At 69.7% G+C, this 57,671-nt stretch carries 45 protein-coding genes and 2 pseudogenes (1 of these 47 only partly in view); 17 read left to right on the top strand and 30 right to left on the bottom strand.

Translation table 11 applies throughout. The annotated features are described in order from the left end of the window. From ACWGKS_RS19930 to ACWGKS_RS19915, 4 genes are all read right to left on the bottom strand, one after another. On the bottom strand, positions 1-45 hold the beginning of the coding sequence (locus ACWGKS_RS19930; RefSeq protein ID WP_358505237.1) for an ABC transporter substrate-binding protein. Its footprint begins 1,770 nt before the window's first position; 45 of the gene's 1,815 nt are visible here — the first part of the coding sequence; its start codon is at positions 43-45; its stop codon lies beyond the left edge, outside the window. 93 nt (positions 46-138) lie between these two features. Then, a complete protein-coding gene (locus ACWGKS_RS19925; RefSeq protein ID WP_358505239.1) occupies positions 139-1,164 on the bottom strand; it encodes an ABC transporter permease in 1,026 nt (341 codons plus the stop codon). Positions 1,165-1,343: 179 nt separating this feature from the next. Beyond that, positions 1,344-3,032 (bottom strand): glucose-6-phosphate isomerase, encoded by a 1,689-nt coding sequence (gene pgi / locus ACWGKS_RS19920; protein WP_358505242.1) that lies wholly within the window; start codon positions 3,030-3,032, stop codon positions 1,344-1,346. 142 nt (positions 3,033-3,174) lie between these two features. Next, positions 3,175-4,044 carry an ion transporter gene (locus tag ACWGKS_RS19915; RefSeq protein ID WP_452523482.1) on the bottom strand — a complete coding sequence of 290 codons (870 nt, stop codon included), beginning with the start codon at positions 4,042-4,044 and terminating at the stop codon, positions 3,175-3,177. A 164-nt stretch (positions 4,045-4,208) separates the two neighbouring features. On the opposite strand from ACWGKS_RS19915, the gene ACWGKS_RS19910 reads away from it, so the two are divergent. Next, entirely contained in the window at positions 4,209-4,532 is a 324-nt protein-coding gene (locus ACWGKS_RS19910) for a hypothetical protein (RefSeq protein WP_358505247.1), read from the top strand. 43 nt (positions 4,533-4,575) lie between these two features. Here ACWGKS_RS19910 and ACWGKS_RS19905 read toward each other — a convergent pair whose 3' ends face one another. Then, positions 4,576-5,352 (bottom strand): FadR/GntR family transcriptional regulator, encoded by a 777-nt coding sequence (locus ACWGKS_RS19905; RefSeq protein WP_358505250.1) that lies wholly within the window; start codon positions 5,350-5,352, stop codon positions 4,576-4,578. Between the two features lie 159 nt (positions 5,353-5,511). Here ACWGKS_RS19905 and ACWGKS_RS19900 point away from each other — a divergent pair, with 159 nt between their 5' ends. From ACWGKS_RS19900 to ACWGKS_RS19865, 8 genes are all read left to right on the top strand, one after another. After that, positions 5,512-6,252, top strand: coding sequence for a (Fe-S)-binding protein (locus tag ACWGKS_RS19900; protein ID WP_358505253.1), 741 nt, complete (start codon positions 5,512-5,514; stop codon positions 6,250-6,252). After that, complete coding sequence (locus tag ACWGKS_RS19895; RefSeq protein WP_358505256.1) at positions 6,249-7,676, top strand: lactate utilization protein B; 1,428 nt, start codon at positions 6,249-6,251, stop codon at positions 7,674-7,676. Before ACWGKS_RS19900 ends, ACWGKS_RS19895 begins: the two co-directional genes overlap by 4 nt. After that, positions 7,676-8,320 (top strand): LutC/YkgG family protein, encoded by a 645-nt coding sequence (locus ACWGKS_RS19890; RefSeq protein ID WP_358505259.1) that lies wholly within the window; start codon positions 7,676-7,678, stop codon positions 8,318-8,320. The genes ACWGKS_RS19895 and ACWGKS_RS19890 overlap by 1 nt, the downstream gene beginning before the upstream one ends. Before the next feature lie 162 nt (positions 8,321-8,482). Then, positions 8,483-9,652 (top strand): alpha/beta hydrolase family protein, encoded by a 1,170-nt coding sequence (locus ACWGKS_RS19885; protein WP_358505262.1) that lies wholly within the window; start codon positions 8,483-8,485, stop codon positions 9,650-9,652. A gap of 204 nt (positions 9,653-9,856) precedes the next feature. Then, positions 9,857-10,648 (top strand): SAM-dependent methyltransferase, encoded by a 792-nt coding sequence (locus ACWGKS_RS19880; protein WP_358505265.1) that lies wholly within the window; start codon positions 9,857-9,859, stop codon positions 10,646-10,648. A gap of 78 nt (positions 10,649-10,726) precedes the next feature. Further along, positions 10,727-12,010 carry a DUF2786 domain-containing protein gene (locus ACWGKS_RS19875; RefSeq protein WP_452456421.1) on the top strand — a complete coding sequence of 428 codons (1,284 nt, stop codon included), beginning with the start codon at positions 10,727-10,729 and terminating at the stop codon, positions 12,008-12,010. Between the two features lie 103 nt (positions 12,011-12,113). Beyond that, complete coding sequence (locus ACWGKS_RS19870) at positions 12,114-12,899, top strand: RNA ligase family protein (RefSeq protein ID WP_358505268.1); 786 nt, start codon at positions 12,114-12,116, stop codon at positions 12,897-12,899. Beyond that, positions 12,883-14,007 (top strand): AAA family ATPase, encoded by a 1,125-nt coding sequence (locus tag ACWGKS_RS19865; protein ID WP_358505271.1) that lies wholly within the window; start codon positions 12,883-12,885, stop codon positions 14,005-14,007. The genes ACWGKS_RS19870 and ACWGKS_RS19865 overlap by 17 nt, the downstream gene beginning before the upstream one ends. 45 nt (positions 14,008-14,052) lie before the next feature. Here ACWGKS_RS19865 and ACWGKS_RS19860 read toward each other — a convergent pair whose 3' ends face one another. Then, the gene (locus tag ACWGKS_RS19860) at positions 14,053-14,502 is read right to left on the bottom strand and encodes a pyridoxamine 5'-phosphate oxidase family protein (protein WP_358505274.1); all 450 of its coding nucleotides are present in this window, start codon (positions 14,500-14,502) and stop codon (positions 14,053-14,055) included. Positions 14,503-14,842: 340 nt separating this feature from the next. Here ACWGKS_RS19860 and ACWGKS_RS19855 point away from each other — a divergent pair, with 340 nt between their 5' ends. Further along, positions 14,843-16,279: an MFS transporter gene (locus ACWGKS_RS19855; protein ID WP_358505277.1), complete on the top strand. Its 1,437-nt coding sequence runs from the start codon at positions 14,843-14,845 to the stop codon at positions 16,277-16,279. Between the two features lie 403 nt (positions 16,280-16,682). Here ACWGKS_RS19855 and ACWGKS_RS19850 read toward each other — a convergent pair whose 3' ends face one another. Both ACWGKS_RS19850 and fxsA read right to left on the bottom strand, forming a co-directional pair. Beyond that, positions 16,683-18,389 carry an ATP-binding protein gene (locus ACWGKS_RS19850; protein WP_358505280.1) on the bottom strand — a complete coding sequence of 569 codons (1,707 nt, stop codon included), beginning with the start codon at positions 18,387-18,389 and terminating at the stop codon, positions 16,683-16,685. 252 nt (positions 18,390-18,641) lie between these two features. Continuing rightward, entirely contained in the window at positions 18,642-18,815 is a 174-nt protein-coding gene (gene fxsA, locus ACWGKS_RS19845; RefSeq protein ID WP_452456424.1) for an FxSxx-COOH cyclophane-containing RiPP peptide, read from the bottom strand. Positions 18,816-19,074: 259 nt separating this feature from the next. Here fxsA and fxsT point away from each other — a divergent pair, with 259 nt between their 5' ends. Then, positions 19,075-21,630 (top strand): FxSxx-COOH system tetratricopeptide repeat protein, encoded by a 2,556-nt coding sequence (fxsT, locus tag ACWGKS_RS19840; RefSeq protein WP_358505286.1) that lies wholly within the window; start codon positions 19,075-19,077, stop codon positions 21,628-21,630. A gap of 49 nt (positions 21,631-21,679) precedes the next feature. On the opposite strand, the gene ACWGKS_RS19835 is transcribed toward fxsT, so the two are convergent. Together ACWGKS_RS19835 and ACWGKS_RS19830 are read right to left on the bottom strand one after the other, a co-directional pair. After that, positions 21,680-22,993: an HEXXH motif domain-containing protein gene (locus ACWGKS_RS19835; protein WP_358505289.1), complete on the bottom strand. Its 1,314-nt coding sequence runs from the start codon at positions 22,991-22,993 to the stop codon at positions 21,680-21,682. Continuing rightward, entirely contained in the window at positions 22,994-24,163 is a 1,170-nt protein-coding gene (locus tag ACWGKS_RS19830; protein WP_452523475.1) for an FxsB family cyclophane-forming radical SAM/SPASM peptide maturase, read from the bottom strand. It abuts the gene before it with no gap. 565 nt (positions 24,164-24,728) lie between these two features. Between ACWGKS_RS19830 and ACWGKS_RS19825 the strand changes: the two genes are divergently transcribed. Then, the gene (locus ACWGKS_RS19825; protein ID WP_452456425.1) at positions 24,729-26,204 is read left to right on the top strand and encodes a hypothetical protein; all 1,476 of its coding nucleotides are present in this window, start codon (positions 24,729-24,731) and stop codon (positions 26,202-26,204) included. Between the two features lie 73 nt (positions 26,205-26,277). Here ACWGKS_RS19825 and ACWGKS_RS19820 read toward each other — a convergent pair. Next, positions 26,278-26,754: pseudogene (locus ACWGKS_RS19820) on the bottom strand (amidase family protein); the annotation flags it as partial. Further along, on the bottom strand, positions 26,751-27,236 hold the full coding sequence (locus tag ACWGKS_RS19815) for a GNAT family N-acetyltransferase (protein ID WP_358505298.1): 486 nt from the start codon (positions 27,234-27,236) through the stop codon (positions 26,751-26,753). The gene ACWGKS_RS19815 and the pseudogene ACWGKS_RS19820, both read right to left, overlap by 4 nt. A 579-nt stretch (positions 27,237-27,815) precedes the next feature. Here ACWGKS_RS19815 and ACWGKS_RS19810 point away from each other — a divergent pair. Then, on the top strand, positions 27,816-29,066 hold the full coding sequence (locus tag ACWGKS_RS19810) for a hypothetical protein (protein WP_358505301.1): 1,251 nt from the start codon (positions 27,816-27,818) through the stop codon (positions 29,064-29,066). A 147-nt stretch (positions 29,067-29,213) separates the two neighbouring features. Here the strand turns inward: ACWGKS_RS19810 and ACWGKS_RS19805 are convergent, their stop codons facing one another. Then, the gene (locus ACWGKS_RS19805; protein WP_358505304.1) at positions 29,214-31,037 is read right to left on the bottom strand and encodes a choline/carnitine O-acyltransferase; all 1,824 of its coding nucleotides are present in this window, start codon (positions 31,035-31,037) and stop codon (positions 29,214-29,216) included. 565 nt (positions 31,038-31,602) lie between these two features. Between ACWGKS_RS19805 and ACWGKS_RS19800 the strand changes: the two genes are divergently transcribed. Both ACWGKS_RS19800 and ACWGKS_RS19795 read left to right on the top strand, forming a co-directional pair. Next, positions 31,603-32,340 carry an SDR family NAD(P)-dependent oxidoreductase gene (locus tag ACWGKS_RS19800; protein ID WP_358505307.1) on the top strand — a complete coding sequence of 246 codons (738 nt, stop codon included), beginning with the start codon at positions 31,603-31,605 and terminating at the stop codon, positions 32,338-32,340. A 241-nt stretch (positions 32,341-32,581) separates the two neighbouring features. Next, on the top strand, positions 32,582-33,967 hold the full coding sequence (locus tag ACWGKS_RS19795) for a hypothetical protein (RefSeq protein ID WP_358505310.1): 1,386 nt from the start codon (positions 32,582-32,584) through the stop codon (positions 33,965-33,967). Positions 33,968-34,002: 35 nt separating this feature from the next. On the opposite strand, the gene ACWGKS_RS19790 is transcribed toward ACWGKS_RS19795, so the two are convergent. Further along, a complete protein-coding gene (locus ACWGKS_RS19790; protein WP_358505313.1) occupies positions 34,003-35,484 on the bottom strand; it encodes a sodium/glutamate symporter in 1,482 nt (493 codons plus the stop codon). Between the two features lie 455 nt (positions 35,485-35,939). Continuing rightward, the gene (locus ACWGKS_RS19785) at positions 35,940-37,808 is read right to left on the bottom strand and encodes a hypothetical protein (protein WP_452523470.1); all 1,869 of its coding nucleotides are present in this window, start codon (positions 37,806-37,808) and stop codon (positions 35,940-35,942) included. A 247-nt stretch (positions 37,809-38,055) separates the two neighbouring features. On the opposite strand from ACWGKS_RS19785, the gene ACWGKS_RS19780 reads away from it, so the two are divergent. Next, complete coding sequence (locus ACWGKS_RS19780) at positions 38,056-39,408, top strand: hypothetical protein (protein WP_358505317.1); 1,353 nt, start codon at positions 38,056-38,058, stop codon at positions 39,406-39,408. A gap of 4 nt (positions 39,409-39,412) precedes the next feature. Here ACWGKS_RS19780 and ACWGKS_RS19775 read toward each other — a convergent pair whose 3' ends face one another. Together ACWGKS_RS19775 and ACWGKS_RS19770 are read right to left on the bottom strand one after the other, a co-directional pair. Beyond that, entirely contained in the window at positions 39,413-40,363 is a 951-nt protein-coding gene (locus ACWGKS_RS19775) for a hypothetical protein (protein ID WP_358505320.1), read from the bottom strand. Positions 40,364-40,561: 198 nt separating this feature from the next. After that, complete coding sequence (locus ACWGKS_RS19770; protein ID WP_358505323.1) at positions 40,562-40,999, bottom strand: YchJ family protein; 438 nt, start codon at positions 40,997-40,999, stop codon at positions 40,562-40,564. A 430-nt stretch (positions 41,000-41,429) separates the two neighbouring features. Here ACWGKS_RS19770 and ACWGKS_RS19765 point away from each other — a divergent pair, with 430 nt between their 5' ends. Next, positions 41,430-43,493, top strand: coding sequence for an N-6 DNA methylase (locus ACWGKS_RS19765; protein WP_358505326.1), 2,064 nt, complete (start codon positions 41,430-41,432; stop codon positions 43,491-43,493). A 73-nt stretch (positions 43,494-43,566) separates the two neighbouring features. Here the strand turns inward: ACWGKS_RS19765 and ACWGKS_RS19760 are convergent, their stop codons facing one another. From ACWGKS_RS19760 to ACWGKS_RS19700, 13 genes and pseudogenes are all read right to left on the bottom strand, one after another. Continuing rightward, complete coding sequence (locus ACWGKS_RS19760; RefSeq protein ID WP_358505329.1) at positions 43,567-44,169, bottom strand: DUF4352 domain-containing protein; 603 nt, start codon at positions 44,167-44,169, stop codon at positions 43,567-43,569. A gap of 306 nt (positions 44,170-44,475) precedes the next feature. Then, positions 44,476-45,888, bottom strand: coding sequence for an ABC transporter ATP-binding protein (locus ACWGKS_RS19755; RefSeq protein WP_358505332.1), 1,413 nt, complete (start codon positions 45,886-45,888; stop codon positions 44,476-44,478). Continuing rightward, positions 45,881-46,702: an ABC transporter permease gene (locus ACWGKS_RS19750; RefSeq protein WP_358505335.1), complete on the bottom strand. Its 822-nt coding sequence runs from the start codon at positions 46,700-46,702 to the stop codon at positions 45,881-45,883. Before ACWGKS_RS19750 ends, ACWGKS_RS19755 begins: the two co-directional genes overlap by 8 nt. Next, positions 46,699-47,697, bottom strand: coding sequence for an ABC transporter permease (locus tag ACWGKS_RS19745; protein ID WP_358505338.1), 999 nt, complete (start codon positions 47,695-47,697; stop codon positions 46,699-46,701). Before ACWGKS_RS19745 ends, ACWGKS_RS19750 begins: the two co-directional genes overlap by 4 nt. Then, the gene (locus ACWGKS_RS19740; protein ID WP_358505341.1) at positions 47,697-49,208 is read right to left on the bottom strand and encodes an ABC transporter substrate-binding protein; all 1,512 of its coding nucleotides are present in this window, start codon (positions 49,206-49,208) and stop codon (positions 47,697-47,699) included. Before ACWGKS_RS19740 ends, ACWGKS_RS19745 begins: the two co-directional genes overlap by 1 nt. A gap of 81 nt (positions 49,209-49,289) precedes the next feature. Further along, the gene (locus tag ACWGKS_RS19735; protein ID WP_358505344.1) at positions 49,290-49,511 is read right to left on the bottom strand and encodes a ferredoxin; all 222 of its coding nucleotides are present in this window, start codon (positions 49,509-49,511) and stop codon (positions 49,290-49,292) included. Then, on the bottom strand, positions 49,505-50,764 hold the full coding sequence (locus ACWGKS_RS19730) for a cytochrome P450 (protein ID WP_358505347.1): 1,260 nt from the start codon (positions 50,762-50,764) through the stop codon (positions 49,505-49,507). Before ACWGKS_RS19730 ends, ACWGKS_RS19735 begins: the two co-directional genes overlap by 7 nt. Continuing rightward, a complete protein-coding gene (locus tag ACWGKS_RS19725) occupies positions 50,745-52,544 on the bottom strand; it encodes an ABC transporter ATP-binding protein (RefSeq protein WP_358505350.1) in 1,800 nt (599 codons plus the stop codon). Before ACWGKS_RS19725 ends, ACWGKS_RS19730 begins: the two co-directional genes overlap by 20 nt. Further along, positions 52,541-54,376: an ABC transporter ATP-binding protein gene (locus ACWGKS_RS19720; RefSeq protein ID WP_358505353.1), complete on the bottom strand. Its 1,836-nt coding sequence runs from the start codon at positions 54,374-54,376 to the stop codon at positions 52,541-52,543. Before ACWGKS_RS19720 ends, ACWGKS_RS19725 begins: the two co-directional genes overlap by 4 nt. Further along, a complete protein-coding gene (locus tag ACWGKS_RS19715) occupies positions 54,373-55,143 on the bottom strand; it encodes a class I SAM-dependent methyltransferase (protein WP_358505441.1) in 771 nt (256 codons plus the stop codon). The genes ACWGKS_RS19720 and ACWGKS_RS19715 overlap by 4 nt, the downstream gene beginning before the upstream one ends. A gap of 37 nt (positions 55,144-55,180) precedes the next feature. Further along, entirely contained in the window at positions 55,181-55,960 is a 780-nt protein-coding gene (locus ACWGKS_RS19710; RefSeq protein WP_358505356.1) for a thioesterase II family protein, read from the bottom strand. Further along, positions 55,957-57,075 carry a Gfo/Idh/MocA family oxidoreductase gene (locus tag ACWGKS_RS19705; protein WP_358505359.1) on the bottom strand — a complete coding sequence of 373 codons (1,119 nt, stop codon included), beginning with the start codon at positions 57,073-57,075 and terminating at the stop codon, positions 55,957-55,959. Before ACWGKS_RS19705 ends, ACWGKS_RS19710 begins: the two co-directional genes overlap by 4 nt. Further along, positions 57,072-57,671 (bottom strand): annotated as a pseudogene (locus tag ACWGKS_RS19700) (saccharopine dehydrogenase NADP-binding domain-containing protein); the annotation flags it as partial. The pseudogene ACWGKS_RS19700 and the gene ACWGKS_RS19705, both read right to left, overlap by 4 nt.

Below are 57,671 nucleotides of genomic sequence, written 5' to 3'. Positions count from 1 at the left end.
GGACCATCGGGGCGGCCCCTGACGCGTGAAGTGATGGGTGGTCACCTTGCCTCCTGGTGGGATTCGGTGGTGATGGAGTGCGGAGCACGTCCCTGTGAGTGGGTGGGTACCGACCGTGACGACCATAGACGGGGTCGTTCAGTCGGAGGAACGCGGGTCGAAGGCGTCGCGCAGACCGTCACCGAAGAGGTTGAACGCCAGGACGGTGATGAAGATGGCCAGACCCGGGACGATCACGAAGTGCGGTGACGTGGTGTAGAAGCGCAGCGCGTTCTCCAGCATGCCGCCCCAGGTCGCCATGGGCGGGTTGATGCCCACCCCCAGGAAGCTCAGGGCCGCCTCGAAGAGGATGTTGGTGGGGATCAGCAGGGTGGAGTAGACGAGGATCGGGGTGATGAGGTTGGGCAGGATCTCGCGGAAGACGATGTGGGTGTTGCCGGACCCCAGGCTGCGGGAGGCCTCCACGAACTCGCGTTCCTTGAGGGTGAGGGTCTGTCCGCGCACGACGCGGCCGATGTAGGGCCAGTTGAAGAACCCGATGATGAACACCAGGACACCGATGCGCAGGTAGTTGCCCTCCAGGCCGAAGGCCCCGTCGGGGATGACACCGACCAGGGCGATGGCGAACAGCAGCAGCGGGAAGGCGAGGAAGATGTCCATGGTGCGGCTGATGACGGTGTCGACCCAACCACCGAAGTAGCCGGCGAGGATGCCGAGGACGGTACCGATGACCACGCACACCACGGTGGCGACGGTGGCGACCAGCAGTGAGGTCCGCGCACCGTAGACGATGCGGCTGAACAGGTCGCGCCCGTTGACGGGTTCGACCCCCAGAAGGTGTTCGGCGCTGATGCCGCCCCAGGGGTCGAGTCCTTGGGTGGTGTTGCCGGGGTCGCGCAGCACACCGCCGGTGAGCGGGTCGACGAGCCCCTGGTTGAACTGGTTGGGCGGGTGACCGAACCAGGCTGCGAGCAACGGCGCGCACAACGCGATGAGGATGAGCAGGATGACGATGACGCCGCCGGCCATGCCGACCTTGTCCCTGCGGAAGCGTCGCCAGGCGATCTGGCGCAGGGATCTGCCGGCGGCACCCTCGGCACCCGCCGCGACGGCTTCCGGGTCGGCGTGTTGGGACGACTCGGGCACGTCCATCGGTGTGGTCATGTACCCCCACCCCCGATCTCCAGTAGTGACTACATCACCACGCAGAGTGTGCATCAGTGGTCGTGAGGGTTTCCAGTGTCCGCGCCGAAGACGAACGGGCCGGGCACCCCCTTTTGGGAAATGCCCGACCCGAGCCCTCGTGAGCGGTTCGTTTGTTCGGTGGTTCGCCCGTTCGGCCGTCAGCGGCCGCGCAGGTCCCGGTAGCGAAGGACCAGCGCTTCGGTCGAGGCGTCCAGGCCGGGCACCTCGGCGCCCTCGGTGAGCGCGGGCTCCACCTTCTTGGCCAGGACCTTGCCGAGCTGGACCCCCCACTGGTCGAAGGAGTTGATGTTCCACACCGCCCCCTGCACGAACACCTTGTGCTCGTAGAGGGCCACGAGCTGACCCAGGGTGGAGGGGTCGAGCCGTTCGGCGAGGATCGTGGTGGTGGGCCGGTCACCCGAGAAGGAACGGTGCGGCACCAGTTCGGGGCTCACCCCCTCGGCGGCTACCTCCTCCTCGGTGCGGCCGAAGGCCAGGGCCTGCCCCTGCGCGAACATGTTGGCCATCAGCAGGTCGTGTTGGGGCACCAGCGACTCGGCCAGGTCGAGGGCCGGTCGGGCGAAACCGATCAGGTCGGCCGAAACGAAACGGGTGCCCTGGTGCAACAGCTGGAAGTAGGCGTGCTGACCGTTGGTGCCGGGGGTCCCCCACACCACCGGACCGGTCTGCCAGGTGACGGGACGCCCGTCACGTTGGACCGACTTGCCGTTCGACTCCATGTCGAGCTGTTGCAGGTAGGCGGGGAAACGCGCCATGTGGTGGCTGTAGGGCAGCACGGCGTGCGACTGGGCGTCGAAGAAGCCGCCGTACCAGACGCCGAGGAGCCCGAGCAGGAACGGCAGGTTGCGTTCGACCGGTGCGGTGGCGAAGTGGGTGTCCATGAGGTGGAACCCGGCGAGCATCTCCCGGAAGGACTCCGGTCCGATCGCCACCATGAGGGAGAGGCCGATGGCGGAGTCGTAGGAGTAACGGCCACCCACCCAGTCCCAGAACTCGAACATGTTGGCGGTGTCGATACCGAACTTCGCGACTTCTTCGGCGTTGGTGGACACGGCCACGAAGTGACGGGCGATCGCGTCGTCACCGGCGCCGAGCCCTTCGAGCAGCCAATCACGGGCGACGGTGGCGTTGGTGATGGTCTCGATGGTGGTGAAGGTCTTGGAGGCCACCACGAACAGGGTGTGCTCGGGGTCGGCGTCGATGAGCGCCTCGTTCAGGTCGGCGCCGTCCACGTTGGAGACGAACCGGAACTCCAGGCCGCGGTCGGTGTAGGGCAGAAGCGCCTCGTAGGCCATGGCCGGGCCCAGGTCGGAGCCGCCGATACCGATATTGATCACGCGGGTCACCGGCCTGCCGGTGTGCCCGAGCCAGGCGCGCGAGCGCACCTTCTCGGCGAAGCCCGCCATCTTGTCCAAGACCTCGTGCACCTCGGGGACCACGTCCCGGCCGTCGGCTCGGATGACCTGCTCTCGGGGCGCGCGCAGAGCGGTGTGCAGGACGGCACGGTCCTCGGTGACGTTGATGCGTTCACCGCGCAGCATGGCGTCGCGCAGCCCGGTCACCCCGGTGGCGGCGGCCAGGTCGGTCAGCAACCCCAAAGTCCGGTCGGTGACGAGGTTCTTGGAGTAGTCGACGTGCAGCGAACCCACGTCGAGGCCGTAACGTTCGGCCCGCTTCGGGTCGTCGGCGAAGAGCCCGCGCAGATGGGTCTCGCCCAGCCCGGCGCGGTGCTCACGCAGGCGGACCCACTCGTCCCTGCGGTCCAGCGGAGTGCAGGCCTGATCGCCGGTGCCCTCGGTCGACGGCAGGGGTGTGCTGGCAGACATCCGGTGACTCCTCGTCGTCCATGCTCCGGGTGTGCGCGGGTCCACGGTCGCCCGGCCCACGCGCCGCGCCCGGGAATCGGTGGCTGTGCCCCTACCTTCCCACGAAAGGGGTCGACGTCGTGGACCGTGCGGGTGGAGAAGGTCAGACGGGGCTGCGATCACCGCTCTGGTCGTTGCGCGGCTCGCGCAGGCGGGCGATCTCCTCGCGCAGGGACCGCAGTTCGACGAGGATCTGGCGTTGCCCCTCGTCGGGGCCGCTTTGGGGGCCACCATCGGGTCCCCTCGCGCCCTGGCCCGACTCGCCGCCCCCACCGCCGGCCTCGCGTTCCTCGTGTCCCGCCTTGTCGAGCGCCTCCACCGCGACGGCGATGAACAAATTGAGCGCGATGAGCGTGGACACCAGCACGAAGACCACGAAGAAGACCCATGCCAGGGGTTGGGCCTTCATGACCTCCTTGGCGATGTTCCCCCAACCGTCCGCGGTGAAGATCTGGAAGAGGGTGAACAGGGACGTCCACAGGTCACCGAAGTAGCGGGGGGTGTCGTCGCCGAAGAGCTTGGTGGCCATCACAGCCGACACGTAGAGCAGCAGCGCCACCAGCACCATGATGGAGACCATGCCCGGCAGGGCACGGAAGAGGCCCGCCACCACGTGTCGCAGGGTCGGTATCACCGACAACAACCGCAGGACCCGTAGGACCCGGAGCACCCGCAGCACCGCGAACGGTCCGGTGGCCGGCAACAGCGCGATACCGATGATGATCACGTCGAACCAGCCCCAGGCGTCGCGCAGGAAGTCCTTGCGGTACGCGAAGATCCGTAGGGTCAACTCGACGACGAACAGGGTCAGGATCACCCTGTCGATACCGGTGAGCAGGTCACCGTGTGCCTCCATCACCGATTTGGACGTCTCGAAGCCGAGGATGACGGCGTTGATCAGGATGAGGGTGATGACTCCGGTCTGGAACCAGAATGCGTCGACCAGGGATCGGACCCGTTCGCGTGCGGTCACTAGGAGGGGAACTCCGTCTCTTCATGTCGGACAGGCGACGAAAAATCCTACCGCCGCACACTGCGCCTCGATTCATCCTCGTCGCCCTCGGTACACGGCCCACTGGTGCCCACCGGCGGAAACGGGCATGATCGATGTAGGGAACCGAGGCGAGGGGGCCGCCTGTGACGGAATCCGCGAACACGACCGGAGAACCCGGCGGGGACGCCGAGGACATCGACGACGTCGACGCCGAGATGGACGTGGGAGCCCCGGACCAGGACACCGCCGTGGCGGAGTACCTGGAGGAGCACCCGAACGACTACCACATCGAGGAGATCGATGACCACGAGGTACTCGGTATAGACGCGGAGACGCGTCAGGAGGTTCCGGATGAGGCCACCGGAACCGAGGATGAGAACCCGCCGGCTCGGAGCCGCGAGGAGACGTCCCGTCTGTTGCGCGCCGAACAGTACGCCGAACGCGTGGAACGCCGCCTGGAGGGGTGAGCGCTCGCTCGACGCCCCTTGTGGGGCTCGGTGTCAAGGGCCCTCAGCGTTCGGGTTCGCCCCCGAGCGAGGTACCCACGGAGCGCAGGTGGGAACGCAGCCAACGTTCCACCCGCAAGACGTGGGCGGTCGCCGTCGCCCGCGCGGCCTCGGGGTCGCGATCGCGGAGGGCCTCCAGGATGCGCCGGTGGTCCTCGTACAGGTCCCGGGCGATGCCTGCGGCGTCGTGGCCGGCCCAGACCCGTTCGTTGAGGGTGGGCGAGGAGAGCCCGGCGTGCACGGCTGTCAGGGTGGCGTTGCCGGCGCACGCCACGATCCCGCGGTGGAAACCGAGGTCGAAGGCACCGGAGTCGCCCGGTTCGGCGGAGCGGTCGGTGTCCTCCAACCGGTCCAGCATCTCGCCGATGCGCTTCAGGTCCTCATCGGTGGCGCGGGCCGCGGCGATGGCGGTGGCGGCGGGTTCGATCATCCGCCGCACCTGCAATACCTCCAGCAGGGTGGGGTCAGGGGAGACCTCCGAGAGGACCCCGAAGGCCTCCAGGAGGTCGTCGGGACGCAAAGCGGTGACGTACACGCCCGCGCCATGGCGGACCTCCAGGACGCCGAGTGTGGTGAGGATGCGGATGGCCTCGCGCACCGAGCCGCGGGAGACGCCGAAGCGCGCCGAAAGGTCGCGTTCCGTGGGCAATCGCTGTTGAGGTCCTACCTCTCCCGTCGAGATCATCGCCTTGATCTGCTCGACCGTCCGCTGCGCGACCGGCGTGCGCACTCCGTCAACCACGCGTCTCCCCCACCTTTGTCGCTGTGAACACGCTGACATCCTATCCGCTCGGCGCATCGCCCCTCTTGCCCACGGCATCAAGTTGCTGCACAGTGGTCGGACCACTCGGCGTCCCGTATACGCGGCGCGTCGAGCGCCCCGTCGGCGTCGAGCCCCGCATCATCATCGAGTGGGACCGATGGGGCACGAAGGAGGCACATGCGGATCGCGTTGTTCATCACCTGCGTCAACGACACGCTCTTCCCCGATACCGGCCGCGCGGTCGTGCGGTTGCTGGAGCGGCTGGGTCACGAAGTGGTCTTCCCCGCCGGCCAGACCTGCTGCGGCCAGATGCACTACAACACCGGCTACCGAAGGCCCGCGGCCCGCCTCGCGGTGCGCTTCGTCCAGACCTTCGATGGGGCCGACGCCGTCGTGGTCCCGTCCGCCTCGTGCGCGGCCATGGTGCGGGACCACTATCCGAAGCTGGGCCGCACCGGCAGCCGACTGTCCCGGAAGATGGCCGACCTGGGACCTCGCGTGTACGACCTCACCGAGTTCCTCGTGGACGTGCTCCAGGTGACCGACGTGGGCGCGTACTACCCGCACAAGGTGGTCTACCACCCCACCTGTCACGGGTTGCGGTTCCTGGGTCTGGGCGACCGCCCCTACCGGCTGCTGCGCGCGGTACGCGGCCTTGAGTTGTTGGAACTGCCCGGGGCCACCGAGTGCTGCGGATTCGGCGGAACGTTCTCGGTCAAGAACGGCGACGTGTCCGCCGCGATGGGATTCGACAAGGCACGCCACGCTGTGGAGACCGGCGCCGAGGTGCTGTGCGCGGTGGACAACTCATGTCTGATGCACATCGGCGGAACGCTGTCGCGGCAACGGTCGGGCATGCGGATCACCCACATCGCGGAGATCCTGGCGAGCACGGAGAAGGAGTACGCGAACCTATGAGCAGTGCGACGTTCCTGGGCATGCCGCCCTTTCCCGAGGCGGCCCGCGGCGCCGTGGCGGATTCACGCACCCGGCACAACCTGCACAAGGCCACGCACACGATCCGCGGCAAACGCGACGCCGTCGTCGGTGAACTGGGCGACGACTGGCAGCACCTGCGTGCCGAAGGCGAGGCGATCAAGACCCACACCCTGCGCCACCTGGACCACTACCTCGAGGAGTTGGAGGAGTCGGTCCGCCGCGCGGGCGGAACCGTTCACTGGGCGGCCGACGCCACCGAGGCCAACGCGATCGTCACCCGCCTGGTGAAACGGACCGGTGAGTCCGAGGTGGTCAAGGTCAAGTCGATGGCCACCCAGGAGATCGAGCTCAACAACGCCCTGGAGGCTGCGGGCATCACCGCCTACGAGACCGACCTGGCCGAGCTGATCGTGCAGTTGGGCGAGGACCTGCCGTCCCACATCCTGGTGCCGGCCATCCACCTGGGTCGTGCGCAGATCCGGGAGATCTTCCTGGACAAGATGGCCGAGTGGGGCGTCCCCGCACCGGAGGGCCTGACCGATGACCCGCGGGCGCTGGCCGAGGCCGCCCGGGTCCACCTACGGGAGTTGTTCCTGCGCGCGAAGGTGGCGGTGTCGGGCGCCAACTTCGCGGTGGCCGACACCGGCACGCTCGTGGTCTTGGAGTCGGAGGGCAACGGGCGCATGTGTCTGACCATGCCGGAGACGCTCATCTCGGTGGTGGGCATCGAGAAGATCGTGCCCACGTGGTCCGACCTCGAGGTGTTCATGCAGTTGTTGCCGCGTTCCTCCACCGGTGAGCGGATGAACCCCTACACCTCGACCTGGACAGGGGTGACGCCCGGGGACGGGCCACAGGACTTCCACCTGGTGCTGTTGGACAACGGTCGCACCGACGTGCTCGCCGACACCGTGGGGCGCCAGGCGCTGCGCTGCATCCGGTGCTCGGCGTGCCTGAACATCTGCCCGGTCTACGAACGCACCGGAGGGCACGCCTACGGTTCGGTCTACCCGGGGCCGATCGGTGCGATCCTCAGCCCTCAGCTGCGCGGGATGTCCTCGGAGGTGGACCGTGCGCTGCCGTACGCGTCGTCGCTGTGCGGGGCCTGCTACGACGTGTGCCCGGTGGCCATCGATATCCCCGAGGTTCTGGTGCACCTGCGCGAACAGGTGGCGTCCACCGACGCGCCCCTGGGCGAGAAGGCCATGATGGCGGGCGCAGAGGCGGTGTTCGGTTCCTCGATGGCGTTGGACGCGGTCCAGCGCGCGGCCGGTGTGGTGCGCGGCGCGGTGCCCGAGCACCTGCCGGGGCTCGCGGGCAAGTGGACCGACACCCGGGACATCCCCGACATTCCCAAGGGCTCCTTCCGCTCATGGTGGAACGAACGAGAGGAAGGCCGGTGATGGGCGGCTCCCGTGAACGTGTACTGGCGCGGGTTCGCGCGGCGTTGGCCGACGTGCCCGCCGACGAGCCGGTGGAGCGTCACCAACGCCGCTCCTACGCCGACGGCCACTTCGAGGGGGACGCCCTGGAGGTACTGGTGGATCGTTTGTTGGACTACAAGGCGTTGGTGGAGCGGGTACCGGAGGAAGAACTTCCGGTTCGGATCGCGGCTGCGCTGGAACGGCGTGGCGCGGCTCGTGTGGTGGTCCCACCGGGGTTGCCACCGGAGTGGCTGGCCGGATCCTCTGTGGAACGTGTGGGCGATGGGCCCGACGCCCCCTTGTCGTCGGCCGACCTGGACGCCACCGACGGGGTGGTGACCGGTTGCGCGGTGGCCATCGCCGAGACGGGCACCATCGTCCTGGACGCGGGCCCCGACCAGGGCCGCCGGGCGCTGACCCTGGTCCCCGACTACCACCTGTGCGTGGTCCGGACCGACCAGGTCGTCGACGGGGTCCCGGAGGGGGTGCGTCGGTTGGATCCGGCACGGCCCCTCACCTGGATCAGTGGGCCCTCGGCCACCAGCGACATCGAACTCAACCGGGTGGAGGGCGTGCACGGCCCGCGCACCTTGGAGGTGTTGTTGGTGGAGACCCGGGTCTGAGAGCGGCCCGATCGTCGCAGATGGGGGCGGTCGAGGTAGGGCGTGCCTTACCTCGGTGGGTGAGGCACGACCTCGACCACTCCTCCACTCTGCCCTCTCGTGCGAGCCGACCCCGGATCCCTAGCGTTGACGGAAACGGAGTCGACACGAGGGACGGATCGCATGGCATTCCCCCTACGAACGATCGGCGCCCTGGCCGGGGTGCTCGGCCTGGTCACCGTGGCCGGCTGCGGCGCGGAAAGCGCCGTCCTGACCGGTGCCGAGGAAGGACACCCGACTCCGCCCCGGGTGTCCCTGCCCGAACCCACCGGCGAATACGCGGTGGGCGGCACCGAATTCCACCTGATGGACGACGAGCGCGAGGATCCGTGGGTCGACGGCGCCCGGGAACTCATGGTGACGATGTGGTATCCGACCGAGGCCGACACCGGGGAGCGGGCGCCTTACCTGACCGAGGCGGAGGCCGAGGCGACCCTGGCCGAACTCGACCTGGACGACCTCCCCGCCGAGTCACTCATCCAGGTGGACACGCACACCTCACCGGACACCGCTCCCATCGACGAGGCCGATCTGCCGCTGGTGTTGTTCTCCCCCGGCTCCGGGCTCTCCCGGGTGTGGGCGTCCTCGCTCGCCACGGAGTTGGCCTCGCACGGATTCGCGGTGGCGGGGATCGACCACCGGAACGAGGCCGCCCCGGTGGAGTTCCCCGACGGGCTGGTCGAGGAGTGCGTCGGCTGCCAGGCCCAGGACTGGGATCTGGGTGCTCGCACCCGCGCCGCCGACGTCACCTTCCTGCTCGACGAGCTGGAAAGGGGCGAGGTCCTGGAATGGTCGCCCACTTTGAACACCGGGGCCGTGGGCATGATCGGGCATTCCTGGGGAGGCAGCGCGGTCGCCCAGAGCATGTTGGACGAGGATCGGGTGGCCGCCGGAATCAACCTGGACGGGCCCTATTACGCCTCCCAGTTGGAGGGTGAGATCAACCGGCCCCTGGCACTGCTCGCCAACGACCAGGGCAACCCCTGGGAGGGATGGGACGAGCGTTGGGAGGGGCTGACCGGTTGGCGACAGTGGATCCGCGTCACCGACTCGGGTCACTCCAACGCCTTGGACAGAGGCGTGATCATGGACCGGTTGGGGCTGCGCGAACTCCTCACCCCGGAACAGTGGCGAGCACAGTTCGGTGATCTGGAACCCGAGCACGGCGTGCGGCTCACGCGCGACTACTCCACCGGGTTCTTCGACCACCACCTGCGTGGCGGAGAGCAACCGATCCTGGACGACCCGCAGAGCGTCCATCCCGAGCTGGTCGAGGTGGGCCCGGAAGAGTGAGGCCCTTCTCCGCCGGCCGGTGGGGGCGCCGGCACGTCGACCCTGACGTACCGGCGCCCCCACTTTTTCCGTTCACCGCGCCGCACCACCTGCGAGAAGCCTCAAAGCCCGATGGGGTAAGGCTTTCGACCTTGTGGAATCCGCTTTCCCAGGGGGAGAATACGGCTGCCCCGCCACCACGGCGGCCCACCGTGAAGGGAACCCATGACCGACGCCACCCCCGCCATCGACTCGACCGTCCCCCACTCCGCCCGGGTATGGAACTACTGGCTCGGCGGGAAGGACCACTACCCGGTCGACCGTGAACTGGGCGAGCAGATCGAACAGGCCTTCCCCGAGATCGTGGAGATCGCCCGGGCCGACCGGCAGTTCATCATCCGCTCCATCACCCACCTCGCCAAGGAAGAGGGTGTCCGCCAGTTCCTCGACGTCGGGACCGGGTTGCCCACCGCGAACAACACCCACCAGGTCGCCCAGGCTGCCGCGCCGGACGCCAAGGTCGTCTACGTGGACAACGACCCCATGGTGTTGGCCCACGCCCGAGCCCTGCTCACCAGCACCCCCGAGGGCAGCACCCACTACATCGACGCCGACCTGCTCCAGCCCGAAGCGTTGCTGGCCCAGGCACGCGAACACCTGGACTTCACACAACCGATCGCGCTGACCTTCATGGGCACCCTCGTGCACTACCCGGCCGACGACGAGCTCTACGCCCTCGTTCGCACCTACGTGGACGCGCTGCCCTCGGGGAGCTTCCTGGCGCTGAACGACAGCACGAACACCAGTCAGCAGATCATCGACTCGGCCGTCGCGTGGAACCAGAACGCCGCCCTGCCCATCCACCTGCGCTCCCCCGAGCAGGTCGAGGCCTACTTCGAGGGTCTGGAGCTGTTGGAGCCCGGCGTCGTCTCCCTCCCCTACTGGCGTCCCGACCCGTCACGGGTCGGAGAGATCCGTGAGGCCGCCCAGTACGGAGGCGTGGCCCGCAAGCCCTGACATCCACGGACGAAGCCCACCCGTACCGGCCGGTAGGATGGCCTGTCGGTTCAGGTCCCCTTCGACCAGGGAGAACACGTGGGCAGGAAAGGTCGCCGACACGGCACCGACCGGGGCGTCCAAGAGTGGGCCGGGCCCTCCCCCGACGACACCCCCATGGAGGTGATCGGCCAAGCCGTCGACGCCATCGTCGGTCGCCGCGAAGGGTCCGGGGTGGACCTCGCAGCGGCTCGCCTGGCCGACGTGGAGGACACCCACTGGGCGGGGGCTGCCGCGCGCTCGCTCTTCGACACCCTGCTGTTCGGGGTGGCCGACGCCTGGGCACGCGGTTGGCAACCCGCCGAAACCGTCCGCCACGTGCGGCGTGAGGCGGACGCGTTGGCCGCGGCGGTGTGCGCCGACGCCGTCACCGTCGACCTTGAACGCCATTCCCTCGCCACCGTGGACCCTCGATGGACCGAGCAGGTGCGTGCCCTCGGTGTGGACACCGCCCACCTGTCGGAGGAACGACATCTGGACCACCTGTCCGCCGAGCACGGGCTGATGCGGTTCGAGGCGGTCGAGGTGGTGCTGCGGCTGCTGGCGATCCTGCGCACCCTTCCACCGATGCGTCGTCTGGGCCCACCGCCCGGGACGTTCCGGCCCGGCACCCGGGCCCCGGCGGCCGTGGACCAGGGTCGATTGCAGCGGGTTCGGGCGTTGCTGGCCAAGGCCGAGTCCACCGAGTTCCCCGAAGAGGCCGAGGCACTGACCGCCCGAGCCCAGGAGATGATGGCCCGGCACAGCATCGACCTGGCCTTGGTGGAGGCCGATCCCGAGGAACCGGACGCCGCCTCCGCGCGCAGGCTTCCGGTGGACTCCCCCTACGACGAGCACCGTGCCGTGCTGCTCAACGAGGTGGCCGAGGCCAACCACTGTCGTGCCGTGTGGCACCGCGAGCTGGGTCTGAGCACCGTGATGGGTTTTCCCGGCGACGTGGAGGCGGTGGACCTGCTCTACACGTCGTTGTTGGTCCAGGCGGAAAAGGCCATGCGGGTGAGCGGATCGGCTCGGGACAGGTCCGGGCGTGGAGCACGCAAGGACTACCGGGCCTCGTTCATGGCGGCGTTCGCCGTGCGGGTCGGTGAACGGCTCACCGAGTCCGCACGAGCGACCGAGGAGGCGGTCGGCGCCGAGACCGGCACCGACCTGGTTCGGGTGTTCGCCGCGCGGGAGAGCGCGGTGGAGGCCGCCGTGGACGAGGCTTTCGGCGCGTTGACCACCTCGCGGGTACGGGGCCCCGCCGACCCCGACGGGTGGTATGAGGGCAGGGCCGCCGCCGACGCCGCGTCCCTGGGAACCCGCAGCGGTGTCACCCGCTGAGTCCCTCGGTCCGACCGGGATCCGGAGCGGCCGGGTTCCGGCCGGCCCCCTGTCGTGGGAAAACCGGTGGCTTCGGGGAGACCGTCACCGGTAGAACCTCGGTATGCACAAGTACCCCCGCACCCGGCACATTCGTGGGTCGCGGCTTCAGGCCGGCGACCACGACCTGGCCGCGGCGCCCTTCGACGTGCTGCGCGGGCGGCACCTCGTGGTGGAGGAGAAACTCGACGGGGCCAACGCGGGGATCGGTTTCGGCCCTGGCGGTGAACTGCGGTTGCAGAGCCGGGGCCACTACCTGACCGGTGGTCCACGCGAGCGCCAGTTCGGCCCGTTCAAGGCCTGGGCGGCGACCGTGGCCCCGACGTTGTGGCCCCGGTTGGGTGAGCGCTACGTGCTGTACGGGGAGTGGCTGTACGCCAAGCACACGGTGTTCTATGACACGCTCCCCCACTACTTCTGCGAGTTCGACGTGCTGGACACCGTGGAAGACGCTTTCCTTTCCACACGACGCCGACGTGAGTTGTTGGCGGGTACCCCGGTGGTGTCGGTACCGGTGCTTCATGAGGGTCCGATCGCGTCCCTCGACGCACTCACCGCGTTGGTGGGCCCCTCGCTCTACCGCAGTGGAGTCTGGCGCGAGATCCTGTCCGAGGCGGCGGTGGCCGGTGGCGTCGACCCCGCGCGGGCGCTGACCGAGACCGACGCCTCCGACCTCATGGAGGGCCTGTACGTCAAGGTCGAGGAGGGTGACCTGACCGTCGACCGGTACAAGTGGGTGCGTTCGGGGTTCACCTCCGCCCTCGCGGATTCGGGCGGCCACTGGATGGACCGTCCCCTCATCGCCAACGCCCTGGCCGACCCGGAGGTGCTCTATGCGGGAGTTCGCTGACCTGTGTCCCGCTCCCCCGCACTGGGATCTGGATTGGAGCGCCGTACGGGACGCTTTCGGGTGGGTGCGCGACCTGGACGGGGTCGAGCAGGACCCCGTGCATCACGCCGAAGGCGATGTGGAGGTGCACACCCGTATGGCCTGTGAGGCGCTGGCCGAGCTGCCCGCGTGGCGGGCCAGACCGGAGTCGGAGCGGGTGCGCCTGTTCGCCGCGGTACTCCTGCACGACGTGGCCAAGCCCGTGTGCACGCGACGGGACGGGGAGGGGCGTGTCACCGCCCACGGGCACTCGCGCCGGGGGGACCTCATGGTGCGCCGCATCCTGTGGGAGGCGGGGGCGCCGATCGGTTGGCGCGAGCACGTGGCGTCCCTGGTTCGCCACCACCAGGTGCCGTTCTGGGCCCTAGAACGCCCCGACCTGCGCAATATCGTGTTCCGGGTGAGCCTCACCGCGCGCAACGACGACCTGGTGCTGCTGGCCACCGCCGACATCTTGGGCCGCTGTTGCGGGGACACCGCCGAGGTGCTGGAGAACATCGACCTGTACACCGAGTACTGCGCAGAGCAGCGTTGTCTGGACGGCCCGCGCGACTTCCCCTCCGACCATGCCCGGTTCTGGTTCTTCCGCAAGCCCGACCGCGACCCCGATTACGCCGCCCACGACGACACCCGGCTCACCGTGACGGTGATGTCGGGGTTGCCCGGTGCGGGCAAGGACCACTGGATCGGTGAAAACCGCCCCGATCTGCCCGTGGTGAGTCTGGACGCGCTCCGTGCCGAGCTGGGGATCCCCGCCACCGCCGACCAGCGCCCGGTCGCCGTGGCGGCCACCGAACGCGCCCGTGAGCACCTGCGCGCCGGGCGTTCCTTCGTCTGGAACGCCACGCACGTCTCGCGCGACCTACGCGACAGGTCCGTGGGTTTGGCGGCCGACTACGGGGCGCGGGTGGAGATCATGGCGTTGGAGGCCCCGCCCCGGGTTCTACGGGAGCGGATGGCGCGGCGGCCGTCCCCTGTTCCGACCGCCGCGATGCGACGTCTGGTCCACAAGTGGGAGACGCCCGATCCGACCGAGGCCCACCGGGTCGTGCACGACGCGACGGCGTGAGCCCGCGACGGCTCCGAACCCGTCCGCGGCGAGATCGGTCGGGGTTCAGAAGCTGTCCGGCGCCGTCCCCGACGGAGTGCTCTCGGGGGCGGCACCGGCCATCAGCCAGCGGGTGACGCCGACCTCCAGCAGGGATCGGCGTGGGTCGGCTCCGTAGGGTGTGCGGGGATCCCAGCCGTAGCGCTCCTCGAAGGCGGCGAGCACATCGTCGGGGAAGTCCTCGCGCACGGTCGCCCGCCCCTGGGCCACGACGGGCCGGTCACCATCCTCCAGAGCCAGGCTCACCCTGGGGTCGCGCAATGCGTTGCGGACCTTCACCGAGCGGGTCGAGGCCCCGATCCACCAGCGTTCGCGCAGGTGGACGAACCACACGGGCACCAAGTGCGGGGAGCCGTCCGCGCGCAGGGTGCACAGCCAGACGTTGCGCTCGCCCGCCAAGCGTCGCAGGACGTTTCGGGGTGTGGGGGCCAGGTTCGGGGCGCCATCACCGGTCACGGCTCTCCTTCGTTTCGGTTCACCGGAGGAGGCTAGGACCTCGACCCTGGTTCAGGTCAACCGACCGCACCCGTGTTCGGCTCGAACAGAATCAAAACCGCGGGAAAAATTCGACACATCACGATTTCCCCCCTTGCCACCCGGCGCCACACGTTCTACAACCACGGGCAAGGTGAATTCTTTCCCGCTACGATGATCGCTGTCTTGGAGAACGGCGTCGATCACGCGGCCGGGGCACCACAGGCTCGACCACACAGCACGTGCCGAATTTGCGTTTATCACCTGAACGTCCTTTTCGGGTCTTTTGGGCCACACCGTTCAACCACCGGCACGGATAGCGATGTCCAGCACAGACCAACTCAATGGTGAGACCGCTCCGTCACGGGCGATCGTCAATTGGCGTCGCCGTTTCGCCCTGCTGTGGAGCGGCGTTGCCCTGTCCGGCCTCGGCACCATGACGTTCGGGTTGGCCATCCCGCTCCTGGCACTGTTCCACACAGGCTCTCCCTCCCTGGCCGGATGGATCGCGGCGGCGGGGATGGTTCCCCGGACCCTGCTGCACATCCCGGTCGGATTGGTGGTCGACCGACACGACCCCCGCAGCGTCATGATCGCCGGTCTCATCGGGCGCATCCTGTGCGTGGCCCTGTTCGTCGCCCCCGTCCTGGTACTGGACGCCCCCGTGGTGATCCTCGCCCTCGCCTCGGCCCTACACGGGGTGTGCGGAACCCTGCACTCCACCGCGGGCGCCGCCGCCGTCCCCCATCTGGTCCCACACGAGGAACTGGCAGGGGCCGCCGCCAAGAACGAGGCGCGCAACGACGCCACCCAGATGCTCGGGCGTCCTCTGGGCGGGGCCCTGTACGGGCTGGCGCATGGGCTGCCCGCGTTGTTCGACGTCCTGGTGTGCCTGCTGTCGCTGTGGGCCACGCTGCTGCTTCCCCCCATGCGCCAACAGAGCGCACCGGTGCGAAATCGACGAGCCCACCGTGATCGCCGCGATCGTCGACGCGGATCCAGGGCCATCGGGTTGGCCCGTGAACTCGCCGGGGGGTTCGTCCTGGTACGCGGTGATCGTTTCCTGCTGCTCTCACTGATGGTGTGCACGGTCACCAACGCCCTGTTCCAGGTGGTGTGGCTGGTCATCATGCTGATGACCAGCCAAGAGGGCATCTCACCATTCGTTCTGGGGCTGGTGCTGGCCGCGACCGGGGCGGGCGGCCTGCTGGGCGCGATCGCCGCGCCTTACCTGGTCCGCCGGCTGAACCCGGCCCGCATGGTGCGGGTGTGCACGTGGGCGTGGCTGGTGCTGACCGTGGTGCTGCTGAGCGCCGACCGGGCCGGCCCCGACTGGACGACGGTGGTCCTGCCGCTGATCTGGGGCGGGATCGGGTTCGTCGGCGCGCACATGAACGTCACCGTGACCACCTACCACACCGCCCACGTCCCTTCCCGGATGTTGGGTCGGCTCACCGGCACCCTGCGGTTCCTCACCGGTGCCGCCCTGCCCCTGGGGTTGTTGGCCGGGGGCTACGCGTTGGAACACCTGGGCGTGCACACCACCCTGCTTTTGGTGGTGGTCATCGCCGGGTCCGTCGCGTTGACCGTCACACTGGTTCCTCAGGCGCAGCGGGTACCAGATCATGCCCGCCCCGCCCGAACACCTCCGCGAGCTCCCGAAGCCCCTCCATCAGCTCACGATGAACCGGCTCCGCTCCCCCATCCGGATCCGGCCGTGCCTGGACGTGGCCCAGGGTCCTGTCCACCGCGTCCCTGAGCCTGTCGACCCCCTCCTGTTCGCTCGTCGGCACCAGGTCGCGCACACGTTCGACGGCGATCACCGCCTCGTACAGGTGTCCTCGGCACTCGCGCACCTCCTCGGCCAGGTCGTTCCCACCCTCTCCCGGAGGTCCGAGTCTGCGCAGCGCGCCGATCTGCCGCATGCTCTGGTCGAGCCGGTGCACCCCGTGGCGAACGTCCTCCAGGCGTTGCCGAACCTCCCGTACGCGTGCGCGCTCGCGTTCGTTCGCCCGTCGTTCCCGCTCCAAGTCGAGATTGTGCTCGGCGCGCCATCGCTCCACCGTCTCGGCCCGCCAGGCGGCCAGGGCCGTGGCCCCCAGGGTGCTGGTCGCCGTCACCACGCCGGTGATCAGCGCCACCAGAACGGTCGGGTCCACTCCTCACCCCCTCCATCGGTGTCGCGGGGGCATCTGTTCCTTGGCTTCGACGTCTCGGATCTCATCGCGCGTACGCCGCGCCTCGGAGACACCACCTCCGCCCCGAAGGGCACCCTCTAACTCGTCCAAGGCGGCCTCCGGCTGTCCCGCCAGCCACAGCACCTGGCCGATACCGGCCCGCAGACTGGGGTCACCGTGCACACGACCGGTGATGGCGGAGACCAGGTTCAGGGCGCTCGCGCGTTCTCCGCACAGGAGCCTGCTGCGCGCCTCGGCCACCAGAAGGCGGAGCACCGCGGCGCCCTCACCGATGGACTCCCGGGTTCGAGCCGCCTCGGCGTAGTACTCGGCCGCGTCCCGGAGTTCGCCTCGTTCGAAGGCCAGGTCGGCCGACAGGGTGGTGAAGAGCGCGTGTGTCCCCGGGCCGGGCGCGGGGCGGGACCGCAATGCCTGCGTGGAGTGCTCGGCGGACAGCACGAACTCCCCTCGGGTGCGCGCGCTGATCGCCACACTCAGCCGGTCCTGCTCCCCCCAGGCGCGCATCTCCCGGGCGTAGGGGGACATGGCCAGGCCCATGAGGGGTCGGGCCAGGCGGGGGTGGCGCAGGACCCAGGTGGTGCCCTCGGTATGGGTGGTGACCAACCGCCGATCCTCCAGGGTGTGGACGATGCCGAGGGTCAGGGGGCCGTTGGGGTCGACGTGCGAGGAGCCGGTCGGGCCTCGGTCTCCGGAGGCCACGAGTCTGCGCAGCCAGGCCTGTGGGACATCGGGTGGGACCAGGTGTTCGGCCGCCGATTCCTCCAAGAGCCCGGCCAGACGTTCGGTGAGGGCCCGGTCGATCTCGGTGTCGTCTTCGGGGACGAGGGTGGTCTGTTGCTCCGCCGCCTCCTCCCACAGGGTGAGGCCCAGCAACTGCACGAGCGCCGGTTCGACGTCCTTGGTGCGGTGGTCGGGGCGTCCGCCGGAGGTGCGGATGGTGCGCGCCTCCTCCACCAGCCGCCCGGGTTCCATCGGCCCGATCCGCGATCCCACCGTGGCCAGGCAGCCCGCCACCACGGAGCGGGCGGTGTCCGGGGTGAAGGGTCCCAGTGCGACCTCGGCGTGCTCGACCTCGCGTTTGTCGACGAGTCGGCGCAGTTCGTCGAGGTGTCCGCTGCGCACGGTCACCAGCAGATGCAGGTCCTCGCGGGCCTCCAGGGCGCCGAAGAGTTCCTCCAGGAAGTCCTTGCGCCACCGCTCGGGTACGGGCGAGCGACGCAGGAGGAGCTCGGTCTGGTCCAATACGGCGAACATGGGGCGAGAGCGACCGTAGCGGTCGGTTTCGGTGCGGGCGCGCAGGAAGTCGATGAGCGAGGTGCCCGGCACGTGGGTGGGGAATTCGTCCGGGCTCCACACCGCCAGCAGGGCCCGGGTGTAGGGGTTCTGGGCGGGTAGCACCGCGGAGGGGAAAACGGGGTCGAAGCGCAGGTCTCCGATGGGCAGCACCATGTGGCCCTGGTCGGCCAGAGCGGGAGCCGCGCCGGCCCGTACCAAGGAGGTCTTGCCGACGCCGCTGTCGCCGTGCAGCACCGTGAGGCGGTGCCCGGTCCAGGCCCGCGCCACCGCCTCGGTCTCCTCGTCTCGGCCGAGGAAGAGCGGGCGGTCCCGGGCCAGATAGTGGCGCAACCCGACGAAGGGACCGTGTGCGCGCCCGAGGACGGCTCGTGTCATGGAAGGGCTCCCGGCCGGCGAGAACAAGGACGGTTCTGGCGCGAAACAGCGCTGTCCATAGTGCCACGAACCAGGCGCTCTTTCGAGCCCCGGCGACATTCCTGTGGCTTTTAGGCTGTATCCGACCATGGAACGTGTCCGCGCTTCTCTGGAGAACTTGCCCAACACGAGCGCGACATAATCATGGTTGTCGATCGGGTGACGACAACGGGCACGGATGAAGTCCGCGCCCGTGACCGATACCCCGTTTTCTCATTCCGGGTCGTTGACGAACCCGGCGACCACCTCGGCGCCGGCCTCCCTCGGGTCGAGTACCGAGCGCAGGGCCTCCGCGATCACCGAATCCCCGATTCCGTCGAGGTCGTGCAGGGACAGCCCGCCGACGTCGACCAGGGCGGTGCCGCCGCCGAACTCGTGTTCCGCCATGTCCTTCCCTCCGTGTCACCGTCTTTCGACAGCCCACCGTGAAAGGACGGTGGGGACCGCCCTTTCACGTGATCATTCGAACCGGTTGTCGTAGGGAGTTCTTACCACACACCTGTCGCCGACTAACATCATCGCCTACGCTGAGTTTTCACACGTGATTCCCGAGCGACTTCCAACGACACAACACAACACCAGGGCTTTTCCACAGTGTGAGAAATAGGGAGCCTGGTGAGGCCTATGTGAAAACGGAGGACACCGAGTGACCACTTCCCAGGGGCGTTTTCCCGGCCAGGGCAGGAGCCGATTCCCGGAGGTGTGGGGCAGGGTTCCACCGCGCCACAAGAACTTCACCGGACGCACCGAACAACTCAACGAACTACGCGCTGGCCTGCTCAACCAGGTGACCGCGGTCGTACCCACCCCCGAGCCGGTGGTGCCTCGGACCCTTCACGGGTACGGCGGCGTGGGCAAGACGCTCATGGCGGTGGAGTACGCGCACCGGTTCCGGGACGAGTACGACCTGGTGTGGTGGGTGATGGCCGACCAGCCCGGCCTGGTCCGCTCCTCCTTGGCTCACCTGGCGCCGCACCTGGAACTGGCGGGGCCCGCCGTCACCGGTGTGGAGGAGGCCGCCAACGGGGTCCTGGAGGCGTTGCGCAAGGGTGATCCCTACTCTCGGTGGTTGCTCATCTTCGACAACGCCGACGAGCCCGAAGAGCTCAACGACGTCATCCCCCAAGGTCCCGGACACGTCCTCATCACCACGCGCAACCACCGGTGGGGCGGGGTGGCCGAGACCGTCCCCGTGAACGTCTTCGCCGAGCACGAGAGCGTGGAGTTCCTCAAGAAGCGCATCCCTCGGGGCATCAGCGGCGACGAGGCCACCGAGCTGGCCGAGGCGTTGGGGCATCTGCCCTTGGCCCTGGAACAGGCGGGTGCGCTGCAGTCCGAGACCGGGATGTCGGTCGGGGAGTACCTGGGGTTGTTGTCGGAACGGACCGGTCCCCTGCTCCGGGAGGGCAAGCCGCCCGAGTACCCCCAGCCCATGACGGCGGCCTGGCAGTTGTCGGTGGCCAAGCTGCAGGAGAACCTGCCCGAGGCGATGGAACTCCTGCGGTGCTGCGCCTTCTTCGGACCCGAGCCGATCCCGAGGGACCTGTTCTTCCCCGTGGACGAGGGCAGGGTGCGCCCGGAGATGGCACAGCTGATGTCCGACCCGATCCGTCTCAGCAAGGCCATCGGCCAGTTGGGACGGTACGCGTTGGTCCGTCTGGACAACTCCAACCGCACCGTCCAGGTGCACCGGCTGATCCAGGCGCTGGTACGCGAGGAACTGGACGAACAGACCCAGGAGGAGATCCGACTGGAGGTGTGGTCGCTGCTCAGCGCCGCGGCCCCCAAGAACTTCACCGATCCCGCCTCCCAGGCCCGCTACCTGGAGTTGCTCTCCCACATGCGTCCGGCGCGGGTCGCCGAGTCCGCCATCCCGCAGGTGCGGGAGTTCGGGTTGAACATGCTCGACTTCCTGTACACCTCGGGCAACTACGAGACCGCGAGCGAGCACGCACAAGGGTTCATCGAGAAGTGGAGCGCCGACTCGGGCAACGAGGATCCGCACGTACTGCGGGCCCAGGCCAAGTACGCCAACCGGCTGCGCGACCTGGGCAGGTTCACCGAAGCCCAGGACATCAACCGGGCGATCCTTCCCTCGATGACACGGGTTCTGGGCGCGAACCACTCCGACACACTCTCGGTGCTCTCCGGCCGCGGTGCCGATTACCGTGCCCGCGGTGACTTCTGGAAGGCCCGCGAACACGACGAGGAGGTACTGCGCCAGTACGAGGAGGCCTTCGGCCCCAACGACCCCGCCACCCTGCGGGCTCTGAACAACCTCGCCCTGGACCACGCGTTGACCAGTGACTTCGGCGGCTCCCAGGCCAGGCACGAACGTTCCTACATGTTGTTCAAGCGGGTCGGTCCGACCGGCGGCTCACCGGTTCTGCTCGCCTACTGGAACGCGCTGGCACAGGCGGTGCGCCTGTCCGGGGACTACACGGAAGCATGCGACCTGGGCGAAGACGCCCTGGCCTACGGTCGCGACCAGTTGGGGGTGGAGGACCCTCGCACCCTGCGCACCCAGGTGGACCTGGCCATCGCCCGCCGCCTGTCCGGGGAGGTCGAGGAAGCCCTCGACCTGGGCCAGGACGCCCATTCCCGTTACCTGCGTCTGCACGGTATCCACCACCCCAGCACCCTGGCCGCGGCGATGTGCCTGGCCAACCTGTGGCGGATGACCGGGGAACTGGACGGCGCGTTGGAACTGGCCGAGGACACCGACCTGCGCTACGCCCAGGCCTATGGCCATGACCACCCCTACAAGCACGGATGCACCAGCAACGTGGCACTCCTGTACAGGCTGTTGGGTGACCCGGAGCGAGCCCGGTCGATGAACGAGAGCGCGCTGATCGCCTTGGAGGCCCGACTGGGCCGCAACCACCACTACACGCTGGCCGCCGCCACCAACCTGGCCGGCGACCTGGCGGCGTTGGGCGACACCGACAACGCCGCCCGGCTCGGCCAGGGGACACTGCGTCGCTACCGCGAGTTGGTGGGAGAGGAACACCCCAACAGCCTGGCCTGCGCCTCCAACCTGGTGCTGGACCTGCGAGCAGAGAAGAAGTCGACGGAGGCCAAGGAACTGTCCGACCACACCTACGACGCCTATGTACGCGCCCTGGGCCGTGAACACCCCTTCACCGGCGCGTGCGAGGAGAACCGCCGTCTGGTCGCCGACTTCGACCCGCCCCTGTTGTGAGGCCGGCACACCAGCCCTGAGGCCCCGCTCTACTGCGGGACCTCGGGCCTCAGCCCGAGGTCCCGTTGCGGGCGCGCCACCGGTCCAGGTGGCGGCGGGCCGTGTCCTGCGCGGCGCGTTCGGCCGAGTCCGGGACCGGATCGTCCAGCCACTCCCGCAGGGTGTGGTCGGTCAAGGCGAGAAAGCGCTTGCCGTCGGTGGTGAGCCGCCCCGAGTCGGCCAAGACGCGGGCCGCGTCGACCGTGGAGCGGCGCCAATGCGCGAAGTCCACATGGGCGCGACGCGCCTCCTCCCCTTCGGTGACATGCCGGTACCGGCGCCAGAACCCGGCCACGCCCAGATGGGCGTACACACCCTGCAGCAATCCAGAGGCGGGGCGAGGGTCGGGGCGCCAGGGCGCGTAGTAGCGGCTCCCATCCTCGGGCAGGGTCAGGTCGACCAGGTCGAGCAGGGCTGTGAGCTTGGCGTGCTGGACCTCGTGCGCGAAGGTGAGCGCGAACGGCACCGGCCCGGTGGGACGGGACAACCCCAGGTTCCCGAAGGCGTGCCGGGCCGTGGCGCTGGTGTGCACCTTGCCGCCCGGCGCGGTGATGGGGGTGAGTGTGGTGACGATGGTCGACGTCTCCTCCGCGATGGTCCAGTGATGGTCCACCAGCGACTCCCAGGCCTGCTGCAGGGTGCCTCGCCACCAGCACAGTTCCTCCGCGTCCAGGCGCCGGGCGATCAGGTCGGTACCGGGCATGCGGTCCGGGTCCTGATCGTCCAAGAGCAGTTCGAGTCGCCGACCTCGGTGTTCGGCCGCGAGTCTTCGTAGGGCGTGCCATCCGGGGGCGTCCTCGTGCGGGTCCTCGGGGACCTCCACCTCGGACCGGCCCGCCACCCCGATGGCGGCCCGTCCGTCGACGATCTCCACCAGCGCGGAGGGTGCATCGCCGACCAGGGCACGTCCCAGGGAGGGCAGTGGAACGGTCGGGCCGTCCAGGGGGACCTCGACTCGGGCGTCCAAGCCGGCGCGCAGGGCCGCCGCCGCGGCGAGCGCGGACAGCGCCTCGACGCGGGCGGGTTCGGCGCGGTGACCGGCCAGGGCCAGGGCGGTACGGCGTGCCCATACTCCGACGGTGGGGGTGCGCAACAACCGCGCGACCGGGTCGGGCGCGTGTTGTTGGGCGCGGGCCAGCAGTTCGTAGGCGTCCCGGGCGTGTACGGCCCCGGGGTGCCCCGTCTCGTGGGCGACGTCCACGACGCGACGCAGCAGGAGCAGGTGCTTGCCGTACTGCGCGGAGCACAGGTGGACGGCGGCGGCCCGCCCACCTGAGCCTCGGGCCAGGTCGTCGAACAGCGGGTCGGGGACCGGTCCCGGCATCTAGAGTTCCTTCCTGATCCGGGCCACGTCCGCGGCCACGGTCCGGTGGATGTGGGTGATCAGGTGGTAGAGGTCGGCGCAGTAGACCGAGGGGTTGAGGAAGCCATGGCCGGAGCGGTAGCGGTGCGGGTAGAGCCCGCCGCCGCACACCTTGGCCAGTGGGCAGGCGGCGCAGGTGGGACTCAGGGCACGGGCGCCGATCTGGCGGGCGGCCACCGAGGGCAGGTAGAGGGCGTCCTCGAAGGGGTGGGTGAAGGTGTGCAAGGGGGTGTGCGCGGCCCCCTCGAAGGCGGACTTGAGACTGTCGACCTGTTCGACGCTTCCGTCGGTCTCAACGACCACCAGCGCGGCCGGTGAGAGCCCGATGCTCTCGGCACGGGAGGGACCGCCCAAGAGCAAGCGGATGATCTCATTGAACATGCGGACGTTGGTCTCGCGTTCGGGTGCGCCGTACCAACGGTCGAACACCGCTGCCATCCAGCGACCGTAGTGGGGTTCGGTGGGCGACCATCCCGGTGGCGGCTCGTCCCAGTGGCCGTGCGGCAGGAGGAAGTCGATGCCGGGTGGGCCGTACCCGATCAGGTGCTCGAAGGTGGCGACGGGGTCCGATTCCAGGTCGACGGTGGTGAGCAGTCCGGACAACAGGCGGCGGTCGCGGGTGTTGAGGCGTTCGATGCCGGTCTGTACCTCGGCGTGGCTGCCACGTCCGTTGGCGCGGGTGCGGTGCCGGTCGTGGTCCTCGCGCGCGCCGTCGATGCTGACACCGACCCGGATACCGAACTCCTCGAACAGGTCGAGGTAGTGCCGGTCGATGAGCACGCCGTTGGTCTGCATGCGCAGGGCGACCTGCACGTCGGGGTCACAGGCCTTGCGCAACGACTCGGCGACGTACCTCAGGTGGTCGGGGCCCACCAACAGGGGTTCGCCGCCGTGCAGGACGACGTCGACACGGTCACGGCCGTGGGTGCGGGCGTGTTCGGCGATGCGTCCGGCGACCCGGTCGACGGTGGGCTTGGCCATGCGTCTGGGTTGGGAGCGCCAACCCTGGTCGGCCATCTCGTACATGTAGCAGTAGTCGCAGGCGAGGTTGCAGCGACTGTGGATCTTGAGGATGAACTCGCGAAAGGGTGTGGGACGCCATCCCTGGCCGAGAAGTTCGTCGACGTCCATGTCTTCGGGCCATTCGGTGGGTCTTTCCGATCCGGTACTCCTTGTCACGCCGGGGGTCCTCCTATGGTGAGGGCACGCGCGAAATACGATTGATCATCGCATTTACCGGAATACGTACTCTCATGGGGTATCCACAAACCTCACCGGTGGGTAGTCCATCCACGCCTTCCGGTAGCGCCAATCTGTCCTTTACGCCCGATCCGTCCAGGTTCATCCTGCGACGGGCCGAGACAGTGTCTTGGCCGACGAACTCCACCCCATGGCCGATACCGGCCGGCACTTCGATGATTACCCGACCCCGCGACGCGGTAGCGAGCCCTTTCCTACTCACGTCCCGAACCAGGATCTTTCGCCATCCCTTTCAGGGTTTTCACCCACCTTCGTTATGACGATCCGCGACCGCGAGGAATGGCGAACCGTTCCTCCACGAACCGTGCGACCGCCCGAACAGGCATGTCGGGCGTACGGGGTCGGCACCGGTTTCCACGTTTGCCCCTACGAGGACCCCGCGTGCGGCTAGTCTGATGCCGTTTCGGCCACCCCCGTCACTTTGGGTGAAGATCTAATGACTGAGCGCCTTCTCTCCGCCATCTCCGCCTGCATCGACTGGGCGCACACCGTCAAGGAACCTCCCACCCTGCACATCGAGGCACTGGTACTCCTACTCAGCGCCCACCAGGACACGGGCGCCACCGATCCCGGTGACTGGACCGTGGACGACGTCCACGAGGTGGCGACCCTGCTCCGTCACCGCGACCGGTTGCCCGAACTGATCCGTGAGACCTGGCTCAGCTGGTGCGACCACCTGGTCACCGACGCACGCCTGGTGTCGACCGAGACCCCGCGCCGGCTGCGCACGGCGATCGAGAAGGTCGACCTGAGCCGATCCGATCACGCCGAGCCGGACTCCGAGGCGCCACCGGAGGTCGCCGCCCCTCTCCTGGAACGCCTGGGGTATGGGGAGACCGAGAACCCCGAACCACCGCGCCCCTACCTGCCCACGCCCGTGGCCGACCTGGACATCCGCGCCGGAGCGTGCCCCACCTTGCACCTGGCCGCGCGACTGTCCGCGTGGATGGACCCGCAGGCTCTGCTTCGCCCCTACACCGAGCACGACGCTCTCGGCGAGAACGACACCGCCGAGGCGGCCCGGGTCCTGGACGTCCCCTCCGGCGAGATCCCGTTCCTGTTCTCCGTCGCCCGCGCCGCGGGCCTGGTGCGCACCGACTATCTGCACGCCCGCCCTGGACCGGCGGCGCACTCGTGGGTGGGAAGGACCCCGGGTGCGGTCGCCGACGCCTGGGCCGATGCCCTGTCCAGCATGACCGCCCGGCCCGGGGCCACACCCTTCCTGGTACTCGGCGAACTCTTCCTCACCGGGAGGGCACTGTCTCCGGACGAACTGGTCCACGTGTGCGCCGAACCGGACCCGGAGTCGTATCTGCCCCGGGTGTTGGAGGTCCTGACCGAGCTGGGGGCGGTGACGGCGACCGACGACGGTCGGCACCTGATCACGGGGTTGGGCGACCACTGCGTCGCCCGCCGATTGAGCGCCTGTGGGGTCGAGGTACCCGCCACACCACCGGTCACGGAGCTGAGTTCCACCGAACTCCTGGGATTGGCGGCAGCGGCTCGGCCGATCGACATCGAGCCCCTGCTGGATCAGTGGTCGGCGGGCCGGGAACCGTCCGAGGCCGCTCGTGAACTTCTCGCCGCCGGTTTGTCACCGGATGATCCCGAGGACTTCGTTCGTTCCATGACCGACCGCCCTCGGGGCGGTACCGTCCTGGAGTATGCCGGTCAGGACTCGCGTCTGACCGATGCCGTGCGGCGGGCCGATTCCTCGGAACCCCGTGATCCCTCACCGTCGCCCTTCGTCAGAGCCGGTGTGGACCGGTTCGAGGACGAGTCCTGCTTCGACTTCGCTGATGAGCACGAGTTCCCCGAAGACCCCGACGGTGGGTACGGGTTCCCTTTCGGAACCGAAGGTCAGCCCTACATGGAGTCGAGTCCGCACTGGGAGTCGGAGTCGAGCCACTGACCCGCCAGAGCAGATAAGGCGGGACCCGCCACGCTCCGTAGGCGAAACCACGATGCGGGGCGCACGAGCCTCCGCTCACCAGGGCCGGCGATCCACCGCTGGATCCGCCGACCCCGAGTCCGGGGTCCCACGGGTTGCGGGTGGGTCCGTACAGCACCGACTCGGTGGCGAAGCTCAGCCCCAGTTCCGGTGCGGTGCTCCGGCCCAGCGTCACCAGGCCGGCCTTACGGAAACGGGCCATCACCTCCTGGTCCACGGCGGCCGACGCGCCGCGCAGGGCCCGGCTGCCCAAGGTGAAGGGCACGCCTCGGGCCACTGGGCCGCTGTCCTTGATCACGAAGGGCACCCCGGCCAAGGGTCCGTGGGGGTCATGGGACAGCGCCGGTTCGAACAACGGCCGGGTCAGGGCGTTGAGTTCGGTGTGGGCCCGGGTCAGGGACTCCCTGGCCGCGGACTCCACCTCGGCCGGTGAGGCCTCCCCGGCCCGTAGCGTCGCCGCCAGGGCGGTGGAGTCCAGTTCGGCGTACTCGTCCGGGCGCGGGTCGTTCATCCCCTCAGGTTCCGGGCGTAGACGAGAAGGTCCACGGCGGGAATCGGGGACCAGTCACGCTCGGGCAGTCGGGTGAAACCGTGCGTCTCGTACAGGCGTCGGGCACCGATCATGATCTGCTGGGTGGACAACACCAGACGATCGAGCCCGTCACGTTCGGCGCGTTCGATCACGGCTTTGACCAGGGCGGCGCCGATTCCGCGGCGTTGTGCTTCAGGAGCGACGGCGAAGGCCCTGATCTCGGCCTCCCGTGGCCCTCGCGCCGCCTCACAGCGCGGCCCCCAGGGCACGTACACGACCGTGCCCAACACGGTGTCACCCTCCACGGCCGCCATGACCTCGTCCGGGGCGTCCCACCCCAGTTCGCGCAAGGTGTCGGCGTAGGAGGGGCCGGTGTCCAACAGGCTCTGGTCCCGGTAGGCCCGAACCCTCAGGTCTCCGATCACGGTGTGCTCGGAGGGCAGCGCGGTGCGAATCATCATTCCGGTATTGAAGCAGAGTCGTTCCGGTCGCCGCCTCCATTTTTCCCTTGCCCCCCTGACCTGGGAAAACCAGGTTATCCACAGGCCTTCTGCGGATTTCTCCGATTTCACCGACGATGGGGGCACGACCATCCCGACACCTACTTCCCGTGGGGCGCCATGACCATCGTCGAACCCGTCCGCTTCCGCCTACTTCGAGGCACCATTCCGTACCTGCTCTCCCTCGTCGTCGAGGAGGGGTTGCGCACCCTGAACGAGTTCCTTCAACCTCGTCCCACCCTCACCCCTCCAGGCCCGAAGGGCCTCGGGCGGGTTTCGAGGCACGGCGTCCCCGAAGAACCGCCGCCCAGGACCAGGCCCCCGAGTACCGCGATGAGCGATATGTGCCGGCGGTACGACGGGGCCAAGACCTCTCCTACCGGTCGGCCCCGTTGTGGGATGGGCGTCCCCCTGCGCGGCGAGAGTGATGGCTGTACGCGGAGGGCGATGTGGCGGCCGACCGGTGATCGTTCCAAGACCGATCGGATCCCCGCCCCGGCGACCGGTCGACATCATCGTGAACCGCTCAAGGAGGTCACCGTGGACACCACCTCCGCGCCGATGGACCGAAGCACTCTCGAAACGTCCGATCAGCGGGGAGAACCCTTCGACTCGTCCGTCGGGGAGACCATGTCCTCGTCGGACGAGGAAGTCGACCTTCGGTGGCGTCCCCAGACCCGCGATGAGGGTCCACTGACCATCCGTCTGGTACCGGTGGGTCAGGCGGCTCTTCAGGCGCGGAGTTGCCCTGGCCTGATCGACGCGTTGCGGTTGACCTCGTGGGTGGGTTCGGCGGTGCCCCTTGTCCGAGGGGGCGGGCCCGAGCGGTTCCGCGCCGAGGACCGGAGCCGGGCGGCCGCCGAGCTGGGTTTGACCCCCAAGGAGATCCCGCGAGTGTTCGAAGCGGCGCTGCGTGCCGGATTCCTGTACACGAGCGCCTCCGATGTCCTGCCCGAGGACGCCATGGAGATCTGGTGTGACGATGAGCGCCTCGTGCGGGCCTGGTCGCGGGCCCTTCCGGTCCTGGCGGGCCCTGATCCGGCTCTTCGTGTACTGGACATCCTCTTCACCTCCGGCCGTGGTCGGTCCTTGGAGGGGTTGGCGCACGAACTCGACGATGTCGAAGGTGTCCCTGCGGCGGTGCACTCCCTGATCCGTTCAGGGGCCGTTGAGCCCCTCCCGAACGGCCAGGTGCGCATCACCCGGTTGGGTGACCACGGCATGGCCCGTCGTCGACACGAGCGGGACGAACCGCTGTTGGAGCATCCGCGGGTCTGCGATCTCTCGGCGCGGGCGCTTTTGCTGCTCCTGTGGGACTCACGGTCGGTCGACATCGAGACGATGGGCGCGGAGTGGGTCGCCGAGCGTTGTGCGCGAGAGGCGGCCCGGTCGCTGTTGGCGGCCTGTACCGACCCCGCGGACTGGCGGCTGCGTGTGCACGCCTTCCGGGTGCTTCGCGGGGTGGGGCCCGAGGCCGACGAAGTACTGGACACCTACCGCGATCACCCGGTCCTGGGTGGTTGGGTGGCGCACGCCCGGCATCGGACCGGGCGGGTCCGGATCACGCAACTGGTGATGGCCGTGCTCGACACCTACGCCGTGCGGGTGGATTCGGGACTGCCGTTGCCGGAGGATCGCGAGCTCTGGCGCGATCCGGAGACCGTCACGAAGTTGATGTGGGGGTCGGGCCATCCGGCCGCGGACAGCGTGCTCAGTGCGATCGCCCTGGGCGCGTTGGGGCCGCGTCCGGCCCGCGCCGCCCGCCGCACACCCGTGTTCTACAACGGGTAGGTCCATCTCGGTGCGGCGCACGCGCTGCCACCCTTCCCTGCCCTGACCGGCAGACCGGCGGGGCAGGGAAGGGCGCACGTCCCGCCGTCCGGTGGTCCGAAGCCCACGCTTCGAACCACCGGACGGTGAACACCATGGGGCCAAGGATCAGTTCCGGGCCGTGCTCATGGTCGACTCGTCGGCCAACAGTCCCGCCAGCTCCTCGAAGGCACCGCCCAGTTCTTGGACGAAGCGCTCCTGCACCTCGGCCAGGCTTCGCGGAGCGTGCAGGTGGAGGTCGATCCGCTCCGGCAGCAGGATGTACCCGATGCCGATGCAGTCGGGGCCGGTCGAGCCGAACCCCCACAGGTTCACCGACCGGCAGGGCACCGAACTGGTGGACAGGTGGTCCGAACGCATGATCCGCCAGCCCGGGCTGTCGTACAGGGCCATCGGTGTCTCGGCTCCGAGCGCGGCACCACGGTCCCTGCGTATGAGTTCGAGCGTCCACAAGTGCCGTTCGGGCCCCTCACCGACCTGGCAGCCCTTGGCGCGCGCCGAGTGCTCGCGAGCGGCGGCTCGGGCCGCGGCCTCGCGGGTGCCCGCGTCCGCGTCCGGGTCCTCCATCGCCTCGACGAAGGCGACCGACTCGGGGGTGATCACACGCATCGACTCGGTGCGGCCGTAGTGGTACTGCCGGCTGGAGATCGACTCGTAGGTGGCGCCCGGTCGTCCCTTGGCACGCTGGTGGGCGAGTTGGAAGGCCAGTTGGATGAAGGCGTCGGGTGATACGCCGAGCGCCTTGGCGCGTTCACTGTTGAAATCACGGCTGCTGAACGTGGCGTTGACGCCTTGGGCCGCGTAGTCGGCGAAGGCCTCACCGGACTCACGGATGTCGGCGCGCAGCGCTTCGTCGAGGACGAACTCCACCGGAGCGAACCCGGGTACGCGACCACTGTCGGTGCCGGTGCGCTCCGGTGCCGAGAAGGCATCGATCGCGTTGAGGAAGGAGGCGGCCGTGGTGCCGTCCAGTGTGCTGTGCTCGCAGTTGAGACCGGCCCGACCGTTGGGGAAGACCACGAAGCCGAGGACCTTGTCGAACCAGCGGTTCGCGCTGTCACCGTGCAGGAGCCGGGCGGCCGCGGCCCGGTCGTCGGTGGGGGTGTCCCCCTCCAGGGTCAGGCACAGCAGCGCGGTCTCCACGGTCTCCAGTGCCACGAGGTTGGCTGAGTCGATCTCGAGCAGCGCGTACCTGCTGCGAGCCCACTTGGTCCGGTCCTTGGTGGTCAGGTGGCCGACCGACTGCCCCGGGGCGGTCTGTTCCGACACGGTCGCGAGCAGCTCGCGCAACCCTGTGGTCAGCTCGTCAGGGGTGTGGGGGCGACCGTCGGGGTCGAGCACGTCGAAGGAGAACATGTGCCCGTGGGTGAACACGATGATGTGTCTTGCCCGCGAAGGCCCGGGGTGTTCGGGGCTGTAGGGGGTGCGGACGGTGTCCATCATCTCGCCTGGGATACGGGTCGTACCGAAGAGGCGTTTGAGCTGTTCCATCGATTGGGGCCGCCCACGTGGCGCCTCCGGGGGCACCTCTTCGGCGTCGACGCGCCGCTTGAAGTCCACGGCTGCGGCCAGCAGGTCCGCCGCGCGTTCGCACTGGTCGCCTTCGCGGTCGGTGAGCAGGAAGAAGTAGTTGACGTCCAGTGCGACCCGGCCCCGAGCGCCGAGGTACTGGCTCGGCCAGTAGTCGTCCAGCCAGGTTTGTGAGTCCTGGCTCGCGTCGACGCGTTCCAGTTCGGAATGCAGTGCCCAGGCTGGGCTCTCCGGGCTCAGGAACTCCTCCACCGCGGTCTCTGTGGCGGTGAACTGCGCGCTGTCCAACAAAGGTTCGCACCAGCGCAGGAACCGCTGCGCGCTGTCTCTGAGCGCCGGCAATGGCAGCCGGGGAAGGTCGTCGTCGTGGGCGAAGGTGCCGGGTCGATGGGGGTCGGTCATGGGGGTCTCGCTTTCGTTTTCGACGGTGAGGGCCGAGCGTGTGCAGATGCTCCGTGGGTCGTCGGGACGGGATCTCGTGTGTGGTCGGCGGTGGGCCCTACCGGGCGCTCGGTGTCTTGGGGTCCTGGGCGGCGTCTTCCCGGTCGGGTGTCACCGGTCGATCCCGGTGCTTCGGGCGAGGGTGGTCGTGTCGTCCGTGCCCGAGCCGTCGGTCCATGGGCGCATCACCGTGTACGGGGGCGCCCATCGGCGGTAGAAGGTTCGGGAAGGTGTTCGAGGTGGGACTCGGCGAGTCCGGGGGCGCCGGCCCGCAAGCCTGTGGCTTCAGCCACGGGTGGTTGACCTTGTCGCCTCCACGGGGGTTGGACCAGCCGTTGTGATCGCGGCGCGAGTCTACTGTTCGGTAACCACTGCGTTGTGGGCGGGATCGCCTACGAGGACGGGGCTTCGAGTGGTGTTCCCGGCGTGTCCCACGCCTTCGCTTCCCGGCTTCGATTCCGGAAACCGTCGATCACCGGAGGTGGGTAGCCTCGATGCTCCGTCGTCTTCGTCGAAGGGTCCGTTCATGAGTCGTCACGTCCTGGTCACCGGTGCCGCGCGAGGTATCGGTCGCGCGATCGCCATCGCCTTCGCCGACGCGGGCGATCGGGTCGCCGTGCACTACGGCTCAAACCGGGAGGGCGCCGAGGAGACGCTCCGGTCGCTGCCCGGTGTCGGCCACGTACTGGTCTGCGCCGACCTGAGCGAGCCGACCGCCGCGTCCGAACTGGTCGAGACGGTCCTGGAACGACTCGGAGGGCTGGACGTCCTGGTCAACAACGCGGCCGTGAACCTGCCCCACCCGATCGCCGAGACGCCCTTCGATGAGTGGGTGACGGTGTGGCGCCGAACCCTGGACGTCAACGTCCTGGGCGCGGCCCACATCGGTCATCGGGCCGCCCGACACATGATCGACCAGGGGGTGCGCGGACGCATCGTCAACATCGGCTCTCGGGGTGCGTTCAAGGGGGAGCCGGAGCACCCGGCCTACGGTGCGAGCAAGGCCGCCTTGCACGCGATGGGCCAGTCCCTGGCCGTGGCACTGGCTCCGCACGGGATCGGCGTGGCGTCCGTCGCCCCGGGTTTCGTCGCGACCGAGCGGGTGGCTCACCGGGTCACCGACCAGGTGCGCGCGCAGAGCCCCTTCGGGCGGGTGGCCACCCCCGAGGAGGTCGCCGCGGCCGTGCTGTTCCTGGCCTCACCCGAGGCGGAGTGGGCCTCGGGTTCCGTCCTGGATCTGAACGGGGCCTCGTACCTGCACTGATCCGTCCCATTGGTGTTGGTCCTCGGGTGCGTCCCGGGCGGGCCCTGACCGTGGGCCACGGAGGTCGGCGGCCGGCCGCCGATCCCAAGGGGTCACGGCGAAGGGCCCGATGCGTCATGCCCCAAACCCCGCTTCTATCGCTTTCGTCGCCACTATGTCGGCGAAACCACCACACGGACATGGCGAGGCGCTGTACAAGGGAGAGAAAGGGAGTTCGAGACACCAGGACTCGGGGGCAGGAATGTCATCGCACCACTCGGACGCGTCGGCCCACCATCGCTTCGCCGCCCGACCGGTGTCCCTGCGACCGCCCCGGGAACTGGCCCGGTCCGCCTTGGCGACCCCGTTGTTGGGCGACGCCCTGGATCTGGCCCGCTGGTGCGGCCCCATCACCCACGTCGACGTGCACGGTCTGCCGGATCTGGACGACACCCGCGACGCGATCCGCAGGTTCGGTCTTTGGCCCCATCACCTGTGCCGGGATCCCCATCGCCGGGACGAGTGGCTGCGGCGGATCGACTCCCCCGAACAGGCACACCGTTTCATCCGGTCCTGGCGCGCCGCCCTGAGGTTGGGGCTGGTCCAGTGCGAAACGGGCCAGGCACGGCCCGCTCAGGATCTGGACCGCCGGGTGCGCGCCCCCGAACAGGTCCTGCGCTGGTGGGTGCTCGGTTTCCGTGAGTGCGTGGAGCGTTCACTGCGGGAGGTCGCCGGTATCTCACCCGACACAGCTCTGGGACGCCTGTACGAGTCCCCCAATGGTGCTCGTGTCCCGCTGCGCATGCTGACCCAGGAGGTCGTGACCGCTCAGGAGGAGATCCATCTGCCGATGGTGTGCCCGGGGCGCAGCACCGCCAGGCTCGCTCGCGGAGCGTGGGAGCTACGCGATTCCGGCGCGGTCGAGGTCGGGCACAGCACTCCCAGGGCGCCCAAGGACGTTCCTCGCGATCATCGGACCGACCCGCTCTGGGCGGAACTCACCGACCTGGGCCGGTACGGGATACGGCAGATCCTGTTGGCGAGTGGCCGTCCGGCTCCTCTGCTCGATGAGTTCGTGCGGCTCGACGCGGGTGCCTTCTTGGACGCGTTGGCCACGTTCTCCCCCGATGGCCAGCTCGTCGGGCTCACCTCGTGGTCGGACTCCCGCGCGCCCGAGGAGACGCTGAGGGAGATCGTCGCGGTCTGTGCCGGGCCGGGGAGGGCACTGCGTCGTTGGAACGCCGCCTTGGTCCTGGGCCTGATCAGTTCACGCATCGGTCAGCGTCTGCGTCGGTTGTTGGTCGAGCCCGATCCCACGGTGGCGGGTCTGGCCTCGGTGGTGTTGTTGTCCTCGCACATGCTCCCGCAGGAGGAACGCGAGTCGTTGAGCGCCCGGTTCGGGCATTGGACGGCCATCGACGTGTTCGCCGCGGCCTCCGCCCTGGGCGAGTCCGGGATGCGGTCCTTCCTGGTCTCGGAGGCCGCCGAGGGCATCGACCGACACCTGTTCGATGACGTCGACCGGCTCTGGGACCCGGAGCATCCCGATACCCGTGAGGTCCTGCGGGCTCTGGGCAGTCACCATCCCGATCCGGAGGTGGCGGCGCGGGCGAGGGCCGCTCGGGCTCGCGCGCCGCACCCGCCCTGAGGCGTGGGCGACCACCTCCGGCACCCGATCGGACGCTACACCGTGGCCTTCCCTCGTTTTTCGGTCGCGGCCTGTCGCACCCTTCGGTCTCGGCGGCGCAGGACCACCAGTCCGAAGAAGAGTGCGACGGCCATGGTCGCCACCATGATGCCCAGGAATCCCCAGGGGCCCACCAGTGGGCTGACCATCAACGGGATGGCCGCCGCGGTGACCAGTCCACCGCCGAAGAAGGGTTCGAAGATGAGCTGTTTGTATCCGAACGCCGGGTAGGCGGGGGTACGTACTTCCGGGTCCACCACGCGCATCAACACCATGCCGGTGGCCGTCACGCCCATCGACTGACCGAACTCGCCGATGCCGCGCTCGAACCAGAAGTTCGGCATCATGCGCGGCGCCAGGAAGAGGAAGGCGAACAGACACCACAGGATGCCGGCGATCGCCAGGACCGCGAAGGTGAGGATGTTGTCGGCGATGGCCTGCAGTGACAGCGTCGCCATGGCGGCGATGATGAGCACGTCCAAGGACAGGCCCTGGATCCGCTCCACGGAGCGTTCGTCGACGATGTCGTTGCGGTCGAAGCGGTCGATGACCATCTGGACGAGGATGCCGCCGATCATGGCCAGTGGGAACAGCGGCACGTACGCCATGACCTCGATGGTCTCGGCCCACAGTGCCTGCTCCAGCCATTGCAGTCCGGACAGGATCAGCTGACCGATGATGACGGCGACCGCCACCAGACCGAAGTGCAGGGTCAGGGGGTCCATGGACGAGGGGTGCACGGTCATCGTCGAACCGGCGGTGCGGTTGGCCCGCTCGATCAGACCGGCCTGTTCACGGTCGGTGCCCTTGTTGTCGGCGCTGATCACCGAGGTCTTGCCGTGACGCACGCCCCAGTTGATGAGGACGATGCCGATGATGACCCCGGAGAGCAGGCCGACGGTGGCCATGCCCAGTGCGAGGTCCTGACCCTCGGCCCAGCCGACCTGTTCGAAGGTGGTGCCGAGTCCGGCGGCGGTTCCGTGACCGCCCAGGAACCCGATCTCGATGAGCGCTCCGGAGATCACCGGAACGTCGAGGAAGGGCACCAGGACCAGCAGGGCCAGGAGGATACCGATCACGTACTGGCCGCTGGCCACGGTGATACCGAAGGCCAGGTTGGGGCCGGCCAGGTCGACGGCCTCGCGCAGCTTCGGCAGTCGTTTACCGAGGAAGAGGCTGGCGAAGACCACCGAGATGAGCAGGCCGGGCAGGGCCGACCAGACCGACATGACATCCACACCGAACAGGCCGCCCTCGGCCACGCGGTCGGCGAGTCCCACCGCGATGCCCTGGTCCGCGAGCAGGCCCATCGCCCAGCCGAGGACGTCGGGGCCGAGCAACAGGGCGATGCCGCCGCCGATGATCGAGCCGGGCAGGTAGAGCTTCTGGGTGAGCTTCCACTTGACCCGGATCAGCTTGGAGACCAGCAGCAACAACCCGAGGAGCAGGAGTGCGAGGCCAACGGTGTCAGGGGACATATCCACCTCTCGGAACGGCCCCGAGGAGGAACGGTACGGGGCGGACGTGTACCCCTGGCACGCGGACACACGCGTGGCTCGGCACGTGGTCCACCCGCGCAGGGGTCGGGGCTGGGAGGTAGGTCGCATGTGTCAGTGACTCGGCTGACGCGAACACCCGGGAATCTTACACACGGTGATGGGATCGCCAGGACTCGCCCACTTCGCGCTTGGAGGGAACGTGACGAACGGTCGATAACATCCCGATAACCCCACGGGATCGGTAGTGAAGGGGGTGTGATCCGAAAAGCCCCACCCTTGCCGTTTTCACGCTCCGTCAGCGTTCGCCGGGGCGGTGGCGGGTACCCGGAACCGGCCGTCGTACACGCCGATCATCCGCCCGATCTCGGTGGGGATCCTCATAAACCCCGGTCGGCCGTTCGACTCTCCTGTGCGCGCCCTCCCGACCGGGACGCTTACTCGTTCTTCCCCGGGTCCGCCCCGAAGGAATCGGCGTCGCCCCGCCCTGACGTCCAGGGCCGCCCGAACAGTTCTCGGGCCCACCGGGTCAGCTCTCGGTGGCGGGCGTGTTCCGGACCGACCAGGTCCAGGGGTCCGCCCCAGCTCTCCCCCGGTTCCGGTGCTCCCAGGCCGAGGGTCTCCCGAACCGCCGCCAGGACCCCTTCTCCCGGATCATCCTCGACCCGTGGAGCCGAGCGGATCCGTTGGGAGAGCGCGCGACCCACACGGGTGGCCGCGCCGACGCACACCACCCCCAGGAACTCGGCTTCGCGGAAGGCTCGCAGGACCCGGAACTCATGTTCGGGATCGACGGCGGTCAAGGGCTGGTACCAGTGCGCGGCGGAGAGCAGCCACTCGGTTCCCGTTGCCTTCTTGTCCTCCTCGGCCAGATCCCGTGTGGCCCGCGCGCCGTCGATGCCCAGGGTGATTCCGTCCGGCACGTGCGTCAGTGCGCACACCACGGCCCATCTGCTGCGGGCGTCGGCGCCCTCCTCCACTGCCCCGGAGGACACGGGTTCGTCGTCGGTGGGCCACCACAGGCCGTCCTCCGCGCGCCGGGCCCAGCCCTCCAGGAGCGCCACCAGGCGCACCTCCGGGGCGGCGGCCGACCATGCTCGGGCCTGGTCGGAGAGGGTGACGTGATCGTTCTCGGCGATCAACAACCCGGTCCGGGCTCCCACCTCCAGCCAGGTTCTGGCCAGGTCCTCGTTCCCGCCCACCGCCTTGGTGAGCCTGCGTCGCGACGGCACCGCCAGGTGACCGTCACGACGCAACCTCCCGGGGCGTTCGGTGAGAGCGGCCACCAGTCGGGTGTCCGCCCCCGCCAGGAAGGTGAGCGCCTCCCGGGAGAGCTCCTCCACCGCACCGGGTCCACGTCCCTGCGGCATCCCCTCGGCCGGGGGCCCCATGACCTGTGGCGGGGCCGGATCGAACCGGTGTGGGAAGGAGCGCCGGATCGTCAGGGCCACTTCGCGCGCGACCTCGAAGACGCGGGCGTCGTCGGTCTCGTAATCGGTCGGCAGCAGCAACCCGTGCTCCAGCAGCCAGTCCTGTTCGTCGTCGCCCGTTCCGTCCACCGGTAGGTCCATGCCCCACGCCAGGTGGGTCCGGGCGATCTCCACCTGATCGGAGAAGAAGGTCAGCTGCAGGATCCGGTGCCGCACCTCGTGCGGCGCATCGCGTACCAGGGACACCACCCTTTGTTCGTCGGTGAGCGCGTCCGCCAACGTTTTCCTCAGTTCCCACCAGTCCCCGGTGGGATCGAGTCCCAACGCCAAGGCCATCCGGCGCAACGTCGCCAGGCCGTATCTGTCCAGGGCCTCCTCGACCGACCAGGGGTAACCTCGCATGCCGAATTGGTATCCGGCGTCGTCGGGCAGGTGGTAGCCACCATCACCGTCCGGCCACAGGATCGCCAGGTCCAAGAGGTCGGACACGCATTCCTCCGCGCGCATCCTGGCCAACCCGGGGCTGTCGGCGTCCACCTTGGCCAGCAGGGCCTCGTGGTCGACCGGCCCCAGGAGGAACGGGTCCTGGGCGAGGGATCTCCGTCTGCGCGGCCAGCCGCCCTCCGGCCCGCCCGGAAGCAGCTCCTGCGCGTTCTCGGCGACCGCGACCACCGCTCGCAGGATCTGGTGGTGGGGCAGGGGCAGTCGTTCGAAGACCGTGGGCCGCAAGGCCAGGATCATGATCAGGTCGAGCAGGGTGTCGGGGGTGGCCGTCCGGTAGCGGACGGCGCCGTCGGGGATGGTGGACAAGATGTCCGCGACCCGTTCCGGCGGCATGGTGCGAAGGTGGGCGTCCAACGCGGCGAGTCGGTCCATGGTTTCAACTTTAGGGTTCGTCGTGCCCACGCGCACCGATGATTTCCCGGTCTGTGGACAACCCGGACACGGGTCCCCTCGCTCCCGGCTTCGTACCGATCTGCGGGAAACCACTCCACCGGACCGGCGTGGAACGGTAGTAAGGGGTCACCCTCGCTCACACTCACACCCGATGCTGGAAACGGGGCCGGACATGCCCTCTCACGAACCGTCACGGCGGGGACGACCTCCCCTGTCCGCCAGGCCCGTGTCGCTGCCACCGACCGACGTCCTGGCCCGCATGGCTCTGGACTCCCCATTGTTGTGCGACGCCCTGAGTCTCGCCCGCTGGAGCGCCCCCGCCACCCCGGTCACCTCCGGTGGGGTCCCCGGCATCGATGACGCCCGGGCGGCGATCTCCCGCTTCTCTCTGTGGCCGCACGACCTGCCCGGTCATCTGGATCAACGGGTGATCTGGCTCGGTGCGCTGCACTCGGTCGCCGATGTCGCCCACTTCGTGGTGCCCTGGTCCGCCGCGTTGCGTCTGGGGCTGGTCAGCATCGACGATTCCCTGGCCCGTCCCGCTCCCGACCTGGAACATCGGGTGCGCGACCCCGAACAGGTTTTGGAGTGGTGGTTCCACGAGTTCGAGCACACCATCGCGCACGCCCGAGGCGACCTGTCCCGTCCTCGCGATCCCGTGCCCGGCACCACCGGCCCCGATCTGCTCCCGGAGGTGTTGCGGTTCCTGTACGAGGCTCCCGACGGACATCGGCCCGACCTGGACACCCTGGCGTTGGAGGCCTTGTCCAGACCGGTTCCTCGCACCGCCGCCACCGCTACGCCCCACACCACCGATCTGCTCCTGAACGTGTTGTGGCAGCTCTCCGATACCGGGGCCGTGGTGTTGGACCACGCTCCCGAGGACGAGAGCGTGGACCGTTGCACCGTCGAACTCACCGCGTTGGGTCGCCACGGGGTGCGCCGGTTACTCCTGGAGGTGGGGATCCACGCGCCCATCGTGGACACCCTCGCCGAGGCGTGCGCCTCCCGATTCCTGGACGCCCTGGCCGTGCTGCCCTTCGAGGAGCGCTCGCCGGAGGCCGCGCGGTGGTTGGACCGGCGTGGCCCGGAGGAGGCCCTGCGCCAGATCACCGAGGTGGTACGGGGGCCCGGGCTGGCACTGCGCCGTTGGGTGGCCGCCCAAGTGCTCAACACCACCAGTTCCGAACTCGCACCGCGGCTGCGCGTCCTGTTGGCCTCCCCGCACAGCACGGAAGCCTGCCTGGCCGCGATGGTCCTGCTCTCCTCCGGCATGCTGGACCAGCGCGGCATCGATCGACTGTTGGCCCAGTACGGACCATGGGTGGTGATCGACATGGTGGCCGCGGCGATGCCCTCCGACGGTTCGGGACCGACCTCTTTTCTGACCGCGAAGGACAGCCCCGACGTGCACCGATTGCTGTTGGTGGACGCCGATCCGGTCGTACTCGGGGCGCACCCCGACGCCCTGACGGTCTTGGACGCGTTGGCCCGTCACCACCCGCTCGCCGAAGCCGCGGCCCGGGCCGCGGAGCTGGCCGATCGGCTTCGGGCGTTCGGGCGGCCCATGGAACAGTGAGGGGTCAGGCCTTCCCCTCGGCGATCGCGCGGGCGATCTGTTCGCTCATCTGCCGGGCGAGCACGTCGGCGTGGTAGGCGATGTGTTCGGGCAGGTGCCCTTCCATGGCGGCGCGGAACCCGGTGATGTCCGTGGTCGCGTTACGCCCGCTCGGCAGGGGGACGAGCAGTGTGTCGGTGCCACGGAAGGCGATCTGTGTCCCGTACCCGGCGAAGGCCCGGCGAAGCGCGGCCATGGCGGTATCGTCGGGCGCCGCGATCAGCCCCTGTCGGCGGGCGTTCCGCGCGGTGAGCCGAGCCACGCCCGCCGCGATGCGGGGCCACCGGTCCGTGGTCGCGACCACGGCCCGCTCGAAGGTCTCCACCATGTCGCTGGGCGCGAAGGCGCCGTACTCGGGGAGGAGGATCCGCACGCTGGTGGGCGGCAGGTACTCGATCGGCAGGCCCTCCTCCTGATAGGCCCGCACCAGGACGGCCCCGAAATCGGCGTGGACGGGACCCAGGTCGAACGTCCGGGCCTGTTCCAGGTGGGCACGCATCCAGCCGGGGGTCTCCTGCGGGACGCGCGGGTAGCGGCGCATCTCCTGGGCGTAGGCCAGGGGCGCGAGCCCGTTGGGCAACGCCACCTCGTCATATTCGTACTCGGCCCGAAAACGCCCGGAGACCTCCACCGAGATCCGCGCCTCGAACCAGGTGCCCGCTCCCGGTTTCTCGCCCAGGTCCTTCAGTCGCGTGGCCGACACCCGGACCGGCTCGGGTGGGACGAACTCGCGCACCGTGCCGTCGGTGCTCACCGCGACGAGGTCCTCGTAGGTGAAGCCACCCACCCGACGTGTCAGGTATACGACGTTCTGCCAGTCCTCGGGCATGATCTCGACCAGTCCGCGGGCGATCTCCTCGACGGTCTGCTGCTGCCGGATCATGGGCGGCGTCGCGCCCTGCGGTGATTCGGTCATCGGGTGCTCCGAAGCGTTGGGGGTACCGTGGCCCGACCTTCCTACCGCGCGTGTCCGACTTCGCACGCATCGCGCGGGCCGGCGCCCCTTCGGAGACATCGGAGAGGCGGCCGGCCGCACACGGTGTGGGGCGGTGCGCGCCGGGGCCGGTTCGGTGTCGGGCCCATTTCCGTGCGTCCGTTCGGTCGCGGGAAGGGGTCAGTCGGCGAGGGCGTCCAGGTAGACCCATTCGCCCTCGTGGCGGCGGAAGCGGCTGTGCTCGCGCAGCTCGCCGTCCTGGCCGTCCTCCTTGTAGTGGGCGCGGAACTCGACGGTGCCCTCCGTGTGGAAGGGGGTCCCCGCACTCGTTCGCAGGATCTCCAGCCCCGTCCACTCGGTGTCGGGGTCCAGTCCCACGCGCCGGGGGCGGGTGGTGGGATCCCAAGAGCGCAGGAGATAGTCCTCGTCGCCCACGACGAAGGCGCTGTAGCGCGAGCGCATGAGGTTCTCGGCGGTGGTCGCACGGGCCGTACCGGCGTGCAGACGACCGCAACAGGCGTCGTACTTCTCGTCCCGGCCGCACGGGCAGGGCGCATCGGTGGGCAGGGCTCGCGGGGTGGTGGAGCGCCGTGAACGGCGGGATCGCTGCTGGGCCATGTGTCCATTCTGGTGTGCCGGGAACACCGCCCGGCCCGATCGAGGGGAATCGGGTCGGACGGTTCGGACGGAGGGGTCAGGCTCCGCTGTCGCCCGGGCGGCGCGGTGGAGGTGGCGGCAACCATCGCGGCGGCGGACCGTCGTCGGGGGCAGGGCGCGGTTGAGGGATCGGGAGCGCGTACACGTGGGCGTAGTCCATGTCCATCCCCCGGGTTGATACCCAACCTGACCGGTGGAACGAAACACGCGGGATGTCCGCTTCCGGCACCCGGGCATCACCGTTCGGCCCTGCGGGGTGTGCCATCCCGCGTCCTCCACACCAGGTCTGGCCTGTGAAGTCGCCCAACCACTCACGGATGAGCGCTTCCGCGTCCAGGCGTGAGGACATGTGTATAGTCGGTCCGACCGTCGGCCAGGAAGGGTTGGGAACATGGACAACGTGGAGGTGAGCTCCGCCGACATCGCCCGTATCGCCGGGGTCAAACCGACAGCGGTCAGCAACTGGCGTCGACGCCACGACGACTTCCCCACCCCCGTCGGCGGCACCGACCGCAGCCCCCGCTTCGACCTGGCGGAGATCGAGGAGTGGTTGTCCACCCACCGCAGCGTTCCCACCATCGACCCCGACCAACGGCTGTGGCAGGTGGTGGACTCCCTGCGCGGTTCCGCTCCCGTAGAGGACCTCCTCGGGTTGGTGGGCGCGCTGGCCCTGCACCTGCGCGACCACCCCGCGATCCCCTCCGATGACCCGGCCGTGTTGGTGACCGCGGCCCTGGACGGCTTCGAGACACGGTTGCGCGCCTCCGGTTCGGCCTGCCTGGCCGACCATCGGCCCGCCCGGGTCCCCGAAGCACTGCTCCCCGCCCTGGTGGAGACGACCGTGCGCGCCGTCGCCGAGAGCGGACCCGCTCCGGTGCTGGAGCGTATGAGCCGAAGGTCGGAGCAACGCTCCCCCGCCGGTTCGCACAACCTCCCACCGGACCTGGCCGCCTTGATGGTCCACCTCGCCGGAGGCGGCGCGCTGACCGACCCCGCCTGTGGTGGGGGTGAGATCCTGGTGGCGGGGGCCCGCGCCGGGAACGCACCGTTGCGCGCCCAGGACCGGGACCGGTCGGCACTGTGGCTGACCGCGCTGCGCCTGGCCTTCGACGACGCCCTGGACGAACGGGTCGAACTGCGGGTCGGCGATGCCCTTCGCGAACCGGCCTTCACCTCGGATCCGGCCGACTCGGTGGTCACCGCTCCCCCGTTCGGTGAACGCAACTGGGGTGTGGAGGACCTGGTCGAGGATCCGCGGTGGGTGCACGGGCTACCGCCTCGGCTGGAATCCGATCTGGCCTGGGTGCAGCACTCGTTGTCCCAACTGCGACCGGGCGGCACCGCCGTGCTGTTGATGCCCCCGGCCGCGGCCCAACGTCCTTCCGGACGGCGGATCCGCCGTTCGCTGTTGCGGTCCGGCGCGTTCCTCGCGGTGGTGTCGCTGCCCGCCGGTTTCGCCGCGCACTACGCCGTCCCGCTACAGCTGTGGGTGCTGCGCCGAACCGACGAGACGACGACACCCACCCCTTTGTTGTTGGTGGACACCGAGCCGGCCGACCCCGCCCGGGTGGAACGCCCCGAGGACGTGATCGGCCGGATCCGCGGGCTCTGGGAGGACTTCCGCGACTCCCCGGAGGGTTTCAAGGAGGTTCCGGGGGCGGCGCGGGCCGTGGAACCGGTGGAGCTGCTCGACGAGGAGATCGACCTCACTCCCCGCCGCCATCTGCCCCTACCCCGTTCGAGCGCCCGAGACCTCGGCCTGTTCGCCCGGCGACGCACCGAGATGGAACGGTCGCTGCGGTCGCTGCGGTCACTGCTTCCGGAGGTCCCCGAAACCCTGCCCGAGGCCGCGCCCACCCCGGTCGTCACCCTGGGAGAACTGGCCAAGGCCGGTTCGGTCACCATCCGGCGTCACCGTGTCCGTCGCCCCGAGGAGGAGGGCGGTCCACAGGTCCAAGCGCGGGTGCTGACGCCACAGGACGTGATGCGCGGGACGCCGGCGACCCGGACCGAACGCGTGGACGCCGACCCCATGCGCAACCCACCGTTGCGGGAGGGCGATGTGGTCATCCCCGTGGTCACCGAACGCCCGCTGGCCCGGGTGGTCACCGCCGAGGACGCCGGGGCCCACCTCCACGGCGGGTTGTACGTGGTGAGCACCAACCCGGCGGCCGTGGACCCCTGGTTCCTCGCGGGTTTCGTCAGCAGTGAGGCCGAGCGCGGACACATCGCCCGGGTGAGCAGCAGCATGCGCGGCTCCCTCCGGTTGGAACCGCAGCGATTCCGTCTGCCCGTGCTGTCCATCCAGGAGCAACGCGCCCACGGGGAGCGTTTCCGTCGGGTCGAACGGTTCCGTCGGGCGCTACGGGAGCTACAGGAACTGGGCACGGAACTGGCCGACCAGGCCGTCGATCTGGCCGTGGAGCTCACCACCGACCGGACGACCCGGCATTAGTTCGCCGCCGACGAGGGCCCGACCACCTTTCCGGGGGTCGGGCCCACGTGTCGTCTCAAGGGTGTGGTGGTGTTCAGCCGACGTCGGCGGTGATGGTCACGCCCAGGCCGAGGGTCTCCTCGAACTCGACGGAGGCCGGGGTGAAGGCGCCCTCGGCGGTGATCACGCCCTCGGCGCGCTGTCCGGAGTCGAGCGTCACGGTGTCGATCTGGGACTCGGACATGCCCAGGGCGCTGGTCGTGTCCTTCTTGGTGCCGTCGTCGGCGACGATCGCGAAGTACAACGGGTTGACATCGATGGCCTCGTCACCGTTGTTCTCGATGGTGACGTGCACGCTGGTGTAGTCGCCGCCGTCGTGCAGAATGCTCGGCACGAAGTCGGTGACCTCGGCGGTCAGCGCGACGGGCTCCTCCGCGACAGGCTCCTCCGCGGCCTCATCGACCTCCGCTTCGGTCGTTTCCTCAGTCTGCTCCGAGGTGTCCTGCGAGGCGTCTTGCGAGGCACCGGAACCGTCGGAACCTGAGGATAGGACGGCCACGCAGCCGCCCATCAGGAAGAGCAGGATCAGGAACGCTCCACAGCCCAGGCCGAACCTCTTGCCGGTGGACATGCCCTGCTTCGGCGGCATCGGCCGGTAGGGCGGCTGGGGCTGGAACGGCTGCTGAGGCTGGGTCATGGTGGGCTCCGGGTCTGTGCGGTGGCGACGAGGCCGTGGGGGTGAACACCGAACCGGGCGGTTCGGCGCGCAACGGGAGAAGGGTCTCCGGAGCTCTGAATCAACCCGAAGACACTCACACCATACACGATTGAGTGTGAACTAGACCAACCATCAACAAGGAGCCTGTTTCACACCTCGGAACAAACTCATCACCGTCATCCCTACCGGACCCCGGGTCGGGACCGGGTCGTCCGGGACTTCGACGTCATCGCTCCGCCTGGTGTGGACGAAGGCAGGCGGGCCCCTGCACGCCCGGAGCCTCCGTCACGTTCGAGGCGAGGCGGGCAGGAGTGCCCGGCGTTCCGGATCAAGGGTGAGGACGCGGTCCGCGCGGGCGGCGACGTCTCGATCGTGCGTGACCATGACAACGGCCAGGCCCTCCCGCGCGCGCAGGGTGTCCAGCAGATCCAGGACCGTACGCGTGCTCGCGGTATCCAGGGCCGCGGACACCTCGTCGGCCAACAACACCCGCGGACGCGCGGCCAGGGCGCGGGCGATCGCCACGCGCTGCCGTTGGCCGCCCGAGAGCCGGCCGGGGTAGGCACGTGCGGTCTCCGCGGGCAGGCCTACCCGTCCCAGGAGTTCGGGGACCTCCGCCGCGGCCTGTTCTCGTGTCAGGCCCCGGAGCACCATGGCCGGGCGTGCCAGTGCCGTTCCGACGCGCTGGGCGGGGTTCAGGACTCCGACAGGGTTCTGGCCGACCGGTTGGACGGCTCTCAGTGACTCCCGAGTGCGGTCCGTGTACCTGGCGGGGAGGGGTCGGCCGTCCAGTGAGAACGAACCCCTCGCCGGGGGATGGAGCCCGGCAAGGCTCCTGAGCAGTGTGGATTTGCCGCTCCCAGAGGGCCCCAGGACGGCGACCGCCTCCCCTGATCGGACGGTCAGGTCCGATTCCCCGAGCAGCTCTCGACCGTCCGGTCCGATGAGGCGGATCCCGTGGAGTCCGAGGAGCGGGGGGCCGTGCGGGGGTCGGGAGGCCGGGACACCGGTGACACTCCGGCGGTCGACCCCGGGCTCATCGATGTCGATGAGGACATCGGCGACTCGGGCGGCGAACCCCCGGTCATGGGTGATCACCACGGTGACTCGGTTCGGGCGTCCTCGCCGTTGCTCCAGCACGTCGAGCACGAGTTCGACCGTGGCGGGATCCAGGCCGCTGGTGGGCTCGTCCAGCACGAGGAGTTCGGGGTCACCGACGATCGCGCGAGCCAGGGCCACCCTTTGGGCCTGGCCGCCGGAGAGCTCGCGCGGACGCCGACGCCACAGGGCCTCGGCGTCCAGTCCCAGTCGGGTGAGGGTCACGCACACCTTCTCCGTGTTCTCCCGGCGTGGTCCCAGGGGCAGCGCGTCGGCCACGAGGGAGGCCACCGACCGCAAGGGGTGCAGGTCCGACGCGGGATCTTGACCGAGGATCCCCACCCTGGTCAGGCGCCGGCGCCGGCCGCCCCGTCCCCGGGGCACCGGGGCTCCCCGCCACCGGACGTGTCCGGACCGGCGGACCAGCCCCACGGGCAGGGCGTCGAGCGCCGCGAGGAGTGCGCTGGTCTTGCCGCTGCCGGAAGGCCCCATGACCGCCATCACCCCGCCGTCGGGGATCCGCAGGTCCACGGGCCCGACGACCACTCGGCCCCGAGTGTCCTCGACCAGTAGTGCTTCCACGTCCAGTCCCTCAGGCATGGTTCATCTCCTCCCGATCCGCCCTTCCCGGACGGCGGTCATCGTGTTCCTGGGAGGTCGGTCGGGCGGCGAGTGCGAACAGCAGCGTCGTGGCACCGAGTGCGATCGCGGGTGCGGCCACCGCCCACGGGTTGCTCGCCACCCCGGTCATGTTCTCCCTCAGCATGAGAGCCCAGTCCGGTGTGGGCGGGGCCGCGCCCAGCCCCAGGACGCCGAGTGCCGCGCAGACCTGGATCGCCACCACCAGGCGCAGCCCCAGGTCGGCGGAGACCAGTCCGCGCATGGCCGGAAACACCTCACGGAGCAGCACCGAGGCCGTGTGCTCGCCACGCAGGAGGGCCGCTTCCACGTACCCGGAGGAGCGGATGGAGCGAACGGCGTCGCGCACCACCCTCAGGGTGAGTGGGGCGCCGCCGCACACCGTCGCCACGACGACCGCCGGTTGCCAGGGCAGGGCGATCGCCGCCACCAGGGCCAGCAACAGGGATGGTAGGGCCAGGAGCAGGTCCGCGCAGGCGGTGAGCAGGCGGGCGACGAACCCGCCGGACCATCCCGCCACCAGACCACCCGCGATGCCGATGGCGGAGGCGCACACGGCGGCCACCACCGAGACGGTCAGCAGTGGGCCTCCCCCGGCCAGGACCCGGGACCACACGTCCCGTCCCAGGGCGTCGGTCCCGAGCAGGTACGTGGAGTCGGGCGATTGCCAGGGTGCGCCGGCCGTGGAGTTCGGGTCGTAGGGCGCCCACCAACCACCGCAGAGCACCAGGGCCACGGCCACGACAAGTGACAACGGCACCAACAGCCTTCTCATGTCGCCCTCCCGTGTTCGGGTTCGGTCAGGGCCGCCGACAGGTCTCCGAGTGCCAGTCCCAGCAGCACGATCGCGGCGGCGAGCACGGCCGTGGCCTGCACGACGGGTAGATCTCGTGCGGAGATGGCCGATACCAGGAGCGAGCCCATGCCGGGGTACCCGAAGAGGGCCTCCACCACGGTCGCGGCGGCGATCAGGCCGCCCGCGGAGACCGCCACGACCCGGGCGAAAGGGGCCAGGAGGAAGGGAAGGACGTCCACCAGTGCGATTCGCCACGGGGGCACGCCCCTGCGCCGGGCGTCGACCACATGGGGCATGCGCACGGTGTCGGCGACCGAACCCGACAGGAGGCTCCCGCCGAAGAACGCGGTGGGCAGCGCCATGGACGTCACCGGAAGGAAGAGCAGGTCCGGGTGGTGCCAGGGGATGGCACCGGGAGGAAGCAGGGACACCGGTGGCACCAGCCCGAGATGGCCCGAGAACAGCGCGGCCGAGGCCGCCGCCACGACCGCCATGGGAACCGCGGCGCCCCCCGTCAGAACAGCGGTGGGCAACCGGCGTCCTCTCCGTGTCGTCCCCGCCCACCAGGCCAGGGCCAGGGACGCGGGGACGGCGATCACCAGGGCTCCCGCCACGACGGCGAGGGTGGCGGGCAGCCTTTGGGCGAGGGCATCGGCGACAGGGCGACCGTTGACCAGGGATGTTCCCAGATCCCCGCTGAGCAGGGCACCGACCCAGTCCAGGTAACGCCGCCAGGGCTCGACGTCCAGTCCCAGATCCTGCCGTAGGTGTCGTACCTGTTCCTCGTCGGCCCCGGGTGAGGCCCGCAGGTCGGCGGCGTCGCCGGGAAGGAGTTCGGTCGCGGTGAAGACCGCTACCGAGACCAGGCCCAGTAGCAGCGCCGCCCGGACCAGGGAGAACAGGAACGAGGCCCCCACGGCGGCCCTCCGTGAGCGTGGAAGGGCCACCGCGGGGGCGATCTCGGGGTCGGGCATCAGCCGGTGGCCTCGACCTGTTCGATGAACAGACGGTGGAAGCCGGGACCTGTGGGCAGGCCGCTCACACCGGGGGCGGCCAGGTCGATACCGTCTCCGGTGCCCCAGACCACGTAGCCGCCATCGTCGGCGACCCGCTGCTGGAGATCGGCCAGCAGGGCGTGCCGCTCGTCGTCGTCGGCGGTGGCCAGCGCATCGGCGAAGTCGGCGTCCCAATCGGGTTCGTTCCAGCCGGTCTCGTTGATGGGGCCGTCGGACACCAGGGCCATCCGTGCGAAGTCCACGAACCCGTTCCCGCCGAGGCTGTTGAGGTAGAGCGGTTCGACGTTCCACACCTCGGCCCAGTAGGTGTCGGGCGGTCCGATCTCGATCCGGACGTCGATGCCCGCCTCGGCCAGCTGTTCTGCGGCCAGGGTCGCGGTCTCCTCCATACCGGGATAGGAGTTGGTCGCGTGCAGGGTGAGTTCGACCCCGTCCCCGTGCCCGGCCTCCTCCAACAGTTCGCGGGCGCGCTCCAGGTCGCGTTGGACCGGCTCCACCTGCGGGGCGAAGGGTTCATCGGGATTGAGCAGGTCGGCGCCGGGCTTCCCGTAACCGAGGAAGACCGTCTCGACGAGCTGTTCCCGATCGAGGGCGAGCTTGACGGCCTCGCGCACGCCGGGGTCGTCGAAGGGTTCGCTGCCCAGATCCATGACCAACGGGTAGTTCACTCCCCCGGGCCGGGTGACCACCTGGACGGAGTCGTCCTCCTCGTACTGCCGGGCACTGGTGGGCGCCACGCTTGCGGCGATATCCGCCTGTCCCGAGGCCACCGCGTCGGCCCGCGCGCCCGGATCGGATATGGCGCTGATCTGGAGTGTGTCGTAGTCGGGTGCCGCACCCCACCAGCCCTCGTGCCGGTTCAGGACGGCGGTGGTGTCGTCGTGTTCGGCCAGTTGGAAGGGGCCGGAGCCGATCACGGGTTCGGTGATGTCGTCACTGCCCTCGGGCACCACGAAGGTCAGGGAGGCCAGGGCGACGCCGACCTCCGCGTAGGGCTGGTGGGTGACCAGTTCGAGGGTGTGCTCGTCCACGACGGAGGAGGACTCCAGATCGAACATGGACAGGCGGCCGTTGTTCTCGGCGCCCTTGCCCTGGATGCGCTCCAGGGAGAACAGGACGTCGTGGGCGGTGACCGGCTCGCCGTCGGAGAAGACGGCGTCGTCGCGCAGGGCGATGGTCCACCGGTCCAGGTCGTCACTGTCGGGTTCCCATGACTCGGCCAGGCGGGGCTGGACGGCCCCGTTCTCGTCGGTCACGGTCAGTACGTCGTAGAGCATGGCGAACCGCAGGTAGTCGGACTCGTTGCCGACGCGTCCGTGCGGGTCATGGGTGGTGGCCGCCGGGGCGCCCACCGCGGCGTAGCGCAGGGTGTCGCCGTCGGCGGAGGCCTGGTCGCCTTCGCCGCCACCACAGGCGGTGGCCGCCAGGAGCACCACGAGGGCGCCCACCGGCAGGAATCGTCGTCTCATCGTTCGGCCTTTCTCGGGGCGGGGCCGTGGTCGGCACGGCCCCGTGAGGTGTCTTGCGACCCGTGGTTCTGGAAAGCGGGCTCAGGAGGGTTCATGGACGGTGACGGCGCCCGAGGGGCACCAGTCCACCGCGGTCAGGGTGCGTTCGCGCGCTTCGGGAGGCACGTCGGCGCGGAGCAGGACCACCAGGCCTTCGTCGTCCTGGTCGAACAGGTCCGGTGCGGCGCGCACGCGCTGGCCCGCGCCCGCGCAGACCTCACGGTCCGCGGTCAGGCGCGGGGCGGAACCGGCGGGCGTCACCATGAGACCGGGACCTCGTCCAGCCCGAAGATCGCCGAGGAGGAGCGGGCGGGCAGGTCGGCCAGGGCCAGTTCGGACCTCAGGGTGGGGACGCGATCGAACAGCACGCGCAGGGCGACCTCGATCTCCAGGCGGCCCAGGTTCTGACCCACGCACTGGTGGGTGCCGTAGCCGAAGGCGACGTGGTTGCGCTGCGGGCGCCGCACGTCCAGGCGCTCGGGTTCGGGGAAGGCCTCGGGGTCGTGGTCGGCGGCGCCGAGCAGGGCGATGTAGCCGTCGCCCGCGGGGATGGTGCCCGTGCTCAGGGGGATGTCCTCGGTGGCCACTCGCAGGGTGATCACGTCGGCCACGGACAGGTAGCGCAGCAGTTCGTCCACCGCGCCCGGCCACAGGTCGGGGTCCTCACGCATGAGGGCCGACTGGTCGGGGTGTTCGAGCAGGGCCAGCGCGGCCAGCGGGATCATGTTGCGGGAGGTCTCGTGCCCGGCGTTGAGGGTGATGCCGATCTGGGACAGCAGGGAGTGCCGGGTGATCTCGCCTCGGGCCAGGGGCCCGGTGGCCAGGCGGCTGATCAGGTCGTCCTGGGGGTCCTTCGACTTGTCGTCGATGAGCCGGTCGATCAGGCCGAACAGTTCACCCAGGGCTGCGTTGACCTCTTCGGCGGTGCTGTCCCGGCTGCCCGAGATCGAGGTGATGCGCCGGAAGAACTCCAGGTCCTCCAAGGGGACACCGAGGAGCCGGCAGATGACGGTGGTGGACACCCGGTTGGCGTAGTCGGCGACCAGGTCCGCCGGGGTCTGGCGGCCGAGCAGGTATTCGACCTGTTCGGCGCACACGGCCTCGATCGCCGGACGCATCGCGCGCACCCGACGGACGGTGAACTCCCCGACGAGCATGCGGCGCACACGGGTGTGGTCGGGCGGATCCATCCGGATGAAGGGGCGCAGTTCGGCGGCGACGGCCTGTTCCCCGTCCCCGAGCGCGGGGAAGGCGGGATGGCGGGCGTCGGAGCTCGCGGCCGGGTGGGACAGGGCCGCGCGCACGTCCTCGTAACGGGTCACCAGCCACGGCCGTTTGCCGCTGGGGATCCGGGCGCGGGTCAGCTCGGATCGCTCGCGCATCCCGGCGTAGTCACCGGGAGGGGTGAAGGGGCAGGAGCGGACCAGGGGGAAGGGCGTGTCTTCGTGGGTCCGGGCGGGTTCGGCGGCGGTGGCGGCGATGGGGTCGGTGGAGGGTTCAGGTGCGGGCCTGGTCATTCTCATGGCCTTTCGTGGTGGCGGAGGTGGGAGGGGTCGTGATGTCCGAGGCGGTCAGGCGCCAGCCGAGGGCGCGTTCACGGCTCCGGACGAAATCGGCGTGCCGCCCTCCCCGTTCGAGGAGTTCGTCCGGGGTTCCGGACTCCACGACGCGGCCCCCTTCGAGGAAGACGACCTGGTCGGCGGCGGCCACGGTGGCGGGGCGGTGGGCGATGACCAGCACGGTGCGCTCCCGGGCGAGTTCGACGGCTGTCCGTGTCACCAGCGCCTCGTTCTCGGCGTCCAGGGCCGAGGAGGCCTCGTCCAGGACGATGACCGGCGCGTCCTTGAGCAGGGCCCGCGCGATGGAGATCCGCTGTTTCTGCCCGCCGGACAGTGCGGTTCCGCCCTCCCCGACCCTGGTGTCCCAGCCCTTGGGCAGGTCGGACAGGACCGTGTCGAGCCCGGACAGCGCCGCCACCCGGTCGAGCTGTTCGTCGGTGGCGTCGGGGGCGGCCAGACGCAGGTTCTCGGCGACGGTGGCGTCGAAGAGGTACACGTCCTGGAAGACCAGGGCCACGTGCCGAGAGAGTTCCTCGCCGCCGATGTCCCGGACGTCGACCCCGCCGAGGCGGACCCGGCCGCGGTCGGCGTCGTGAAAGCGGGCGAGCAGGCGGGCCACCGTGGTCTTGCCGGACCCGGAGGGTCCGATCAGAGCGGTGAGGGTTCCGGGTTCGGCGCGCAGGGTGGCCCCGTCCAACGCGGGGGTGTCGTCCTTGCGGTCGTAGGCGAAGGTGACGTCGTCGAACTCCACGACCGCTCCCCGCGGCGGGAGCGGCGACTCCGGTTCGGGGAGGGGCCTGGCGTCCAGGACGGTGTTGATCCGGTCGAGTTGGTTGGTGGCCATGCGCAGGGCGGCGCCCTGGTCGGCGGCCGTGGCCAGGGGGTGGGTGAACCGGGCCACCAGCACCAGCAGGGCCACTGCCAGGGCGGGGTCGAGTCCGCCGTCCAGGACGAGCACGACCGCGCACACCACGAGCAGCGCGAACATCAGCCGAACCGTGAAGGAGTACGCCGACATCACCGGGACGACGCGCAGCAGCAGGCGGCGCGCGGCACCGTGTTCGGCGGTCAGGGCCCGGTCCAGGCTCTGCCCGCCCTGTTCGGTGCGGCCGAAGGCCCGCAACACCGGTTGGGACCTGGCGTACTCCAGGACCCGGGAGGCGGCCTCGTCCGAGACCACGTCCCGGGCGGCGTCGTTGCGCCCCACCGCGTCATTGGACAGGACGAAGACCATCCACACCACGGGCAGGCAGGCCGCGGCGGCCAGGGCGATCCGCCAGTCCCAGACGAACAGTGCCGACACCGCCACGACGGGCGTGACCACGGCGTCGGCCAGCGGTGGGTAGATGTGCACGGGCACGTTGGTGCTGCGGGACACCCCCTCGGTGACGACCCGGTTGAGCTCGCCCACGCGGTTCCCGGTGAACCAGCCCAGGGGCAACCGGACCAGGTGCTCCCCGATGCGGTGGTGCAGACCACGGGAGATCGCCCCGCCCACCCGGAAGTTGACGAAGAGGCTGAGGGTGCGCAGCAGGGCGTAGACCAGGGTGGCCAGGGCCAGGGCCGCCGCCCAGCCCAGGGCTGCTCGGGGGCCCTCCCGCAGGAGTTCGGTCATCACGGTCACCAGCAGGGCGAAGACCAGCCCCTGCAACGCCGAGACGACGGTGGTCAGGGCCAGACTCCTCTTCACGGGACCGGCCTGTTCCGGTCCCAGGGCCCTGAGGAAAGCGCGGATCACTGGTCTGCTCCCGGTTCGTCTCGTCGGTGTGCCTGGGCGCGCCAGAGTCGGGCGTAACGGCCGCCCCGGGCCAGGAGTTCGTCGTGGGTTCCGGTCTCCACCGCCCGGCCCGCGTCCATGACCGCGATCCGATCCACGCCGGTGACGGTGGTCAGTCGGTGGGCCACCACCAGGACCGTGCGGCCGCGGGCGAGTTCGCTGAGCGCGTCCTGGATGGCCGCCTCCGAGACCGGGTCCACGGCCGCGGTGGCCTCGTCCAGGACCAGGACGGGGGTGTCGGCGAGCAGGGCGCGGGCGATGGAGACGCGTTGGGCCTCGCCACCGGAGAGGTCGGCGTCCTCCCCGACCACGGAGTCGTAACCCCGCGGCAGGTCCTCGATCCGGTCGGCGATCTGTGCCGCGCGTGCGGCGGCCTCGATCTCCTCGCGGGTGGCTCCGGGGCGCCCCAGGGCGATGTTGTCGGCGACCGTCTCCCCGAGCAGGCGGACGTCCTGCAGGACGAAGCCGACGGTGCGGTAGAGGTCGGCGATCTCGCGGATGTCGACCCCGCCCACGGTGATCGACCCGGCGTCGGCGTCGTGGAAGCGGGCGAGCAGGGCGGCCAGGGTGCTCTTGCCCGCGCCCGAGGGGCCCACCAGGGCGGTCACGGTGCCCGGTTCCAGGACCAGGTCCACTTCGGTCAGGGCCCGAGGGCCCTCCTGCGTTGTCTCGTCGGCCGCCGCGTCGTCGGTGCGGTCGGTGTAGGAGAAGGACACGCCGTCGAAGACCACACGGGGTTCCAGCGGCGGTTCCTCCTGCCCCCGGTGCAGGGTCGGGGTGTCGAGCAGGGCCGTCACCCGCCCGGCCGCGGCCCCGGCCGCCTGGGTCTGCTGTACCCGGGAGCCGATCACGTTCATCGGCGCGCACAGGGCCGGGGCCAGCAGGGCGAAGGCCACGATCGAAACCGGTTCGGTCCATCCGGCGAGGGCGAACCCCACCCCCGCGAGCACGGTGACCACGGTGGCCATGGGCGCCGACAGCAGCAGGAAGGATCCGACCGTGACGGGGGTGGTGCTGCGTGACCAGTTCAGGAAGAAGTCCGCGAAGTCGTCGGCGGCGCGGGTGAAGCGCTCGTGGGCGCGCCGGTGGCCACCGAAGTGCTTGACCACCTGGATGCCGTCCACGAACTCCACGGCGGAGGAGTTGATCCGGTTCATCGCCTCGGCGTACCGGGCCATCTTCGCCATGCCCCCGGCCATGGCCCGAGAGAACAGGAAGATCCCCGCCGCCACCAGCAGGACCGACACCAGGGCCAGCCGCCAGTCCACGGTGAACAGGTAGACCAGGGCGACCAGCGGCACGGTGACGACCGAGGCCAGGTCGGGCAGGGTGTGCGCGACCAGTGAGTGGACGTCCTCGATGTCGTCGTGCACGGCCTTCTTGACCCGGCCCGACCCTCGGCCGGTGAACCAGCCCAGGGGGACCCGGGACATGCGGTGGGCCAGGGCTCGGCGGACCGACAGTTGCATGTCGTTGTCGGCCAGGTGACCGACCAGGGTGGAGGCCGTGCCCGCGGCCGGCGCGGCGACCGAGGCGCCCACGGCGATGCCGACGAGGAGCCACACGCGTGCGATGTCCACCGTGCCGTCGGCCGAGAACACACGTGCGAGTTCGACCAGACAGATCAGCGGGACGAGCCCCAGCGCCGATGCCAGTCCCTGGAGCACCACCGCGGTCCGGATCCGCCCCTTGATGGGCCGGAGCAGGGTCCGCAACGGCGAAGGCGACCGCTGTTGCGCCGCCTTCGGCCCGACCTCGCCGTTCGGTGCGGTCTTGGTCTGGGTCCGACTCATTTGACCAGCACTCCGATCTCCGGGGTGGCCTCGCGCCCGCCGCCCGGCAGAGGCCTGAAGGTCAGCCCGGACTCCTCCGCCAGCCGGTCGACCCCGAAGGTCTCCCAGTCGTATTCGTCGTCGACGGTGCGCACCTGTTCGCCGTCGCGGAAGACCCGCCATTGGGTGCGCCAGCGCATGGTCTGCGGGCCGACCGGTTCACCGGAGATCCACCACTCGTAGACCTGGTCGCCGAGGGGCTCACGGCACATGCGCACGTAGGGGATGGAGCGGGGCGTGTCCACACCCATGAGCTCGACGAGCACGATCCCACCAGGGGGCAGGCGGTCGGCCAGTCGCCGCCATAGCTCCTCGCGCTCCGCTCGGGGGATGTGGCCGGCCACCCCGAAGACCACCGCCGCCGAGATGGAGTCGGGCAGCGGTATCTCCTGCGCCGGTTCGGGTAGGACGGTGACCCGCCGGCGCAGGTCGGGGTCGGAGAACACCCGGCTGGTGAGTATCGCCCGCATGTTCGGCGAGGGCTCGGCCGCGTGAATACGCGCCGTGGGCAGGATCTCGGCGATGACGGCGGTGACCAGACCGGTGCCCGCGCCGATGTCGACGACGGGACCGTGGCCGGTGTCCAGGCCGGTCAGGACCGAACGCAGCACGGGTGTGCTGGTGGCCATGTGGCGATGGCCCACGAGGTCGAAGAACTCGGCGGCCGGTGAGTAGTGGTCGATGGCTGGAATCGTGTCCTCCAGGAGAAGGAGAGTGGGGGTTCGCATACGCACGGCTCGGACCCGAGTGGTCCCGCGTGTCGGATCAAGGTGTGCTGGGCCAGGTTCCCGAGCCGCGGGACAGGGAGGGGTCGACCCGGTTGAGCAGGGCCGAGACCACCTGCTCCCGTTGCGGAGCGAGGTAGAAGTGGTCTCCGGGGAAGACCCGTACGTCGACGCTTCCGGTCGTGGTCTGCGACCAGCGCCGGGCCAGGTCCGCGTCGACCTCGGGGTCGTCCCGGCCGAGGAAGACGCTGACCGGGCAGCCGAGGGGTGGTCTCGGGAACGGTCTGTACCGCTCGATGAGCCGGTAGTCGTTGCGCACGTAGGAGAGCACGGCCTCCCGCAGGGTGGGTTCGGCCAGCACCTCGCGGTCGGTGCCGCCCAACCGGAGGAGTTCCTCGACGAGGGCGTCGTCATCGGCCAGGTGGACCCGTCCTGGCGGCGCGTCGGCGGGTGCCCTGCGGCCCGAGGCGATCAGCCGTTCGGGCTCGGGGTGGCCCCCGTCGCGCAGCGCGCGGGCCAGTTCGTAGGCGACGGCGGACCCCATGCTGTGGCCGAAGACGAGGTAGGGGCGGTCCAGGAGCGGTGCGAGCTCCTGGGTCACGGCCTCGACCACGGCGGCCATGTCGTCAACGGGTTCCTCCCCGAAACGGTCCTCCCTGCCGGGGTACTGCACGCACACCAGGTCGACGGTGTGCGGTAGGACCGAGACCCAGGAGCGGTAGGCGTTGGCGCCTCCGCCCGCGTGGGGCAGGCACACCAGTCTGAGACGGGCGGCGGGGCGGGGACGGAAGCGGCGCAGCCAGGGATGGGCGGTGCTCACGGGGTCTCCTCCAGGGCGGTGCGGCCCGGTTCGTCGGTGGTCGTCGGGCGGGGCGGGTCGGGGCGGATGATCTCCGGGCGTCCCAACCGGGTGGTGGTGTCGTGCCACAGGCGGCACACGCCGAGGTCGAATTGGCCCCGGGGCATCGAGTCGGTCCCGGCTCGGACGTCGGCGGCGAAATCGGTCAGCGCCCGTTCCAGGGCTCGGGGCCACAGGAGGTCGAAGACCTCCCGGTGGGTGGGGGCCGCGGTGCCCGCCAGGGGCGAGGTCGCCGGTCGGTCCAGGTGTTCGGTCCCCGGTCCGGTGGTGAGGAGTCGGCCGTGCTCGTCGCGGGGCGCGTACAGCCGGGGGTGCCACAGCACGGGGCCGTGGGTGTCGGCGAGGGTGAGGACCCCGTCCTCGGTGCCCAGGGCGAGGCGGTGCCAGAGCAGCGCGTGGTTGTCCCCGTCCGAGGGGTCCAGCTGGTTCTGTACCCGCAGGGTGAGCGGGACCCCGGCCACGGTCGCCTGAAGGACGCGGTAGGGCTGGGCATGCGCCGCCAGGGCCGTCACCCCGGGGTCGGCCTGGAGCGGGTGGCCCAGGGCCCACGGCCGGGGTCCGCCCAGGGCCCGGGCCAGGATGTCCAGGAGCGGGTAGAGCACCTGGATCGCGGAGGTGGCGTCGATGAACAGGAAGGGGCCGTTTCCGCGCAGGGCACGGGCGGCCGTCAGGAACCGGCGGACCGGCTCCACGTGGTGATAGAAGGGGTTGAGGTGATAGACCGCCCTGTTGCGTCGGGCCAGGCGCAGGGCTGCGGCCAGTTCGTCGTGGTGGACCGGGTGCTCTTGGATGACGTGGAGGCCGCGTTCGAGGAGGGCGCGGGCGAGTTCACCGCCCGCTCCCCCGGACACCGCCGATCCGACGACCACGCAGGCCGCGTCGATGTCGTCGGGGAGCCGGTCGGGGCGGGTGTACAGGGGTACCCCGAGTTCCTCGGCGTAGCGGCGCGAGTACTCCCCTCCCCGAGTGAGCAGTCCGCTCAACCGGAAGGTGTCCGGCATGCCTTGCAGTGCCCGGACGTAGAAGCGTCCGAACCCGGTGCCGCAGACGACGACGCGCAGAGGTGTTCCGCTCACAGGGCGCCCTCCTCCAGGTCGGCGGTCGCGGCGCCCCGCCACAGGTGCAGTACCGCGTCCCCGTCCCCGTGGAAGAGGGTCGCGACCGTGGGTTCGGGGGCGAGTACGTCGGCCGCGTGATGGACCCCGACCGGTGTTCGGCCCTGGACCACCGCGGCGGTCGCGGCGGCCCCGACCCGGCCCGTCATCCGGTAGCTGTCGGTGAAGCGGGCGAGGAGGGTGTGCGGTGCACCGGCACCGTCGATCAACGAATAGACCAATTGGTAGTAGGGCGTGTTCCCGATCAGGTCCAGGTCGGCCGCGCGGCGCAGGCGCTCGGCCGTCTCGGGTCCGGCGTCGGCCCGGCCCACCGCCGAGGTGAGCACGGCCCTGGTCCGTTCGCCGGGGTGGACGTTGTACCAGTCCAGCCGGTGGAGTCCCATCGCGTCGGCCAGTCTGTGGGCCTCGCCGGTCAGGAAGGGCTGGACGAAGGCGGTTCCCGGGAAGTGCGGGACACGGGCCCCTTCCCGGGCGCGTAGGGCGCCTTCCACGACGGCTCCGTCCCGCCAGGCCGACAGTGGGTGCCCGAACACCGCTTCCGAGGCGCTCGCCCCGGG

This window comes from Nocardiopsis sp. NPDC055879 (assembly GCF_053615935.1).
Note: the sequence above shows the minus strand (reverse complement) of the source record. Positions and strands in the feature narration are given on the sequence as shown.

Bases quoted from the DNA above. Each gene is read 5' to 3' on its own strand.
- ACWGKS_RS19925 (WP_358505239.1), bottom strand. From the start codon at position 1,164: ATGACCACACCGATGGACGTGCCCGAGTCGTCCCAACACGCCGACCCG.
- pgi (WP_358505242.1), bottom strand. From the start codon at position 3,032: ATGTCTGCCAGCACACCCCTGCCGTCGACCGAGGGCACCGGCGATCAG.
- ACWGKS_RS19905 (WP_358505250.1), bottom strand. From the start codon at position 5,352: ATGTCAGCGTGTTCACAGCGACAAAGGTGGGGGAGACGCGTGGTTGAC.
- ACWGKS_RS19900 (WP_358505253.1), top strand. From the start codon at position 5,512: ATGCGGATCGCGTTGTTCATCACCTGCGTCAACGACACGCTCTTCCCC.
- ACWGKS_RS19895 (WP_358505256.1), top strand. From the start codon at position 6,249: ATGAGCAGTGCGACGTTCCTGGGCATGCCGCCCTTTCCCGAGGCGGCC.
- ACWGKS_RS19890 (WP_358505259.1), top strand. From the start codon at position 7,676: ATGGGCGGCTCCCGTGAACGTGTACTGGCGCGGGTTCGCGCGGCGTTG.
- ACWGKS_RS19885 (WP_358505262.1), top strand. From the start codon at position 8,483: ATGGCATTCCCCCTACGAACGATCGGCGCCCTGGCCGGGGTGCTCGGC.
- ACWGKS_RS19880 (WP_358505265.1), top strand. From the start codon at position 9,857: ATGACCGACGCCACCCCCGCCATCGACTCGACCGTCCCCCACTCCGCC.
- ACWGKS_RS19870 (WP_358505268.1), top strand. From the start codon at position 12,114: ATGCACAAGTACCCCCGCACCCGGCACATTCGTGGGTCGCGGCTTCAG.
- ACWGKS_RS19865 (WP_358505271.1), top strand. From the start codon at position 12,883: ATGCGGGAGTTCGCTGACCTGTGTCCCGCTCCCCCGCACTGGGATCTG.
- ACWGKS_RS19855 (WP_358505277.1), top strand. From the start codon at position 14,843: ATGTCCAGCACAGACCAACTCAATGGTGAGACCGCTCCGTCACGGGCG.
- ACWGKS_RS19850 (WP_358505280.1), bottom strand. From the start codon at position 18,389: ATGACACGAGCCGTCCTCGGGCGCGCACACGGTCCCTTCGTCGGGTTG.
- fxsA (WP_452456424.1), bottom strand. From the start codon at position 18,815: ATGGCGGAACACGAGTTCGGCGGCGGCACCGCCCTGGTCGACGTCGGC.
- ACWGKS_RS19835 (WP_358505289.1), bottom strand. From the start codon at position 22,993: ATGCCGGGACCGGTCCCCGACCCGCTGTTCGACGACCTGGCCCGAGGC.
- ACWGKS_RS19830 (WP_452523475.1), bottom strand. From the start codon at position 24,163: ATGGACGTCGACGAACTTCTCGGCCAGGGATGGCGTCCCACACCCTTT.
- ACWGKS_RS19825 (WP_452456425.1), top strand. From the start codon at position 24,729: ATGACTGAGCGCCTTCTCTCCGCCATCTCCGCCTGCATCGACTGGGCG.
- ACWGKS_RS19815 (WP_358505298.1), bottom strand. From the start codon at position 27,236: ATGATGATTCGCACCGCGCTGCCCTCCGAGCACACCGTGATCGGAGAC.
- ACWGKS_RS19805 (WP_358505304.1), bottom strand. From the start codon at position 31,037: ATGACCGACCCCCATCGACCCGGCACCTTCGCCCACGACGACGACCTT.
- ACWGKS_RS19800 (WP_358505307.1), top strand. From the start codon at position 31,603: ATGAGTCGTCACGTCCTGGTCACCGGTGCCGCGCGAGGTATCGGTCGC.
- ACWGKS_RS19795 (WP_358505310.1), top strand. From the start codon at position 32,582: ATGTCATCGCACCACTCGGACGCGTCGGCCCACCATCGCTTCGCCGCC.
- ACWGKS_RS19790 (WP_358505313.1), bottom strand. From the start codon at position 35,484: ATGTCCCCTGACACCGTTGGCCTCGCACTCCTGCTCCTCGGGTTGTTG.
- ACWGKS_RS19785 (WP_452523470.1), bottom strand. From the start codon at position 37,808: ATGGACCGACTCGCCGCGTTGGACGCCCACCTTCGCACCATGCCGCCG.
- ACWGKS_RS19775 (WP_358505320.1), bottom strand. From the start codon at position 40,363: ATGACCGAATCACCGCAGGGCGCGACGCCGCCCATGATCCGGCAGCAG.
- ACWGKS_RS19770 (WP_358505323.1), bottom strand. From the start codon at position 40,999: ATGGCCCAGCAGCGATCCCGCCGTTCACGGCGCTCCACCACCCCGCGA.
- ACWGKS_RS19765 (WP_358505326.1), top strand. From the start codon at position 41,430: ATGGACAACGTGGAGGTGAGCTCCGCCGACATCGCCCGTATCGCCGGG.
- ACWGKS_RS19760 (WP_358505329.1), bottom strand. From the start codon at position 44,169: ATGACCCAGCCTCAGCAGCCGTTCCAGCCCCAGCCGCCCTACCGGCCG.
- ACWGKS_RS19755 (WP_358505332.1), bottom strand. From the start codon at position 45,888: ATGCCTGAGGGACTGGACGTGGAAGCACTACTGGTCGAGGACACTCGG.
- ACWGKS_RS19750 (WP_358505335.1), bottom strand. From the start codon at position 46,702: ATGAGAAGGCTGTTGGTGCCGTTGTCACTTGTCGTGGCCGTGGCCCTG.
- ACWGKS_RS19745 (WP_358505338.1), bottom strand. From the start codon at position 47,697: ATGCCCGACCCCGAGATCGCCCCCGCGGTGGCCCTTCCACGCTCACGG.
- ACWGKS_RS19740 (WP_358505341.1), bottom strand. From the start codon at position 49,208: ATGAGACGACGATTCCTGCCGGTGGGCGCCCTCGTGGTGCTCCTGGCG.
- ACWGKS_RS19735 (WP_358505344.1), bottom strand. From the start codon at position 49,511: ATGGTGACGCCCGCCGGTTCCGCCCCGCGCCTGACCGCGGACCGTGAG.
- ACWGKS_RS19730 (WP_358505347.1), bottom strand. From the start codon at position 50,764: ATGACCAGGCCCGCACCTGAACCCTCCACCGACCCCATCGCCGCCACC.
- ACWGKS_RS19720 (WP_358505353.1), bottom strand. From the start codon at position 54,376: ATGAGTCGGACCCAGACCAAGACCGCACCGAACGGCGAGGTCGGGCCG.
- ACWGKS_RS19715 (WP_358505441.1), bottom strand. From the start codon at position 55,143: ATGCGAACCCCCACTCTCCTTCTCCTGGAGGACACGATTCCAGCCATC.